The following is a 43652-nucleotide window of genomic DNA, read 5'->3' on the forward strand; positions in this document are numbered from 1 at the left end:
ACTTCTAGCAGTTTTTTTTTCACCTGCAATTTACCTTTCTACTATTTCATCTTCATAAACACTTCATACAAAGCCAGTATAAGTGCAAAGTTCTCGTAATAGCTCAGTTAGAAGAGCGATGGACTGTACTCTCTTAATAACAGCATGTGTCACTGATTGGTTCTCAAGCCCAGTTTGGGGAGCCACATTTAATGTGAAAATAAACCTGCTTCTAGCAGTTTTTTTTTCGCCTGCAATTTACCTTTCTACAATTTCATCTTCATGAACACTTTATACTAAGTCAGTATAAATGCATAAGTTCTCGCAATAGCTCAGTTAGAAGAGCGATGGACTGTACTCTCTTAATAACAGCATGTGTCACTGGTTCAAGCCCAGTTTTGGGAGCTACATTTAATGTGAATATAAACCTGTATTTTTTCAAACCACAACTTTTAAAACCTATAGGCATAAAAAAACTGCCCTAAGGCAGTTTCTAAAATTAACAAGCTAATCACTTATGATTCATGGGCTGGCTGCATAAGCTTTAATATTAAACAACTTTTTAACATCTTCGACTAACATGTAATTTATCGGTACCAATAATAATGTTATAAACGTCGCAAAAATAATCCCAAAGCCTAAAGATACAGCCATAGGAATTAAAAACTGAGCTTGTGTTTCCTTTTCAAACAGTAATGGCATTAAACCGATAAAGGTGGTTAACGATGTTAACATCACAGGCCTAAACCTAGCCTGTCCTGCGGTGATCACTGCTGAAATCAACTTACTGCCTGCTAACCTTTTCTTATTAATAAAATCAACAAGGACTAAGCTATCATTAACAACAACTCCAATTAAAGCCATCAAACCTAACAAACTCATAATGGTAAGGTTCATACCCATAATCCAGTGTCCTATAACAGCGCCGATAGCACCAAAAGGAATCACTGACATCACTATTATCGGCTGACTATATGATTTGAAAGGTATGGCCAGTAAACAGTAAATTATAAAAAAGACAAAGATTAAACCTATAAATAAGCTATCAAAAGATTCAGCTTGCTCTCTCGCTTCCCCTTCTAAGCTATAACTCATACCAGGGTATTTAATCATCAACTGAGATAGAAAATCTTCGAGATCATTATTTATAATTAACATATTGCTTTTTTCTTTATCAATATCAGCCGTGATATTCACCGTACGATACCTATCAATACGCCTAATTTCTGTTGGGCTTTTCCCAGGCTGTAACTGAGCAACATGCGATAAAGGGACCTGATTACCACTGGGTGTATCAACCAACATGTCGGTTAAATTAGCAACAGATAGTCGCTCTTCGAGAGGAAAACGAAGCATAACTCTAACATCATCCCTTCCCCTTTGTATTCGCTGGACTTCAGCCCCAAAAAAGGCATCCCTTACTTGCCTCACTAAACCCACTCTTGTTAAGCCCATGGCATGACCTTGTTCGGTCAATTCAATTTGCAACTCTTCTTTACCATCAGATAAACTGTCGGCAATTTCAAAGCTTGTTGGATAGGTAGCAATCTTCTGTTTTACTTCTTCTGCAGCTTGTTTCAATGCATTAAGATCGGTTGATGCAAGTTGCACATCAAATGGATCACCACCACGACCAAATTCAGCCCTAAAAGTAACACTCTCGGCACCAGGAAGTGGACCAATAGCATTACGCCATTCACGAACTATTTGACTTGAACTGATCCCACTAATATTTTTCTCTGCGGGTTGAATTTCAAACCTAACTTGACCAGTATTGCTGCCTCTTCGGCCACCTGTAATGGCTAAAATATTTAATATTAGACTTTCGTCTTCACCATTTTTATATTTCTTCTGTAATGCGTGAGCTGCATCAGACATTTTAACAATATAAGAGTCAACCACATCGTAACTACTACCTACGGGCATAGTTAAACTTGCTCTAACTGTTTCACTAGGTATACGGGGAAAGAAAGTAAATTTCATCCAACCACTCGAAATGAAAGATAAGATAAGTATGAACACCCCCACAAAGATTGACAACGTTAATAAACGATACTCTACTGCTCTCGTTAAAATAGGCTGGTAATACTTAAGAATAATATTTTCAAAGCCATCAGCAAAACCTTGTTGCCATTGAGAAAACCTAGATTGACTAACTTTTTCTTTTCGTAACTTTAAGTGTTTAAGATGAGATGGTAGTACAAACTTTGATTCAATTAATGAAAAAAGTAACACAGGAATAACAATAACAGGGATTTGAGCAAACATAGCCCCGCGTTGTCCCTCGATAAAACCTAAAGGTAAAAAAGCAGCAACTGTAGTTAAAATACCAAAAGTAACAGGCGTTGCCACCTCTTGTGTGCCTTTGATAGCGGCATCAATACCAGATTCTGATGTACCAAGGTGACGATAAACATTCTCTCCCGTGACAATAGCATCATCAACAACAATACCAAGCACTAAGATAAAGCCAAATAAGCTCATGATATTTAAAGATATACCGAAGAACGGCATGATAATAAATGCGCCCATAAAACTAATAGGAATACCAATAGAAACCCAGAATGCAATGGACGGCCTAAGGAATAAGGTTAATAGCAGCAAAACTAAAAAACCGCCTTGTAAAGCATTCGATATCAAAGTGTTTAAACGTGCTTTTACCACTTGTGAGTCATCATCCCAATAACTTAAAATAAATCCTTCAGGTAAATCATCTTGACGCTCTTTAATATAAGCTTTCACAGCATCGGCAACTTCTATTGCACTTTGATTGCCAATTCTAAAGACTTCAATTAATGCGGCTTGTTGTCCATTAAAGCGAGCTCTTAGTGGGTTTTCTTCAAATCCATCCGTCAAAATAGCAATATCTTTTAGTTTAATAATACTGCCATCAGGGTGAGTTTTAATTACAATATTATCAAATTCATCCTTTCGATAAGCCTGACCTTTAGTTCGGACAAGCACATCTCCGCCCTCTGAACGAATATTACCTGCTGACATATCCACAGAGCTTGCATTAATAGCACTGGCGATCTCAGATAGTGTTAAATTAAATTCTCTAAGCTTATGCTGCTTAACATCAATACTGATTTCATAATCACGAACGGCATCTAAAGAAACTTGTGTAACTTGCGGTAAGCGTAATAAATCATCTCTAACTTGTTCGGCAAATTCTTTGACTTCTTTTTCCGAGTAAATTGACGATACCGTCACTGCCATGACATCGCGCTTTCGTTGTTGTAACGCAATGATTGGGTTTTCAGCATCAACAGGAAAGGTATTTATTGCATCAACTCTACTTTTTATATCTGATAGTAACTCTCTTGCATCAAAGCCAGATTCTGTTTCTATGGCGACAGAAGCAGAGCCTTCTACTGATTTACTGGTAATTTTTTCGATACCTTCTAAATCTTGTACCGCTTCTTCAATACGAATTGCAATTCCTTGTTCAACATCTTCAGGTGTCGCACCACGTAAGCTTACACTAACGCTAATCACATCTGATTCAAAGGCAGGAAACACTTCTAACGGAATACGAGTTTTCAAAGACATGACACCAAGCAATAAGATGGTGATCATCAATAAATTCGCAGCGACATGATTTCTAGCAAACCAAGCGATCATTTTGATTCTCCGTTAACTTTATGCTTACCTTTATTTTTAAACTCTCCTTTACCCTTTTTCTCTGCATTGCTGTTTGCTGAACTTGCTTTGTTACGAGTAACACCATCCACAGAAGATATGGTGACTAAAGTACCCGATGTCACTTGCCCTAACGGTGTTAGCACTAATAAATCATTTTCACTCAAGCCGCTGCTTATCAGTGATAGCTCTTCATTTTGCCATGCAATAACCAGCTCTTTTCGAATTAAACGGTTATCCTTAACTAAGTAAACATAGCTACCTTGATAAATAGCACTGTTAGGAATAGCGAGTACATTATTTAAAGTACGTCCTTTAATACTCGCACTAACATATTGACCAATTTTAATTGGCATATTATTTCGAGGCGATATGCCATAAGGATCATCAACTTGAGCGACAACATAAAGCTGTTGCGAGTTTTGATCAAATGCACCCTCGGTTCTGACAATATGCCCAAGCCATTCTTGCTTTATTGATATTTCTGAAAAAATTGAAACCTGCGGATATGTTTTATTTATTAGCTTATTATTCAAGTCATTTTCAGGCAAATCGATATAAGGTAAGTCAATGTTTTTAAGGGGTAATCTTATTTCAACATAATCAGTCGCATATATTTCAGCCAGTTGATTGCCCATCGAAATCACTTGCCCTAAGTCAACAAATTTATTAAGTATCCGTCCGTCATAAGGCGCTTTAATTCGCGTTCTTTCTAATGCTAATTCAGCTTTAGATAACTTTGCTTCTGCAGATAATACATTTGCTTGTGCTGCTAAAAGTTGCGGTTTTCTTAATACCAGATCAGGTGCTTGTTCTTCATTACCAAGTCGTTTCCAGTCTTGTAGAGCCTGTTCAACCCTTGCTCTCTCTTCACTTAACGCTTGTTTTGCAGTAAATAATGTCGCTTGGGCTATCTTTATTTCAACTTGATAATCTCGATTATCTATTTCGACTAACACCTCGCCCTTTTTAAAGAAACTTCCTTCCTGAAAATTTGGACTGATCGCCATAATTTGACCAGAAACTTGTGGCAATAGCATGCTCTGTGTTCGTGGTTTTACAGTACCATAACTGGAAAGCTCTAACGTTAAATCACGTAATGATAGTGTTTGTACATCAACCATAAGTTGAGGTTTATTAGTCGTTCTTGCTTTTTTGGCACTAGGAGGGAAACTAGTGACCGTATAAGCGACTAGAATAAAGCCAACCAATACAACGAGAGGTAAAAGTTTTTTTGTTAATGAATTCATATTCTTCACTTTAATAAGTTGATATTAGTATTGAGGTTTTGCAGCAATATCTTGTGATACTGGAGTATCTGAGGCATTAAAATTACCTCCTAATGCAACATAAACCCCTATTCTATTTTGAAGTAACTGATTGGTTAGCTGAATTAATGTCGTTTGGGCATCAAAAGCTCTTCGTTGAGATTCAAGTACTGTGGTATAACTAACAAGTCCCTTTAAGTATTGATTAAACGATAAATTTTCAGCTGCAATCGCATTATCTTTCGCTAAACGATAATGTGAAAATTGTTCCTTTAATGCACTTCTATTACTTATTTGTTCTTCCACATTAGCAAAAGCTTGGTATACCTCGTGTAAATACTCTTGTTCTTTTTGCACAACCCGTAATCGAGCTTGCTCTTCTAGAGCATCCAACTTGCCCGCATTAAATAATGGTATCGTAATATTGCCAATTAACGACCAAGCCAATGCATCTACATCAAGTAAACTCGATAATTCATCAGAACTTGTGCCTGTATTAGCATTTAATGATATTCGAGGAAATTTTGCTTTATGGGCTACGGCTAACCCTGCATCTAAAGCAAGTAACTCATACCAGGTTGCTCTTATATCAGTTCTTCTTGCTAATAATTCACCCGGTAAGCCGGTCGGAATATCATCGGTGATTACAGGTAAAGTTTTATCCGTTGATAATTTAGCACTTGGGTAATCCCCCATAAGTAACTCTAATTGCCTACTTGCTCTTAATACAACCTGCTTTTGATCGGCAACACGTGCAAACTCTCGGTTGACATCATTTTGCGTAAGATAAACGTCTAACGCTTGGCTTAAACCTAAACGATATGAAGCTTGTATGGTGGAAAGGTTGTGTTGTAGGTTGTTTGCTCGGTTTTGATAAAGAGTTAATAGTTGAGAGGCTTCAACAAGGTTAAACCAACTTCTCGCTATTTCAGCGACCAAATTAATCTTGCTACCCTCGTAAGTAGATTGAGCCGCTGCAAAGTTTAGCCTATCTTGTAGTTGCTCATCTGATAACTTACCCCATAAATCAACCTCATAACTTAACTGTAAACCTAGTTCGTTATTGGTTTGATAACTATCAACAGAATTATTCACTCTTTTATTTCGACTGCTAGTCATGGCTAATGACAGTTCAGGTAAGTCAGATGCACCAGATACATTTAACTTTTGTTGAGCAATAGCCATAGATGACAATTGTGCTTTTAATTGATAATTGTTTTCTAATGCATAATGGACCATTGAGCTTAACAAAGGATCGTTCAGGCTACTTAACCAACCATCTAATTGAGCAAAGTCGTTATTAGCTACTTCTTCTTGAGAATGGCTGCTTATAACACTGGAATCAACATCATGGCCAGGTTGAGTTTGAGACTGCCACGTAGTTGGGCTTTGTAAGTTCCTAGTTTTATCGCTAATAGCTGAGTCGGTTGCACAGCCAAAGGTTAAGCAAGCTAAAAATAAAGGAGATAACATGGGCTTGAAAAATTTTTTATCCCATGGATTTAAAACATAGTTATTATTTATCATGCAGATACTTCTATGATTAATTAATTGATAATAATCTAAGACCAGCATAATAAATAAAGCCATTGCGACTCACAAAGGACTTTACAAAAGTTTACACTCGCCAATTGATTAATTTAAACAGAAATAATGGTTAATAGATAAAATGTAGCACGTAAATATCACGGTGCAGCACTGTGCAATGTTTAAATTTGTTAACCTTCAGGCATAAAAAAACCTAGCTAACGCTAGGTTTTTATAAACATATTTAGTGGTTACTTAGAAGTCACTAACTCTTGCTTACTCTCAAAATTAATAACCAACTTATCCTTTTTCACGGTGACTTTCGCAATACCGCCATGGGTTAGTTCGCCAAATAATAACTCATTAGCTAACTCTTTCTTAAGCTGCTCTTGAATCAATCTACTCATTGGCCTTGCGCCCATTGCTTTATCATAGCCTTTTTCAGCTAACCAAGCCTTCGCACCTTTTGTTAATTCTAATGAAACACCTTTTTCATCAAGTTGTGCTTGAAGTTCCACAATGAATTTATCAACTACTTGCAAAATAACGTCCGTTGATAAATGGTCAAACCAAACAATATTATCTAAACGATTTCTAAATTCTGGTGAAAAGACTTTATTAATCTCGCTTAATGCATCAAGACTGTGATCTTGTTGTTGAAAGCCAATAGACTGTCTGACTGTTTCTTGAACACCAGCATTAGTGGTTAATACTAAAATGATATTTCTAAAGTCAGCCTTACGACCATTATTATCAGTTAATGTACCATGATCCATGACTTGCAATAAAATGTTATATACGTCTTCATGAGCTTTTTCTATTTCATCTAATAAAACTACAGCATGAGGATGCTTTAATACCGCATCAGTTAGTAAACCACCTTGTTCATAACCAACATAACCAGGAGGCGCACCAATTAAACGACTAACAGCATGTTTTTCCATATACTCAGACATATCATATCTTAGTAATTCGACGCCTAAGATTTTAGCTAACTGTTGAGTAATTTCTGTTTTACCCACACCTGTAGGCCCTGCAAATAAAAACGAACCGACAGGTTTTTCATCATTACCAAGACCAGCCCGTGACAACCTGATAACAGAGCTTAACTCATCAATAGCTTTATCTTGACCAAAAACTACCAATTTCAAGTTACGGTCTAAATTTTTCAAACTATCTTTTTCTGTAAGTGATACTGATTTCTCTGGAACACGCGCCATTTTTGCCACAATGGTTTCAATATCGTTATTATTGATAACTTTTTTGCGCTTACTTGGCGCAACTAGTTGCTGCTTAGCTCCGGCTTCATCAATAACATCTATGGCTTTATCTGGTAAAAATCGTTCATTAATATATTTTGCTGATAATTGAGCTGCCGCATGCAAAGCTTTATTGGTATAGCGGATGCCATGATGGGATTCATATTTATCTTTCAAACCTTGTAAGATTTTAGTGGTATCAGCAATACTTGGCTCAGCAATATCTATTTTTTGGAATCGCCTTGCCAGAGCGCGATCTTTTTCAAATATACTTTGATATTCTTGATAGGTCGTTGAACCTAAACAACGTAATTTTCCAGCAGACAATAGCGGCTTGATTAGGTTTGATGCGTCCATCATGCCACCTGAAGCAGCACCTGCACCAATGATGGTATGTATTTCATCAATAAACAGTACCGCATTTACATCATTTTCAAGCTCTTTTAATAAAGCCTTGAAACGTTTTTCAAAGTCACCACGGTATTTTGTACCGGCTAATAATGCGCCCATGTCTAATGAATAAATAGTAGCGTCACTTAAGAAGTCAGGGACTTGTTCATTAACAATTAAGTTGGCAAGTCCTTCTGCAATAGCTGTTTTACCTACGCCCGCTTCACCGACAAATAACGGGTTGTTTTTACGACGACGACTTAACACTTGTAAAGTGCGTTCAAGTTCATCATCACGACCAATTAACGGGTCAATATTACCTTTCAGAGCTTCTTCGTTTAAATTAACGGCAAAATTTTCAATAGTTCTAGGCTCTTCTTCAACAGGTTGCTCGTTTTCACCTACATGACTTGGTGAATCATGGCCATCAACTTTAGCAATGCCATGAGAAATGTAATTAACAATATCTAAGCGGCTAATATCTGCCTTTTTAAGAATATATGCCGCTTGTGATTCTTGTTCACTAAATATAGCCACAAGTACATTTGAACCACTAACTTCATTCTTACCTGATGATTGTACGTGAAAAACGGCTCTTTGAAGTACTCGTTGAAAACCAAGTGTGGGTTGAGTTTCTCTTTCTTCTTCACCAGCGGGAATCATTGGCGTTGTTTCATTAATAAACTCTAATAAGTTCTTTCGTAATTGAGTTAAATCCGCCCCACATGCACCGAGTGCTTCTATCGCTGAGGGATTATCTAAAAGAGCCAATAATAAATGTTCAACCGTCATAAACTCGTGGCGTGACTCTTTAGCTTGGCGAAAGGCTAAGTTTAATGATATTTCTAGGTCTTTGTTAAGCATAGGTACTCCAATTAACTATGTTATGCTTTTTCAACTACGCACTTAAGAGGGTGCTCATGTTCAAAAGCAAAACGGACAACATGATCTACTTTGGTTTCTGCAATATCTGCAGTAAATGTGCCACAAAGGCCCTTACCTTTATAATGAACGGTTAACATTATCTCAGTTGCTTGTTCAGCATTTTTATTAAAAAATTTCCTTAACACTTCTACAACAAAATCCATTGGTGTGTAATCATCATTTAATAAGAAAACATGGTATTTAGCCGGCTCTCTTATTTGCTTTTCTACTTCATCTTCAACAGCAGTATCACTATCAAAGAACTCTTTCCAGTTACTCATATCTTTATCTTAGACTCTTGTTATCACTTTTGCTGTAACTTTTCTGTTATTAAAGCATAAAAAAATCGTAAATTTCTGCCTTTTTAACTTGACTAATTCAGGAAATTATCTACGATTCTATAAGTGGCTAATTTTTAGCCTCTCAATTGCTTGTGTAAATGCAATAGCTTAGTTTCTGCCTTTTTTGGCGAATAGGTTAAGTTAAACATAATTCAGAACTGATGGATATAGAAGGAAGTAGATGTATGGCTCACGGTACAGTTAAATGGTTTAATAATGCAAAGGGGTTTGGTTTTATACGTCCAGAGAGTGGTGGTGAAGATATCTTTGCACATTACTCCACAATTGAAATGGATGGATACCGCACATTAAAAGCTGGACAGGATGTTAACTACGAGTTAAATGAAGGACCTAAAGGTCACCACGCAGCGAGTATTAAACCAATTATTGATGATATTGAATAGTTGGGTATAACTTAAAAATTAAGCAAAGAAAAACACAGCAATTGCTGTGTTTTTTCATTTTACGACCAAATATATCAAATTACATGTGTTCAATAATGCAGTCACCAAATTCTGAACATGTCACTAATGTCGCACCATCCATTAAGCGTTCAAAATCATAAGTAACTGTTTTAGCACCTATGGCGCCAGACATGCCTTTTAGCAATAGATCGGCAGCATCAGTCCAGCCCATATGCCTTAACATCATTTCTGCAGATAAAATAACAGATCCTGGGTTAACTTTATTCTTCCCTGCATATTTAGGTGCAGTACCGTGAGTAGCCTCAAAAATAGCAACTTCATCACTTAAATTAGCGCCTGGAGCGATACCAATACCACCCACTTGTGCAGCAAGTGCATCAGATAGGTAATCACCATTTAAATTTAAAGTTGCAATAACGCTGTATTCAGCAGGTCTTAATAAAATTTGCTGTAACATAGCATCAGCAATAACATCTTTGATGATAATTTCTTTACCTGTATTAGGGTTATTAAACGAGCACCAAGGGCCACCATTAATTTCTTGAGCACCAAACTCATCTTTAGCTAATTCATAGCCCCAATCTTTGAACGCCCCTTCCGTAAACTTCATGATATTACCCTTATGTACTAAAGTTACAGAGTCACGATCATTATCAATAGCATATTGAATGGCTTGTCTTACTAATCTTTGTGTTCCTTCTTTAGAAACAGGCTTAATACCAATGCCACAATCTTCGGTAAAACGAATTTTTGTTACACCCATTTCTTCTTGTAGGAAATTCAATAATTTTTTGGCATCATCACTACCACCTTTGTATTCAATGCCGGCATATATATCTTCTGTGTTCTCTCTAAAGATCACCATGTCTACTTCACATGGTTTTTTAACTGGGCTCGGTACTCCAGTAAACCATTGCACAGGTCGCTGACACACATATAAATCTAAAATTTGTCTAAGTGCTACATTCAAAGAACGCATGCCACCACCTACAGGTGTAGTTAAAGGGCCTTTTATACCCACTTTATACTTCTTAAACATAGCCAATGTCTCTTCAGGTAGCCAAGTTTCAGAGTCATACAGTTGGGTCGCTTTTTCACCGGCATAAACTTCCATCCATGAAATCTTTTTATCTCCACCATAAGCTTTATTAACTGCCGCATCGACAACTTTAATCATAGGAGGTGTAACATCAATACCAATACCATCTCCTTCAATAAACGGAATGATAGGGTTGTTAGGAACAGACAATTTACCATTTATTGTCGTAATTTTTTCACCTGAACTAGGAATTGTGATTTGACTTGTCATAAAGCATTCTCCTAAAAGAAATCTTACCATTGTTATCACTTTATTAAGATAAAGTGCTGAAGCATAAAAGCTTAATAGTGAAAAATCACTACGTAGGGATACGTTAAAGTAAATTTGTTGGCTAGACTAATAACCAAGAAGTGATAGTGATTATTTTGAAAATGAATATTAGTCGCTAGACTAAAGTCTAATAAGGAAGAGCCCACTTTGAATATTTTCTTGAGATATAAAAAAAGGCTAAGTAGTTAACTTAGCCTTTCAGAAATTTAGCTTCTAAATGTGTTATTAAACAGGATTACACATTTAGATTAAAGTAAAGCAGATAAAATAGTATTTAATGTTTCACTTGGGCGCATAGCTTTTTCAGCTAATTTAGGGTCAGCAAAATAATAACCATTAATATCCATTGCTACACCTTGAGCATCATTAAGTTCCTTAACAATTTTTTCTTCTTGCTTAGTTAAAGCTTGTGCAACACTTGTAAATGCAGCTTTTAACTCAGCATCTTTACTTTGTTCTGCAAGAGCTTGTGCCCAGTACATACCTAAGTAGAAGTGACTACCACGGTTGTCTAACTCGTTTACTTTACGCGAAGGAGATTTATTTTCGTCTAAGAATTTACCTGTTGCAGCATCAAGAGTATCAGCAAGTACTTGAGCTTTTGCATTGTCAGAACTTACCGCTACATGCTCTAACGACGCTGCAAGCGCTAAAAACTCACCTAAAGAATCCCAACGAAGGTGATTTTCTTTTTCAAACTGTTGTACATGTTTAGGAGCAGAGCCACCAGCACCAGTTTCAAATAAACCGCCGCCATTCATTAATGGAACAATCGAAAGCATCTTCGCTGAAGTACCCAATTCAAGGATAGGGAATAAATCAGTTAAGTAATCACGTAACACGTTACCTGTAACTGATATAGTGTCTTCACCATTAGCACAGCGTGCTAAAGTAAATTCACATGCTTTAACTGGTGCAAGAATCTGAAGTTCTAAGCCAGCTGTATCATGATCAGCTAAATAGGTATTCACTTTCTTAATCATTTGTGCATCGTGTGCTCGGTTTTCATCTAACCAAAAAACTGCTGGTGTATTCGATGCTTTAGCTCTAGTTACTGCAAGCTTCACCCAATCTTGAATTGGTGCATCCTTAACCTGACACATTCTGAAAATATCACCTTGAGCAACATTTTGTTCAATAAGCACGTCACCATTATCATTTACTACACGTACTACACCATTACCTTGCATGGTAAACGTTTTATCATGAGAGCCATATTCTTCAGCTTTTTGAGCCATTAAACCTACATTAGGCACTGTGCCCATCGTCGTTGGGTTAAAAGCACCATTTTCACGACAGAAATCAACTACCGCAGAGAATACTCCAGCATAGTTGCGATCAGGGATCATGAATTTCGTATCTTTTTGCTTACCGTCTGGTCCCCACATTTGGCCAGATGCGCGAAGTGCCGCAGGCATAGACGCATCAATAATAACGTCACTTGGTACATGCAAGTTAGTAATACCTTTGTCTGAATCAACCATTGCTAATTCTGGGCGTTCTGCGTAGATAGCTTGTAAATCAGCTTCAATTTCTGCTTTTTTCTCTGCTGGTAAACGAGCAATTTTCGCGTATACATCACCAATACCATTATTAGCATCAACACCTAATTGTTCAAAAGTCTCAGCATGTTTTTCAAACACTTCTTTATAGAAAACTTTAACAGCATGACCAAACATAATTGGGTCAGAAACTTTCATCATGGTCGCTTTAAGGTGTAATGAAAGTAAAACATCTTCTTCTTTAGCTTTTTTGGTTTCCGTTTCAAAGAACTCAACTAATGCTTTTTTGCTCATTACTGACGCATCAATAATTTCTTTGTCTAATAACGCTAGTTTTGACTTTAATACGCTAACATCACCATTTTCAGCCACGAACTCTATGCTTACATTTGTCGCACTATTTATCGTTACTGACTTTTCACTACCGTAAAAATCACCAGATGCCATGTGAGCGACATGAGATTTAGATTCTTTAGACCATGCTCCCATTGAGTGCGGGTTATTGCGTGCGTATTGTTTAACAGAACCAGGTGCACGACGATCAGAGTTACCCTCACGTAAAACTGGGTTTACTGCTGAACCTAATACTTTTGCATAAGTTAACTTTATTGACTCTTCTGCTTCGTTTTGAGGCTCTGCAGGATAATCAGGTAAATCGTACCCTTTGGCTTGTAACTCTTTAATTGTTGCTTGTAGTTGTGGGATAGAAGCAGAAATGTTTGGTAATTTAATAATATTTGCTTCAGGTGTTTTTGCTAATTCACCTAATTCAGCTAATGCATCATCAATACGTTGCTCTTTCGTTAAATATTTAGGAAAATTAGCTAACACACGACCTGCTAATGAAATATCACGCGTTTCAACATTGATACCAGATGAGGCTGTATAAGCCTGAATAATTGGTAATAAAGAATATGTTGCTAGTGCTGGCGCTTCATCGGTAATAGTATATATGATTTTAGAGTTATCAGTGCTCATTGAGTTTCCTATTTAAATTTGCCAAATGCAGAGATGAATATTAATTCAAAAAGTTAGAATTATAATTCATATCGGACAGAAAAATATTTTGCGCGCATAATATAGTATTTTGACTCTAATTTATATACCCATGACCACTAGCTAATAGTTTTTTAACGATAAAAATGGCAATAAAGATGCACAACAATCGCTATAACAAAGGAAAATCATACCACCACAAGAAGGTACGACCAGTCGCAGAAAATAGAAAAATTGTACTATTTAATAAACCTTTTGATGTTTTATGCCAATTTACCGATGAAAATAACCGAGCAACATTAAAAGATTACATTGAAATTCAAGGTGTATATGCTGCAGGTAGATTAGATAGAGACAGTGAAGGTCTTCTTTTATTAACCAATGATGGAAAACTTCAACATCAAATAGCTAACCCTAAAAAGAAAACTGAGAAAACATACTGGGCACAAGTTGAAGGAATTCCCACAGACAAAGATTTAGCTCAGTTAAGGCAAGGAGTTGAATTAAAAGATGGCTTGACACAGCCGGCCAAAATAAAACTCATTGAAGAGCCCGATGTTTGGCCAAGAACCCCTCCTATTAGAGAACGCGCATCGATTCCAACATCATGGCTAGAAATAACGATATCTGAAGGCAAAAATAGGCAAGTAAGACGAATGACAGCTCATATTGGCTACCCTACCCTCAGATTAATCAGATATAGCATAGGAAATTGGACCATTAACAATATAAAAAATGGCGCTTATAAAGTAATAGAATAATACAAACCTTAGCAACTATTTAATCAAGGTTATTGACGTGTTATAATTTTGCGCCTTTTTATATTGCACTAATTTTTTAAGTATTTATATGTCTCAAATCAGTTCAAGCCATTCAGTAAAAACACCTGAAGAAACCAAAGTAATCGTCGGTATGTCAGGTGGCGTAGATTCATCTGTTTCGGCTTATCTTCTTCAACAACAAGGTTATCAAGTTGAAGGATTGTTCATGAAAAACTGGGAAGAAGATGACACGGATGAATATTGTGCTGCCGCAGAAGATCTAAAAGATGCACAAGCAATTTGTGAAAAGTTAGGCATAAAGTTACACACAATTAATTTTGCCACAGAATATTGGGATAATGTCTTTGAATACTTTTTAGCAGAATACAAAGCAGGTAGAACACCTAATCCTGATATTATGTGTAACAAAGAAATTAAATTTAAAGCGTTTCTAGAGTTTGCTTGTGAAGATTTGCAAGCAGACTATATTGCTACTGGCCATTACGTTCAACGAGCCTTTAGAGATAATAAGTGGGTTATGGTTCGCGGTAACGATAACAACAAAGACCAAAGCTATTTCTTATATACCCTAAATGAAGATCAACTCGCCCACACGCTTTTTCCTGTGGGGCATATTGAAAAGCCAGAAGTTCGTGCTATTGCAGAGCAAGCAGGATTAATTACTCACAATAAAAAAGATAGTACAGGTATTTGCTTTATTGGCGAACGAAAATTCAAAGATTTCTTAGCACAATATTTACCGGCGCAGCCTGGCGTTATTGAATCAGCAGAAGGTGAAGCAATAGGTCAACATGATGGTTTAATGTATCACACTCTTGGTCAGCGTAAGGGACTTCGTATTGGTGGCTTAGCTAATGCTGGTGAAGAACCTTGGTATGTTGTGGAAAAAGATTTACTTCGTAACGTGTTAATTGTAGGTCAAGGTCATAATCACCCTAGGCTATTTTCAAAAGGACTGATTGCTAACCAATTGCATTGGGTAACCAGAACTGAATTAACACAAGCGATTAACTGCACTGTAAAAACACGATATCGCCAAGACGATGTACCATGCACGGTAACCCCTATTTTGGACAATGATAAGGGTGAATATCGCATCGATTTTGATGAGCCGCAAAGTTCAGTAACACCAGGACAATCAGTGGTATTTTATCAAGATGATATCTGCCTAGGTGGTGGTATCATCGATACCTTAGTGAGATAAAAAGTTTACATTGTCATTAAGGCATTATAGCCATTTTTCTATATATAGTTTAGAGCGTACATGAAAGATCAAATAATAACGTTAGCTGCTTTATGCCAAGTTGCTAATCTAGTTCAACAGGTATCAAGAAAAGGTCAAGCCGATGAGTCAGAGCTTGAGATGTTACTAAATAGTATTGTTGAAACATCCCCACAAAATACGCTAGCGGTTTATGGTGGTGAGTTAAGTAAAATTAGAGCCGGTTTAATTTTATTAATCGAGCACCTTGGCGATAATAAAAACGATAAGGTCAAAGATCCAGAGTTTACTCGTTACTTAATAAGTCTAATGAATTTAGAACGAAAGTTAGTTAAACAACCGAAAAAACTCGCTTTATTATCTGAACGAATTGAAGACACTAAAAGGCAATTAACTCACTATGAACTAACGAGTGACCCTCTTGTTGCCAGTTTTGCAAGTATTTATAGCGATATCATTAGCCCCCTTGGCGCAAAAATACAGGTGACGGGTGAACCTAATATCTTGAAGCAAAAAACAAATCAATACCGAATTAGAGCATTATTGCTTGCGGGTATTAGAACAGCTGTATTGTGGCGACAAGTCGGCGGAAAACGTCGAACAATTTTGTTTTCACGAACTAAATTAGTTCAATTGGCGAAGCAACTTTTAGCTTCGTTAGATTAAAATATTTATTTAAATTTATTGTATTAACAATTAGGAATCAATTATGGAACTTTCAGCATTAACTGCAGTATCACCAGTAGATGGTAGATACGGTAGCAAAGTTAAAGCATTACGCCCAATCTTTAGTGAATTTGGCCTTATTAAATACCGTGTAACCGTAGAGGTACGTTGGTTACAAAAACTGGCTAATACAGATCAAATTAATGAAGTTCCAACTTTTTCAGCACAAGCGAACCAAGTACTTGATGCTATTGTCAGCAACTTCAGTGAAGAAGATGCTCTTCGCATTAAAACCATTGAAGCAACAACTAACCATGATGTTAAAGCTGTTGAATATTTCTTAAAGGAAAAAATTGCTGATAATGCTGAGTTAAATGCCGTTACTGAGTTTATTCACTTTGCATGTACTTCAGAAGATATTAACAATTTATCGCACGGCTTAATGTTAAAAGAATGTCGTGAGCAAGTATTATTACCTGTTATTGACGAAATTTTAGCAGAAATTAAAGCACTAGCCGTTGAATATAAATCAATTCCAATGATGTGTCGTACACATGGTCAGCCTGCTTCTCCTAGCACATTAGGTAAAGAAATGGCTAACGTTTATGTTCGTTTACAACGTCAACGTGAGCAAATAGCTAACATTGAATTATTAGGTAAAATCAATGGTGCTGTAGGTAACTACAATGCTCATATCAGTGCCTACCCAGAAGTTAACTGGCATGAGTTTTCAAATGAGTTTGTTAACTCATTAGGCTTAACATGGAATGCATTTACTACCCAGATCGAGCCACATGACTACATTGCAGAATTATTTGACACAGTAGCTCGTTTCAATACCATTTTAATTGACTTCGATCGTGATGTTTGGGGATATATTGCCCTAGGTCACTTTAAGCAAAAAACTATTGCAGGTGAAATTGGTTCATCAACAATGCCGCATAAAGTTAACCCTATTGATTTTGAAAACTCTGAAGGTAATTTAGGTATTGCTAATGCGCTATTTAGCCACCTTGCTCAAAAATTACCCGTTTCTCGCTGGCAACGTGACTTAACTGACTCAACAGTTTTACGTAACTTAGGTGTTGGTTTTGGTCACGCCTTAATTGCTTACCAAGCTACACTGAAAGGTATTAGCAAACTTCAAGTAAACGAAGAAAGTTTAGCCGCTGAGTTAGATAGCAACTGGGAAGTACTTGCTGAACCAGTTCAAACAGTTATGCGTCGTTACGGCATTGAAAAGCCATATGAAAAGCTTAAAGATTTGACTAGAGGAAAGCGCGTTGATGGTGATTCTATGCGCGAATTCATTGATAATCTAGAGCTTCCAGAACAAGCTAAAGCTGAATTAAAAGCATTAACTCCTGGCGGGTATATAGGTCGTGCTGTTTCATTTATTGATGAATTATAAATGTTAATTGCAAAAGTTTAATTTTGAATAAAAAAGAAGGCAGTTGCCTTCTTTTTTTGTGCCTCCCCCCCTGAAACCCTTGCTACACTACGACTTTAGCCTAATTTATAAACTTTTTATTGGCATTTATATCCATTATTGACTAGTCTGAATTAACCTTTGTAATTAATAATCACTCACATTTAAATTATTAACTACATTTAATTTCATGGCTTGATCAAGAATGGGTTAAACAATGACGTACAGTATCAGTAGAGTTAAATGGCAACAAGCGGCACCATTATTAAAAAATATAAGAGAAAAAGTCTTTATTTGTGAGCGAAGAATCCCTAAAAATGTAGAATTTGATCAAGGCGATAGAACTGCATATCACATGCTGGTTTGCGATGACACCAGTCAAGAACCAATAGCAACAGGCAGAATATCTCCTGAAGGAGAAATAAGTAGAATTGCCGTAGTAAAGGGCTACCGAAGTAAAAAAGTCGATAAAGTTGTCATGGAAGCTTTATTCAAGATAGCACAAGAATTGTCACTTAAAGAAGTTTATATTTCCTCGCCTTTAGATAAAGTTGAGTATTTCATTGCTCAGCAATTTCAACCCATAGGATCTGTGTATATGGAAGTAGGTATGCCTAAACAACGTATGGCATGTTCGATCTCTTCAGCGATAGCCCATGCCAAGGAGGCAAATTACTACTTCACACATTAATTACAGGCTAAAAAAGTTATTTCTGCCACAATGATTCATCATCATATAGTTGGTACAGACCTTCTGATCGGCTGACCAATAAGTTTGCAAAATCATTTTGTGATTTATCATCTGCTCTGAATAGATTTTCTGCTTGCATCTGCCATTTTAATGCAAAGTGACGCAAAGCTTCTCGTGCACTAGGCGCAACATCAACGCTACTATGATCAGTGGGTAAGTCTCCACACAGTACCCATACCTTACTACCATCATTCAAATTAAGCTTCCAGACAGCCAAAATAGGAACTAAATAGCGACTCTCTTCAACGGCAACACTTTGAGTGATAAGACCTTTTGTCGCTAAATATTTGGTTGCGACTTGGTACTGCTCCCTTGTCCATTGTTGTTGTTCTTCTTCTGTCATCTGCTTCGGTTGCGTCATTACTTTTTCCTACTACCCTTATTTATAAATACTTCTTCAACTAGTACAAACTCTGTGAATTTTACTCTATATGACTCTATTGTATCTTTTTATGAACACTTAGAGAAAATTGACTTCAACGTTAATTCTAGTCGCTGACTAGCCTGTATATAGGCTAAATGCTATTGTGCGGTGAAATATTACAACATATGTTTCAGATAATATACCTATACTCAATGAAATCTAATAACAAATGAGAGGATGTTATCTAAAGCAAAAATCAATAGAGAGATTTATTAATGGCACTTTTTGATTTACCCGATTTTGATAATCATGAACAAGTCGTTTTCTGTAGCGACGAAGATAGTGGTTTAAAAGCTATTATTGCTGTACACAGCACTAAATTAGGCGCAGCCGTTGGCGGTTGTAGAATGTGGGACTACGTCAATGATGAAGAGGCATTGACGGATGTACTTCGTTTATCTAAAGGTATGACATATAAGAATGCCTTAGCAGGGCTAGCAATGGGCGGCGGTAAATCTGTCATTATTGGTGATGCAAAAACTTTAAAGTCAGATAAATTATTCAAAGCTTTTGGTAATGCACTTAATGGCTTAAATGGTCGCTATTTTAGTGCTGAAGATGTAAATATTACGACTGCAGACATCGCTGTTGCAAATACAGTAACGCCCTTTGTTACAGGAACAGAAGGAAAAAGTGGTAACCCTGCCCCATTTACCGCTTTAGGCACGTTCTTAGGTATTAAAGCATCGGTGAAACATAAATTTAATCGTGATGAACTAACAGATCTTACTGTTGCTGTTCAAGGACTTGGTAGTGTTGGCTTTGCTTTATGTGAACACCTTCATAAAGCCGGTGCAAAACTTATCGTAACAGATATCAGTAAAGAAGCTCTTGATAAAGCAGCGACTGAGTTTGGTGCTAGTATCGTGGAGCTTGATGAAATTTACCATCAAGACGCAGATATATACGCTCCTTGTGCTTTAGGTGCCACAATTAACGATAACACCATTGACCAATTTAAAGTTAAAATAATTGCAGGCTGTGCCAATAACCAATTAGCTGAAAGTAAACACGATCAAGCTTTAGTTGAACGTGGCATCTTATATGCTCCTGACTATGTCATTAATGCCGGTGGTATCATTAATGTTTCATTTGAAAATGACTACTGTGCTGATAAATCGACAAAGAAAGTCGAAGAGATTTACCAAACGTTATTGGAAATATTTACTAAAGCTGACCATGAAAAACGCCCTACCGGTATTATTGCCGACGAGATGGCGCAAGAAATTATTAGAAATGGTGGGAAATAACCCTAACTTCTAAATTTAATCACGTATTTTCACTATTTTACTATACTTGCTAGTATCTTGTTAACTAAGGTACTAGCATGAAAACCTCTTCCCTTTTCTTCATACTTGTATATTTTTACACCGTACAGTGCGTCGCTGTTACGACTATCATGACCACTGGTAAACAAAAACCTGATGATGCTAGTCATGACTATTTCATTGGCCTGTTAAAGCTAGCACTTATGGAAACAAGTAACGAATATGGTAACGCAGTTATACAGACGGTACCTCACCCTGGACAAGAACGTGTAATTAAGTTGCTCGCTATGGGAGAGTTTTATGATGTAGCATGGACAGGTACTTCAAATGCAAGAGATATCAAGTTGCATAAAGTTCCTTTTCCGTTATTTAAAGGTGGCTTAGGCTGGCGAGGAATGATTATAAGGCGAGATACTCAAGATGAGTATGCTTCGGTCAAGTCAATTGACGATTTAAAAAACTATGTTATTTGTCAAGGTTCCCACTGGCCGGATGCTGACATACTTGAGCATAATGATTTAACGGTTTATCGAGCAGGACACTTTGATGCCATGTTACAAATGGTTGTACTAAAACGCTGCGATTTGCTCCCCTTAAGTATTTTTGAAGGTCAAGCTGAGTTAGCGTTAGTTCAAAACAGTTTTCCTGAACTGATGTTTTATCAAGAGTTAATAATTCGTTATCCGTTAACAATGCACTTTTTTGTCAACTTAAAGAAAAAGAAGTTAGCACAGCGCATCAACTTAGGATTAGAAAAATTAGAAAACTCTGGCCAACTAGAACGCTATATGCAGCGTCATTCACTCACTAAAAATGCTTTTCCATTAAGCAAGTTTAAAAAAGCACAAGTTATTGAACTTCAAAGCACTGAAATAGTCAGTAAAGATACGATTAAACATACCTTAAAATGGCCGAAACAAAATTAAAAAGAGTAAAACATCATATTTAACATGACTTGTCTGTCGAGTTATTAGAAAATATAAGAAATTTTTTATGACAAGCAAAGTATGTGCAATCGTACTTTTAAACTATTATGAATTTATCTATAGAGTTCAAACAACCTGAAATGACATCAGCTTTTGATTGGCAACTTACTCAAGAAGTTAATGTAAAAGATGAAAATAAAAACGTTATAGCCAAAGCAGAAATTGAACTGATCACCCTAAATAAGCACCGAGATGCAAGTAAAAGCTATGAGATGCTTGAACAACAACTAGGTAATACCGACTGGGAAATCCCTCTTAATGTTTACTTTAAAGGACAAAACTTAGATTCAAATCTTTGTGAAACATTATCAGTAAGTGCAGACACTAAAAAAGCCAAGTCTCATATTATGCTTGAAGCAATAAGTGTCCAACCTAATTACCGTAAGCAAGGGGTAGCCAAATATCTTATTACCGAGATCATGAAGCATTATCCTAAAGCACAATCCATTACAGCCTTTAGTATGCCATTAGCTGAATTTGTCGACCCTGAAGATTGTGAGGATAGTAGAAATAAAACTTATTACACACAGCTCCAACTAGAAAACAATGAGCAAAGCCAAGAAGAATTAGCTAAATTTTTTAAACAAGTAGGTTTTATTGAATATAAAGTTGACGACAGTCTACTTGCCGAACCATTAACGTTTGATATATTTGTCGCAAGTCAGTCGACAATTATTCAATGCGATGAGTAGTTTTTATTAAATCTATTTCACTATAGTGATAACTAATAGAAAAAAAATCCCTGCATTTGCTGGGATTTTTTATTTAAAATAAGAGTAAACTAATTAATCAACTAATTGGTATTGCTCTTTTAGTATAGTAATAATTTCAGCTTTAGGATTATCAGATAAGACTATCTTTTGTCCGGTAATTTTTTCAGCTATATCGATATAAGTTTTAGAGACATTCATTAATACAGATTCAGGTAATTCATTATCACGAGCTAAGTTTTCACGTTCGCTCATTCTGTCTTTATTCAATAAAATATCAGGATCTGGAAAATGATTTAATAATAACTGTCTAAAGCCTTCTTTAGAGTTCTCGACTACTTTACCAGCTCGATACTGTTCACCATCCCATATACGTGATGAATCAGGTGTACCTACTTCATCCATATAAATGAGCTTGTCAGTACCACTGCTATCTTTTACGTAACCAAACTCGAACTTAGTATCAACAAAAATTTGATCAATTTTCTCTAAAGCAGCCGAAATAACATCAAAGCCTTGAGTGAGTAATTTTTCGTATAAAGCTATATCATCCGCTGATTTAAAGTTGAAAGCCTCAAAGTTCTCTTCAATATTCTTACGAGTGATGTTGACATCATCTACTGCAGGAACCCCAGGAATACCCTCAAGAATACCCTTAGTTGAAGGGGTTTGTAATAGCTCTGGTAACTTACTATCTTTCGCTAAATCTTCTGGTAACTCGATACCACAAAATTCGCGTTCACCTTTAGAATAAGCACGCCACATTGACCCCGTAATATATTGACGACAAATTGCTTCAATCATCACAGGCTTTGCTTTTTGGACAATCCAGACAAAAGGGTGTGGAATATCTAAAATATGACTATCAGCTAAACCTTGCTCTTTAAATAACTTAAACCAATGGTTTGAAATGGCATTAAGCGCAGCACCTTTACCTGGTACACCTTTCATACCGCCCTCGCCCTGCCAAATACAATCAAAAGCAGAAATACGATCACTTATAACCATAATGGCTAATGGTGTATCTTGTGCAACATCATAACCTTTTTCTTGAATAAGACGTTTACTATCAGCAGCGGTTAACCAATAAACACTACGTACCTTGCCACTATGAACAGGCGCATCGGTGCGAATAGGTAAATCATTATTTACTGCTAAAACTTTATCAGCAAGACTCATGGTACAAACCCTATATCTTAAAATATTTAGTTAATGTAATAAATATTATCTCAGCAATGAAATAGCATTGATTACATAAACTCAAACTTAGTTCTTACAATGTTAACTAAATTAAGTTGAGATAATTTAGTTCATTTACAAGGTAAAAGCACGGAGCTTATGCATATAAGTGAGTACTTTTAAACGCGGTAAATGGGCTAAAGTGACTTAAGTTAATTAGTTAAAAAAGAAAAGGACGCTCGAAAGCGTCCTTATCATTTAAAGCTTATTCAATTCTAAGCAGCTAAAGAAGCTTGCGCTTTTTCAACTAAGAATGTGAATGCTGCTTTATCGTATACTGCAATGTCAGCTAGGATCTTACGATCGATTTCAATAGAAGCCTTTTTAAGACCATTAATGAAACGGCTGTAAGATAAACCATTTTGACGAGCTGCTGCGTTAATACGAGCGATCCAAAGTTGACGGAATTGACGCTTACGTTGACGACGGTCACGGTATGCGTATTGGCCAGCTTTAGTAACAGCTTGAAAAGCAACGCGATAAACGCGACTACGAGCACCGTAGTAACCTTTAGCTTGCTTTAAAACCTTCTTATGACGTGCACGAGCTTGTACACCACGTTTTACTCTTGCCATTTTCTATCTCTCCTATTAACCGTGACGTAAAAGTTTTTTAACTGACTTGATGTCAGAAGCAGCGATCATGCACTTAGCACGTAAATGACGCTTAACTTTTGTACGACGTTTAGTCAAGATATGACGTAAACCAGCTTGTTTGAACTTATAGCCAGTTGCTGTTGCTTTAAAGCGCTTTGCAGCACCTTTATTGGTTTTCATTTTAGGCATGTGAATAACTCCGCATTGTTATGCCAAATATTAAGTAGCCAAGGCGAAAATAATTTTACAATTACTTTACTTGTAAGCCTTTACTACCAGCGTAAAGATAAAGTTGGTGAATAACTGAAATCAGTTATTACTTGTCAAACCAAGTTTTATCTATTTTTAGGGGCTAGAACCATCACCATTTGGCGTCCTTCCGCTTTACGCGGGAAAAACTCCACTACAGTAAGCTCTTCTAAATCGTTTTTAACACGAGTTAAAAGTTCTATACCTAGTTCTTGGTGGGCCATTTCACGGCCACGGAAACGTAATGTAACCTTGACCTTGTCGCCGCCTTCTAAAAAGCGTTTCAGGTTGCGTAGTTTGACCTGATAATCGCCTTCATCTGTACCAGGACGGAATTTAATTTCCTTAACCTGAATTTGTTTCTGCTTCTTGCGTTGTTCTTTCTGTTCTTTAGATTTCTCATAAAGAAACTTGCCGTAGTCCATCACTCGACAAACAGGAGGTTTAGCGGTTGGGCTTATTTCCACTAGATCTACACCAGCTTCGTCTGCTTGGTCCATTGCTTCATTTAATGTAACAATGCCACCAGCTTCGCCGTCAAACTTAATTAAACGAACTTCGTTACCTGGGATATCTGTGATTAACTCATTTAAACGATGTGCTGGCTCTTTGCGCCCGCCTCGTTGTCCACCTTTAATAGCCATGTTCCTCCAAAAGAACTCTTTTTTGTTTACTTATAAATTGCTATTTCCTTTCATTTAGTTGTCAAAAGTGCTCATTAATATTCATCAACTCTGCACTTTTTCCTATAAATAAAAGGAAATTTCTGCTTTCTAAGCAATAAAAATAATTTTATTTAATTCTTATTGTTTATAAATACCGATAGAAACCTAACTTACTGGCGGTTATTTACTTCGTCAGTTAACTTAACAACAAAATCTTCTATCGACATTTTTCCTAAATCTTCACCACTTCGTGTGCGGATGGCAATTTCGCCAGCTTCCATTTCTTTGTCACCTACAACTAACAAATACGGAACGCGCTTCAAAGTGTGCTCGCGGATTTTAAAGCCTATTTTCTCATTTCTCAAGTCTAGTTTTGCTCTAAATCCACTTTCTTTGAGTTTTTTAACAACTTTTTCACAATATTTGCTCTGTTTGTCGGTAATATTCATCACAGTTGCTTGAATTGGCGATAACCAAGTTGGGAATTTACCGGTATATTCTTCAATTAAAATACCAATAAAACGTTCAAGTGAACCTAAAATTGCACGGTGAATCATTACAGGAACATGTTTTTCACCATCTTCACCGATATAAGAAGCATCTAAACGACCAGGTAAAGCAAAATCTAATTGCACCGTACCACATTGCCAATTACGTCCTAAACAATCCTGTAAAGTAAATTCAATCTTAGGACCGTAAAAAGCCCCTTCTCCTGGTAAATATTCAAAAGCAATACCTAAGTTATCAAGGGCATTTGCAAGGCCTTGCTCAGCTTTGTCCCAAATTTCATCACTGCCGATACGCTTTTCAGGGCGAGTAGAAAGTTTAACGATGATATCTTCAAAGCCAAACGTTTTATAGACATCGTAAACCATTTTAATACATAAGCTTACTTCATCTTGTACTTGCTCTTCAGTACAGAAAATATGGGCATCATCTTGAGTAAAACCACGCACTCGCATTAAACCATGTAATGAGCCTGATGGTTCATTACGATGACAACAGCCAAATTCACCCATTCTTAGTGGCAAATCGCGGTAAGACTTTAAGCCTTGGTTAAAAATTTGAACATGACCAGGACAGTTCATTGGTTTAATCGCGTATTCGCGCTTTTCAGACTCAGTAGTAAACATGGCATCGCCATATTTTTCCCAGTGACCTGATTTTTCCCAAAGTACACGATCCATCATTAATGGACCTTTCACTTCGTCGTAATCATATTCATGTAATTTTTCGCGAACAAACTTCTCAAGTTCAGTATAAATCGTCCAGCCATCGTTATGCCAAAACACCATTCCAGGCGCTTCTTCTTGCCAATGGAATAAGTCTAATGTTTTACCAATTTTACGGTGGTCGCGCTTTTCTGCTTCAGCTAAACGTTGGATATATGCTTTTAATTGCTTTTTATCTGCCCAAGCAGTGCCGTATATACGTTGCAGCATTTTATTATCTGAATCACCACGCCAATAAGCTCCAGCTACTTTCATCAATTTAAAATGGTGACAATGGCGCATACTTGGTACATGAGGACCACGACACATATCAATATATTCTTGATGATGATAAAGCGCAGGTGTATCAGACTTATCGATATTTTCATCAAGAATTTCTAGTTTATAAGTTTCGCCACGCTCTGAAAATGCATCGTAAGCATCTTGCCAAGAGCCTGTTTTCTTAATAACTTCATAGCCCGTACGAGCAAGTTCTGTCATACGCTTTTCAAGTTTAACTAAATCATCTTCTGTAATAGTCTCTTCCAGATCAACATCATAATAAAAACCATTATCTATGGTCGGACCGATAGCCATTTTAGTATTTGGCCATAACTGCTTAATAGCATGTCCTAATAAATGCGCACAAGAGTGGCGAATGATCTCAAGACCTTCATCATCTTTACTGGTAATTAATTGTAAAGTTGAATCATCTTTAATTAGCTCACAAGCATCAACTAAGTCACCATTAATACGACCTGCAATGGTCGCTTTCGCTAAACCAGGGCCAATATCAAGAGCAACGTCCATTACCGAAACTGCATTTTCAAAAGAGCGTTGTGAACCATCAGGGAGAGTTATAACAGGCATGAATTTTTCCTTAAGTCAGTGGCGGCGCATACCAAGCGTCGCTTGAATTTTAAACTTGATTTTTTATAACAAAAAAAAGAGCACAAAGCTCTTTTTAAAAAGTATTTTTCTAAGGCCTGATTGTAAAAGCCTTCAATGGTTTACACAAGGTTTTTAACAATAAAATTTATACTTACAAAATAACAACATTCAATATCAGGTAAAGTTATCAAAATGGACTATCATTGTAAAAAAGAAGGAATTTAATAAACACACAATTTGCCCGCTTCTTATCAGGTACATTGACACTATGGATACACAACAACTTATCGAACAATCTGACAACATTTTCAAAGTACTAACTCAGCAATCAACACAAGGCATTAGTGTTGCTGACATTCATGGCAATTACATTTTTGTCAATCCCGCATTTTGTAAAATGGTAGGCTACAGCAGCGAAGAACTATTAAACCTAACCGTTTTTGATATGAAAGCACCTAATCAAGATCACTCTTCATTTGAGCAAAGTAAAAACAGTAAAGAGAAGCATGCAATAAAGGTAATGTTGCAACGAAAAGATGGATCAATTTTTCCTGCAGAGGTCATTGGTAAAAAAATAACTTTCGAAAATAAAGAATGTGTTTTAGGGACCGTGCAAGATATAAGCGAACGTGTTGAAACGGAGCGCGCATTATTAGAAAGTGATACACGTTACCAACTCGCGATGAAAGTAGCCAACGATGGGGTATGGGATTGGCATATTAAAACCAATTTGGTTGAGTATGATGAACGATATTACACTATGGCAGGCTATAAAAAAGATGCCTTCCCTTACACTCTTGAAGAATGGAAAAAGCGAGTTCATCCAGATGATATAACCCATGCAATGAATGCCATGGATTTATATATGCAAGGCAAGGCACGTCAGTACGATATTGAGTTTAGGTTTCTTTGCCAAGACAATAGCTATATGTGGATAAGATCTCGCGGTAAAGTTATTCAAAAGGATGAACATAATAACGCTGTACGGTTTATCGGTACTCATTCTGATATTAGTGTGCAAAAAAAACATGAAGAAAAAATTTTATATCAAGCACATTTTGATTCATTAACTTATTTACCAAATAGATTTCTTTCACTCGACAGGCTCAAACATGCCTGTATTGAAGCCAACCGTAATAAAGAGTTAGTCGCTTTATTATTTTTAGACTTAGACGACTTTAAAAAGGTAAATGACACGTTAGGCCATGAAACTGGCGATCGATTATTACAAGAAGCGGCTAACAGACTACGTGGTGTAGTAAGAAGTGTCGATACAGTGGGCAGGCTTGGCGGCGATGAATTTATAATAATTCTCGGTGGACTTAAAAGTGTAGATGAAGCACACCCTATTATTGATAATTTATTAAATCAATTTAGAGAAATGTTTGTTATACATAAGCGTGAGCTGTTACTCACCGCAAGTGTTGGTGTTGCTATTTATCCCAATGATGCTAGAGACTCTTCTGAACTGCTTAGAAATGCAGATTCTGCGATGTATGATGCTAAAAACTGTGGCAGGAACACCTTTTCATATTACACCGCACAAATGAATCAATGTGCCCAACGACGCTTAGCAATTGAAGAGCAAATTCACGGTGCACTCAATAGAAATGAATTTTCCGTTTTTTATCAGGTAAAAACCAATTTATCTAATGGAAAAATAATGGGAGCAGAAGCTTTATTGCGTTGGAATAACCCCGCGCTAGGGAATGTACCACCAGATGAGTTTATTGCTATTGCAGAACAAACAGGCAATATCATACAACTGGGTAAATTTGTTTTAGAGCAATCATTAAAACAAACTGCCCTGTGGCATAAAGAGTATCAACAAGATTTTCAAATAGCCGTGAACTTGTCACCTAGACAATTTAGAGACCCACAATTAGTACAGTTTATTGATGATACGCTTAAAGCGAACAATGTTCATGCGAGTAATCTTGAATTAGAAATAACAGAAGGGGTATTACTCAGTGGGTATAATTATGTTGAAAGTATGCTTAATTCTATTACACAAATGGGTGTAAAAATGGCGATGGATGACTTTGGTACGGGCTACTCGTCGTTAAGTTACCTAAGGACTTACCCATTTGACGTGATAAAAATAGACAGAAGCTTCATTAATGAAATTGCCACAGCAGAAAAAGATAGGGCTTTAATCAACGCAATTATTTCTATGTCACACGCCCTTAATCTAAAAGTTGTTGCCGAAGGGATTGAAACTGAAGAGCAATGCCAATATTTACGTAAGGTTAATTGTGATCTTGGACAGGGATACTTATTCAGTAAACCTATTTCAGCACAAGCGATGACAAAATTGCTCGATAGCACTTTTCAAATAAATAAGTAATAATAAACCATTAATATCTTTACCAATAAATTTAATGACATTGACATGGCTAGATAGAAAAAATGGCTTATTCCATTTTTTAATTGTGATCATTTGTTTGCTTTATCATCAAGATGCTCAAAGTACCAATGAAGCACACAAAGTATTAGAAAAACCTCAATGGCGTGTATGGCAAAAAAATAGCCACATTGAAGTGAGTTACCGTAATAGTCATATATACAATAGCGACAATGTTCCTTTATTAGAGGTTAAAGCAACACTTCAAGTTGATTCTAGCCTTTCTGCATTTTTACTTTTTATTCAAGACGTTGAAAATACGCCTCGTTGGCTAATAAATGCCAAAAGAAGTGAAATAACTCGACAAAACTCACCCCAAGAGAATCAATTTTACATTGAATTCAAAGGATTGTGGCCAATAAAAAAACGTTTGCTTTTCATCCAATCACGGTATTGGCAAAATAAAGATTTATCCGTTGAGATAGCGCTTACAGATGCCGAAGATAAAATAATAGAACAGCTATTCCCAAAAGAGCGAGATGATATAATCAAAGTTAATATTCATCAGGCTCAATGGCTGTTAACTCCTTCTTTGAGAATAAATGAACAAACCAAAGAAATTCATCACTTAAATATTGAATATCAGTTTATTGCCGATGCCGGTGGTAACGTACCACAATGGTTAGCTAAGCACTTTGCACTGAAATCAATCTGGAAAAGCATAAGGAATATTCACCGTCAATTACCAGAATCAATATGGCAACAACATGATATCCCTCACATTAAAGAGTTAACACCAAGTAATTAACTTTCAGAGCACATAGATAGTGCCATAGCTTCCGCTATTTTTATTCCATCAATACCTGCTGATAAAATCCCCCCTGCATAACCTGCCCCCTCTCCAGCTGGAAAAAGCCCTTTGACATTGATACTTTGCAAGCTTTCTTTATCTCGCGTAATTTGAATGGGAGACGAGGTACGAGTTTCTACAGCGGTTAAGGTGGCTTCATCCATAGAAAAACCTTTTATTTTTCGTTCAAAAGCAGGTAATGCTTCACGAATTGCTGCTACGGCATAGTCTGGCAATGCCTCGCTTAAATCACAATAGGTAACACCAGGTTTGTAAGATGGAATTACACTGCCATGCTCCCCAGTTTTTCTACCTGCAATAAAGTCACCAACTAACTGTACAGGAGCATCATATGTTGCCCCGCCTAGTTTAAATGCCTTTTCTTCAAGTTGACGCTGAAAGTCAATGCCAGCTAAGACATTGCTTGTGTCACCATCTTCGGTAAAATCTTTTGGCTCGATACCTACAACAATGGCGCTGTTGGCATTGCGCTCATGACGTGAATATTGGCTCATACCATTAGTCACAAGACGATTTTCCTCAGAAGCAGCTGCAACTACAGTTCCTCCAGGGCACATACAAAAACTATAAACAGAACGACCATTTTTACAATGATGTACTAACTTATAATCTGCAGCACCAAGTATAGGATTACCAGCATTTGTGCCAAATCTTGCATCATCAATAACAGATTGTTCATGTTCAATTCTAAAACCTACCGAAAATGGTTTAGCTTTTATAAACACGCCATGCTCATGTAAAATCTTAAAAGTATCTCTTGCACTATGACCAATAGCCAATGCAATATGCTTGGTTTTAATATGCTCGCCTGATGCCAAGGTTAAACCAGTAACCTCTCGTTTTTGCTCAGAATTTTTTTCATCCACATCGTCAAAATGAATTTCATCAACACGCTGCTCAAACCTAACCTCACCGCCTAACTCTATAATTTTGGCGCGCATTTGTTCAACCATAGTAACCAATTTAAAGGTACCTATGTGAGGTTTACTTACATATAGAATTTCTTCTGGCGCGCCTGCTTCAACAAATTCATTCAATACTTTACGGCTATAATGTTTAGGATCTTTCACTTGGCTATACAGCTTACCGTCAGAAAACGTACCAGCTCCACCTTCACCAAATTGAACATTAGATTCGGTATTAAGGATCTTCTTACGCCAAAAACCAAAAGTATCTTTAGTTCTTTCCCTTACCTCTTTACCGCGCTCTAAAATAATGGGCTTAAAACCCATTTGTGCTAATACCAAGCCTGCGAATAACCCGCAAGGCCCTAAACCAATTACGACAGGACGTTCAGATATTTCTCCAGCTTTTGCAACAAATTTATAGCGCATATCAGGAGTCTGCTTTATTTTATTATCACTGGCAAAATCTAATAACAATTGTGCTTCATTTGAAGTTTCCACATCTAAGGTATAAATTAAAATAATATTACTTTTACGTCTTGCATCGTAACCACGTTTAAAGACATTGAAGGAAATTAATTGCTCTTGACTAATTAATAGCTTAGCTAAAATAGCTTGCTCTATGGCCTCTTCAGGGTGATCAAGGGGAAGTTTTATATCGGTTAGACGTATCATCTTTAAAGATCCAAAATTGGCAAGGGGAAATCTGGCTGCATTTTACCTGATTGTTTGCCTATGTGAAAACAAGAGATTGAATTTACTGTCAGCGAAGGTATGATGCAGCCAATTTTTAAATTTAAAATTTTATAAAGTGAGTTCGCATGGCCTTTGTTGTCACCGACAATTGTATTTTATGTAAATATACCGACTGCGTTGCGGTATGTCCTGCAGATGCCTTTTATGAAGGGCCAAACTTTTTAGCCATTAACCCCGATGATTGCATTGATTGTGATTTATGCCCTATCGAGTGCCCTGCTGAAGCAATATTCCAAGAAGATGCTGTACCAGAGCATCAAAAAGAGTTCATCGAATTAAATAAAGAGTTATCTCAAGTATGGCCAAGAATAACTGAGCTAAAACCCCCTTTAGCAGAGGCGAAAAAATGGGATGGTGTTGAAAATAAATTAAAATACTTAAAAGTTGAAAATGAATAACCCCCGCACTAATCAGAATACGTCTATACTAAAATCATTATCAATGATCTTTGGTAATTGCTATGTGGCAATGTATAGAACAAGCAATCAGTATTGAAACGGGTAAAGCATTTAAAATTCTACACAAAGAAGCTGTATCTCATGGCGCTTTTAACCAACCAATTGAGGAATTTGATCCTCCGTTAAATCTTTCCTATAAAGTTACTGATAGTCAAAGAAGTTTTTTCATCAAGCTAAACAAGAAAGAGTGCTTAGCTAACTTTCAAGCTGAAGCTTACTCTTTAAAAAAATTGCATGCCCTAAATATCATTCCTTGCCCGAAAGTAACAGGAATAGGCACGAGTTTAGACAAAAGCTTTCTTATTTTAGACTACATAGAGTTTAGCAAAGCAAAACCGAGGCTTTGGTATCAACTAGGCCAGCAGTTAGCTCAAATACATTATGAAACACAGCACGGCCAATTTGGTTGGCCGCACGATAATTTTATTGGGCAAACTATTCAACCAAATAACTGGAGTAGTAATTGGCGGACATTTTTTGCCAATCAAAGAATAGCTTGGCAATTACAGTTACTGTCAGAAAAGTCAATACTGCTCGGTGATATAGAGCACATAGCACAAACATGTCATGACGCGTTATTACATCACAAGGTTGAACCATGCCTTGTGCATGGTGATTTATGGCAAGGAAATACTGGTTTTACTGCTGAAGTAGCCATGCTCTTTGATCCTGCATGCTATTATGGCGATAGAGAAGTTGACATTGCAATGACTGAATTATTTGGTAGCTTTCCAAGCGAATTTTATCGTGGTTATCAAGCAGAGTACCCGCTAAATTCAGGTTATGAAAAGAGAAAAATCATTTATAATTTCTATCATATTCTTAATCATGCCAACCTTTTTGGTGGTATTTATATTGAACAGGCAAAAGCAACCCTGTCGCGGATAATGGCTTTACAACTGCATTAAAAATTTCGTGAAGGTAATAATATGTCCTGACTCTATTTCAATAGAATTAACTATTATTGATATAGAGCATGGCACTTTCAATGAAAAAGCTCATACTTATGAGACATGCTAAACACTTTTACACTTTGAACGGAGGTAAGATATGCAACATAAATTAACTGAACAACGCATAACTTGTCCGCATTGTGGTCATCATTTACATACCACGATTGATTCATCTTCAGGTGATCAAGATTACTACGATGAATGTCCTGCTTGTTGTAAAGAGATTCACTATAACTTGCATATTGATGAATATCGCCAAAAAGTTCAACTTGTTGTCGATAGTGATGATGAGCAAGTTTTTTAATTCAAAGTTTTGTTAATCTTTGTACTACTCCTTGTTTGATGAGTACATCTTTACTATGATGCCTTAACTAATAGGCTACTTTAGTTAACTTCTAAAGCATTTATTTAGTATGCAACCTCCCCTTTTTGATTTTTAAAGTAACTCAATGAACTTATCTGCATTCAAGTCTCACACTAAAAGCTTATTAAAGCTGACTTACCCTATATTAATCGCTCAACTGATTCAAAACCTTATGGGCTTTGTCGATATTGTGATGGCTGGTCGAGTCAGTGCAACAGACCTTGCTGCAGTGGCCGTAGCTAATAGTATTTGGTTACCGCTTATTTTAACCGTTTATGGAGTTATAATGGCCTTGGCAGCTATTGTTTCTCAACTAGCTGGCGGAAAGAAATATACCGATGTTGTCGAGCAAACCTATCAAACAGCTTGGATAGCCTTATCATTTGGCTTGACACTCATAGTCCTATATTACTTACTTGCTCCTATTGTCTTACCACTAGTAACGTTAGAAGGTAACTTAACAGAATTAATGTTCAATTATTTAGGCTATATTGTGTGGGGTGCTCCTGGATACTGCCTATATTTAGTCTTAAGAAACTATTCTGAAGGTATGTCTTATACCAAACCTACCATGTTAATTAGCCTCATTGGGTTGTTAGTTAATATTCCTGCTAATTATATATTTATATATGGAAAATTAGGTGTGCCAGCATTAGGTGGAGCAGGCTGTGGCGTAGCAACTGCTTTGGTTTATTGGGCCATGTTTATAAGCATGTTAACTTATTGCTCTCTATCTAAAGTACTTAAAAAGGCGAGCCTATTTTCGACCTTTTATTGGCCTAATTTTGCAGAAATTAAAGTCATACTTGCTTTAGGAATCCCTATCGCTTTATCTTTACTTTTTGAAGTAAGTTTATTCTCTGTAGTCGCAATTATTCTGGTCCCTTTTGGTGCTGAAATAGTTGCAAGTCACCAAATAGCTTTAAACTTTACCTCACTTATCTTCATGGTGCCATTAAGTATCGCTATGGCCGCCACCATAAAAGTAGGGTTCGCGGTTGGTGAGAAAAATTTACAAGAAGCTAAAAATTACTGCTTTTACGCTATATTATTAGGCCTAATTTTGGCGGTATTTACTGCTTTTATCACAGTAGTATTTCGTCATCAAATAGCAGGGTTCTATAGCACAGAGAGTGCTGTTGTTGAGCTTGCAGCTAGCTTAATTTTGTTAAGTACCTTATACCAGTTTTCTGATACCATTCAGGTAGTTTCAGCAGGTGCACTTCGTGGCTATAAAGATACAAAATCAATTTTATATATAACGCTGGTTTCATATTGGTTTGTTGGTTTAACTGTAGGAGTAATTTTAGGTATAACCGATTGGATAGTTCCTAAAATGGGGCCGTACGGTTTTTGGATAGGGTTTATTGTTGGTTTAACAACCGCTGCAATTTTACTTGCTTGGCGATTAAAAGTTGTTCAGCGCCGATTTGCTTTACAAGATAGCAAGACAACACTGGCATAAAAAGCAAACATTTAGACGAATATATAAGCAATTGAAAGGAATATTTACGTATTCTTTCTAAAACTACTTGCAAGCAACAATTGCAAAAGCTAACATAGCGCCCGTTGAGTACATCAACACCCCTTATAATACGTCCGTAGCTCAGTTGGTTAGAGCGCTACCTTGACATGGTAGAGGTCGGTGATTCAAATTCACTCGGACGTACCACTCTCACTATTTCTGTTACACTCACATAGTTAAGCACTATTTATCAAAATTATTCCATATAATTCATAGTATTACTAACAATTGCATTTTCAATCTCTCCACTGTAATAGAAAGTTTTCTTTGTTATTTATTGATAACTGATATAATTCTATCAGTGTCTGATTAAGGTCTTATAAATGAACTATCTCTCCATTGAACAATTAAAAAATGCTTGGGTTTTCAAACACAAAAGCCTCCCTATCGATGAGCTAGAGCTAACAAAAATAAAGCCCATGACAGTACAACGTTCTAATGTACTTTGGGATACCTTTATCAGTCGCCATAATGACCATCCAGATTTTTTCCAAAAAGGCGATTGGCCTTTTGATAAAAGCAATTGGCTTGAACAAGGCAAATGGGAAGGATTATGGGACAGCGAAGAAGATGGACTCCCACCTCTAATTGCAGAACACTTAAGTTGGGATAACAACACAGTTGTTTATTTTTGTTGTGAAAGAAATCTTATAATTGAAACAACCTGGCTTGTTTTTAAGCAATACTGGAAAAACTTTCTCTTTATGGATGACGGCTCTATTCTCATTGGTAAGAAACGTAATGAGGCAGTACAATTTAATAATACTGGTTACTTTAAAATAGGTAATAAGCCTAGTAATAACGCTTAGTTATGACAAAAAATAACACTCACAACAAAATAGTTCTTCACCCTAAAAACAAGCACAATAATGGCTATGACTTCATTGAATTATGTAAGTCATTACCTGCGCTAAAGCCACTTTTAATAAACAATAAATACAATAACCAACTAACCATTAACTTTAGTGACAATAAGTCAGTAAAAACATTAAATTGTGCGTTATTAAAACATCAATACAACATTGATTTTTGGGATATCCCTGAGCAAAATTTATGCCCAGCAATTCCCGGACGTGTGGATTATATTCACTATTTGAATGATTTACTGCAAAGCTCTCAATTACCGACTTGCTTTCAGGCGAGGCAAGTTAACGTTCTTGATATAGGTACAGGAGCAAGCTGTATTTATCCAATACTTGGTTATCAAGTTTACGGATGGGAGTTTATCGCTTCAGACATAGATGCTCAATCACTTGAAAATGTTGACAATATTTTAAAAAACAATCATAAGTTAACAAGCCATATTCACACTAGACTGCAGCCAAAGCAAAGTAATATTTTCAATGGTGTAATAAATCAAGGTGATATGTTTCATATGACGTTATGTAACCCTCCCTTTCATAAGTCACTAAAGGAAGCTAACCAAGGAAGTTTGAAAAAGTGGCGAAACTTAAACAGTAAGAAAAATTACAATCAAAAAGAAAATTCAGCAAAGTTAAACTTTTCAGGGCAAAAGGCAGAACTATGGTGTGAAGGTGGTGAGCTTGCCTTTATTCGCAATATGGTAAAAGAGAGTAAACAATTTAAAAATCAAGTCTATTGGTTCACTTGTTTAGTTTCGCAAAAAGACAATTTGTTTTTGATAAAACAAGCGCTTAAAAAAGCCAAAGTAGAACAAGTTAAAATAATTAAAATGGCGCAGGGAAATAAAGTAAGTCGATTTATTGCTTGGAGTTATTTCCCCACTTCTTAATCACATAATTTACTAATTCAAATAGTTTTAACTTTCACCTGCAATAGACTCTCCGAGACAAAAAAGTTGCCATTGTTTAGGTAACATCTTTATCCACGTTTCATCATCAGTTAACGGCTTAGTCGCAATAACAGATACAATATCGTTGGGTGTGGTTTCTTTTTGAAAATCAACAGCAACTTCCGCATCAATCAAGCTGGCTTGACCAAACGGCGCGCGTCGAGTTAAATAATGTAAATTATTAGAACAATAGGCAAATAGAGATTCACCATCAGTAATAATAATATTGGCAACACCCAATGTATCTATTTTACGGCTTAACTTAGCAATAAAACTAAAAAGTGTATTTTTATCTGGCAACTGCTCACCAAACTCATAATGAAGCTGATCTAATATCCAGCAAAAAGCGTGTTCACTGTCAGTAGTGCCAATAGGTAAATGCAATTTTATCGGTAAATTTTCTTTAAAGTCTTTCAATTGACCATTATGGGCATAAGTCCAATTTCTTCCCCACATTTGACGAACAAAGGGGTGCGTATTCTCTAAACACACCGCACCAGAATTCGCTTGCCTAATATGACAAACAACGGCTTCACTTTTCATTGGGTATTTAGTGACCAACTCCGCAATTGGTGATTGGGCACTGGGCATTGGGTCTTTGAAGCTTCGACATCCTTTCCCCTCATAAAAAGTTACTCCCCAACCATCACTGTGAGGGCCTGTATTCCCTCCCCTTTGCATTAACCCACTAAAACTAAAGCAGATGTCCGTTGGTACATTTGCTGACATGGCTAATAGCTCACACATAAAATCGAATACCTTTACTTATTAATAACTAAATAGATGTAAACCAATAAATTAGCTAAATGTGTTAGCAAAACTGTTCTACAACAAGAAAACCATAAAACAGGTCAAAACTAACTATAAATTTATTTTACTATCTTAACCTAATTGATCTATAAATAGAGTATAACATTTAGAAAATATGACGAAAATTCAATTACTTTAATTTTTGTTTAATACTCAAATCATGACAATCAAGTAAAGTTGTTTAAATAAAGGAATAATAGTGGATATTACAATTTGGTTAATTATCGCAATCTCATTAACTTGGTTTATGACTTACGTAAGAGCTTCTTTATCAAGTTACACTTTCTGTTTTATAGCGCTCTTAGCAGTGGGCAGTTTTTTTGATGTCATTGGTATTGTCTCCTGGCTACTATTTGCAGTTATAGCGCTGCCTTTGAATATTGATAATATTCGACATCAATTTATTAGCATGCCTTTACTCTCACTTTTTCAAAAAATCATGCCACAAATGTCAACCACTGAACAAGAAGCTCTGGATGCGGGCACAACTTGGTTCGATGCTGAATTATTTAGAGGCAACCCAGATTGGAAAAAATTACATAACTACCCTAAACCCAGATTAAGCAGCGAAGAACAGAGCTTTCTTGATGGCCCAGTTGATGAAGTGTGTTCAATGGTTTCTGATTGGCATACTACTCATGAAATCGCTGACTTATCACCAGAAGTTTGGCAATTCCTCAAAGATAATAAATTCTTCGCGATGATAATTAAAAAGAAATATGGTGGACTTGAGTTTTCAGCTTATGCGCAATCAAGAGTGCTACAAAAATTAACCGGTGTTAGCTCAGTACTTGCAAGCACCGTAGGTGTGCCTAACTCGCTTGGCCCAGGTGAACTTTTACAAGAATATGGCACTAAAGAGCAACAAGATTATTATTTACCACGTTTAGCGGTAGGTGAAGAAATCCCCTGCTTTGCTTTAACAAGCCCAGAAGCAGGCTCCGATGCCGGAGCAATTCCAGACACTGGTGTTATTTGTTATGACGAGTTTAATAATGAAAAAGTACTAGGGATGAGATTAAATTGGGATAAAAGGTATATTACTCTTGCCCCAATCGCCACTGTTTTAGGATTAGCTTTTAAGTTACAAGATCCTGATCATCTAATTGGTAATTCCACTGATTTGGGCATCACTTGTGCCCTCATTCCAACAGATCTTGAAGGTATCACCATTGGACGACGCCACTTCCCATTAAATGTCCCATTTCAAAATGGACCAACACAAGGTAAAGATGTTTTTGTGCCATTAGACTTTATCATTGGGGGTCAAGAAATGGCGGGCCAGGGCTGGAGAATGTTGGTTGAGTGCCTTTCTGTCGGTCGGGCTATTACTCTGCCGTCAAACAGTGCGGGAGGCGTTAAAGCCATGGCTCTAGCAACTGGTGCATATTGTAAAGTTAGACATCAATTTAAAATGCCTATAGGTAAAATGGAAGGGATTGAAGAAGCCTTAGCTCGTATAGGTGGTAATGCTTATGTAATGGATGCAGTAACAACCATGTCTACCGGTGCTATTGATCTCGGTGAAAAGCCATCAGTTATTTCAGCAATTTCAAAGTACCATTTAACTGAAAAAATGCGCTCTTCAATTATTGATGCTATGGATATTCATGGCGGCAAAGGAATTTGCATGGGACCCAATAATTATTTAGCAAGAGGCTATCAAGGTGCACCAATAGCTGTAACAGTAGAAGGGGCAAATATTCTAACGCGTAGCATGATAATTTATGGTCAAGGAGCTATACGTTGTCATCCTTATATCCTTGCAGAGTTACAAGCAGCAAGTAATAAAAATAAAATACAAGCACTGTATGATTTTGACCATGCATTGTTTGGCCATATTGGCTTTAGTATCAGTAATATAAGCCGTACTATGTGGTGCTCTTTAACGGGCGCTCACTTACTAAATAGCCCATTTAACGACCAAACAAAACGTTATTACCAGTTACTAACGCGTTTTAGTGCAAACCTCGCGATGCTTTCAGATATTTCAATGTTAGTTATGGGTGCTGATTTAAAAAGAAAAGAAAGAATGTCAGCTCGACTGGGCGATATATTAAGCCATTTATATTTAGCTAGTGCAGCCTTAAAACGCTTCAATGATGACGGCCGTCCAAATGAGGATTTAGCTTTGGTCAGCTGGGCTGTTGAAGATTCCTTATTTACCATTCAACAAGCGATAATAGCACTTTTAGATAACTTTCCTAACCGATGGGTTGCACGTTGCTTACGTGTGGCTATTTTCCCTTTAGGTACGTGGCTAACTAAACCGTCAGATGACATTGATCACCAGGTTGCTCACTTGTTACAACATCGTAATTCGGCCAGAACCCGCCTAGGCCAAGGGCAATACCTAACTCGCAATGAAACAAATGTATTCGGCAAATTAGAGCAAGCATTAGATGATGTTATTCAATGTGAAAGTGCATTTAAAAAAATATGTAAAGCTCTAGGCAAAAACCTTTCATTCACGCAACTTGATCAATTAGCGGAACAAGGCTTAGAGATTAAGGCAATTTCACAAGCTGAGGCTGAGTATTTAATTCGAGCTGAAAAAAGTCGCCTATGGACAATCGCTGTAGATGACTTCGCTTCAGATGAACTGGTTGCCGCTAAACAAAAGATGTAATCAAACTGTTGTTAAATGTAATAAGCCATAACATCTTTATTTTTCGGTAAAGCAAAACAAATGTTAATATGGCGTTAATTTATTTTTAATAATTATTGGTAGTAGATTTATGACCTTATTAGAAACCGAAAATATCATCCCAAGTTCGTTAAAGTCTCCCATAAGGCGACGAACTAAAGGTGAAAAAACAAAAGAGAAAATTCTAGATGCAACAATAGAGGTATTGGCACAAAAAGGAATTAAAGGAACTACCCATCGAGCGATAGCCGTTCAAGCTGATTTACAGCTTTCTTTAACCACTTATTATTTTAAAGATATTCAAGAGTTAATTCAGCAAGCATTTAAACATAATTCTGAACAAATCCTCTCACGAAGTGATAGCGTGCTTGAGCAAGCCTTCATACTGTTAAATTCAACGGATAAAACAAGTTTACGAAAATCGTCTGTAAAAGCTGACTTGTGTGAGCAGCTTACAGATATGACTACAGTTTACTTACTAGACCACATTGAAAAACAGGCTAAATCGCTCGCTGTAGAACAATTGTTATTTACTGAAATTCAAGTGAGCCCAGTACTAAGAGAACTGGCTCGATTACATGAACAAGCGCAATTACTGCCATTTGAACATATTTGCGGATTTTTTAATAAAACAGATCCTGAATTAGACGCTAAATTAATGAGAACAATCTTTACTCAACTCAAATATAGCTTACTAGCTAAACAACAAAGCCATGAGAAAAATGTTGAAGAAGTAAGGAAAACAGCCAATAAAATAATCAGCTGGGTGATTGGCATTAAGTAATTTTTCAGTTATTTAACTGATGCAAAATAAAAAACGCACAATTAATATTGTGCGTTTTTTATGGTGAAACTATTAGAGTTTACAAAAATGAAAGCAACTCTTGATCAAGTTGCATCAAGGTTTTAGGGTCTTCCATCATTGTTTTGGCATGAGATTTAGTTCGAGGTAACATGCGGTTAAAATAAAACTCAGCTGTTTTTATCTTCGCGCGATAAAAGTCTCTGTTTTCTACATCAGTCGCTAGTTTCTCATATGCCGATTGAGCCATTTGTGCCCAAAAATATCCCATAACGATATAACCAGAGTACATCAAGTAGTCAACTGAGGCTGATCCTACAATATCTCGGTTCTTTTTCGCTTTCAGAGCAATACGTAAAGAGTACTGCTGCCAATTAGCAACAGCTTTACTTAATGGCCAAATAAACTTATTCATTTGTCTTTTATGAGGGTTCTTTGAAAGTACACTCTTATCTTTACAGAACAATAGCACTTCTTTTGTAAAGTTATTCAAGGATTTCCCACGAGTAAGTAGAATTTTTCTGCCTAATAAATCAAGTGCTTGAATTCCTGTTGTTCCTTCATACAGGGTTGAAATTCTCGCATCCCGTACAATTTGCTCCATGCCCCACTCTTTAATATAACCATGACCACCAAAAATTTGTAATCCATGGTTTGCACTTTCTAAACCTAACTCAGTTAAAAAAGCTTTTAAAATAGGTGTGATAAAACCAAGCCTTTCATCTGCTTGTTCACGCTCTTCTTGGGTTTTCGCCATTTCAATTTCATCAACTAACTTGGCCGCATAGTAAATCATTGCGCGGCCACCTTCAGAAATAGCTTTTTGAGTCATTAACATTTTACGCACATCTGGATGCACGATAATAGGATCGGCAACTTGTTCAGGGTTTTTCTTACCTGTTAGTGAACGCATTGATAAACGTTCTTTTGCGTAGATTAGTGAGTTTTGATAGGCTAATTCAGCACTACACACACCTTGAAGTGCTGTGCCAATACGTGCTGTATTCATAAAGGTGAACATGCACTCTAACCCTTTATTTTCAGGGCCAATCAATACACCTTTTGCGTTGTCAAAATTAAGTACCGCTGTAGCAGAAGCTTTGATACCCATTTTATCTTCAATTGAACCACAAGTAACATTATTCGCTTCACCAAGATTTCCTTGCTGATCGGTTTGAATCTTAGGCACAATAAACAATGAAATCCCACGAGTTCCTGCTGGCGCATCCGGTAAACGCGCTAAAACGATATGAATAATATTTTCCGTAAGATCATGCTCACCAGCAGAAATAAAAATCTTTGTTCCTGTGATGTTATATGTTCCATCTCCATTAGGGATCGCTTTAGTTTTAACTTGGCCCAAATCAGTACCACATTGTGGCTCGGTCAAACACATAGTGCCAGTCCAGGTACCTTCAGTTAAACGAGTTAGATACAGTTCTTTTTGTTCTTTAGTGCCATGAGTTTCAACGGTATTCATTGCTCCATGACTTAAACCAGGGTACATAGCCCAAGACCAGTTAGCTGTACCCATCATTTCCGATTTAACCATGCCAAGAGACGGTGGAAGACCTTGGCCACCGTGCTCAACGGGATGAGATAGCGATTGCCAACCACCTTCAACATATTGCTGATATGCTTCTTTAAAACCTTTTGGCGTAGTAACAACGCCATTGTCAAATTGGCAACCTTCTTTATCACCACTTTGGTATAACGGTAATAATTCATTTTCACAGAATTTTGCACATTCTTGAAAAATTGCATCAACTAGATCTGGTGTGGCTTCTTCAAATTCTGGAAATTTTTGATAATGAGAGTAATAGCCGAACACATCTTTTAGTAAAAAGTTAATGTCTGCTACCGGTGCTTTGTAAGTTAGCATGAAAAAGCTCCAATCACTTATTGTGAATATTATGTAATTTATAGATATGATTAAAGCACTGGTCGTACCACTAATTCAAGTTATTTTTTCATTTATTTAATATCAAGATTAATTAAAAAGAGATTTATTACTATTATCCAGTTGAAATAAAACAGTAAAACAGCTCTTTAACTTAGTGTTCAAGCTAGATTAAGGTTTGAATAAATATAAAAACTAAGATTCGTAAATAACTGCGAGGCTAAAATAAATTAAATTATGAGATTATGAGATTATGAGATTATGAGATTATGAGATTATGAGATTATGAGATTATGAGATTATGAGATTATGAGATTATGAATAATATGATGCATGCTCTACAGATTTAGTACAAATGCAGAGTAAAATCGAATTTATATTAATTTAAATATAGAGAAAATATTCTTGTGCTTGAGTTTAAAATTTAGTGCTTAGATTATCTTAGAAGGGAATTAGATTTTAATTTAGCAAATTGGCGGAGTGGACGGGACTCGAACCCGCGACCCCCGGCGTGACAGGCCGGTATTCTAACCAACTGAACTACCACTCCGCGATCTTGTTTTGTTGAATAGTTAACGATGTTCCCATCGCATCAGTTATGATGATTTTGCAAAATTGGCGGAGTGGACGGGACTCGAACCCGCGACCCCCGGCGTGACAGGCCGGTATTCTAACCAACTGAACTACCACTCCGCGATCTTGCTTGTTGAATAGTTAACGATGTTCCCATCGCATCAGTTATGATGATTTAACAAAATTGGCGGAGTGGACGGGACTCGAACCCGCGACCCCC

General features: G+C 36.7%; 35 protein-coding genes and 3 tRNA genes. 20 read left to right on the forward strand and 18 right to left on the reverse strand.

Annotation, left to right across the window (positions count from 1 at the left end):
- Window positions 1-501: 501 nt before the first annotated feature.
- The 5 genes from EPA86_RS15935 to clpS all read right to left on the reverse strand — a co-directional run bounded on the left by EPA86_RS15935 (window position 502) and on the right by clpS (window position 9270).
- Window positions 502-3603, reverse strand: coding sequence for an efflux RND transporter permease subunit (locus EPA86_RS15935; protein WP_140605365.1), 3102 nt, complete (start codon window positions 3601-3603; stop codon window positions 502-504).
- Window positions 3600-4871, reverse strand: a complete 1272-nt coding sequence (locus EPA86_RS15940; protein WP_140605367.1) for an efflux RND transporter periplasmic adaptor subunit — start codon at window positions 4869-4871, stop codon at window positions 3600-3602. The genes EPA86_RS15935 and EPA86_RS15940 overlap by 4 nt, the downstream gene beginning before the upstream one ends.
- 24 nt (window positions 4872-4895) lie before the next feature.
- Complete coding sequence (locus tag EPA86_RS15945) at window positions 4896-6479, reverse strand: efflux transporter outer membrane subunit (protein ID WP_140605369.1); 1584 nt, start codon at window positions 6477-6479, stop codon at window positions 4896-4898.
- Window positions 6480-6667: 188 nt separating this feature from the next.
- Window positions 6668-8929, reverse strand: coding sequence for an ATP-dependent Clp protease ATP-binding subunit ClpA (gene clpA / locus EPA86_RS15950; protein ID WP_140605371.1), 2262 nt, complete (start codon window positions 8927-8929; stop codon window positions 6668-6670).
- Window positions 8930-8949: 20 nt separating this feature from the next.
- The gene (gene clpS, locus EPA86_RS15955; RefSeq protein ID WP_140605373.1) at window positions 8950-9270 is read right to left on the reverse strand and encodes an ATP-dependent Clp protease adapter ClpS; all 321 of its coding nucleotides are present in this window, start codon (window positions 9268-9270) and stop codon (window positions 8950-8952) included.
- Between the two features lie 245 nt (window positions 9271-9515).
- On the opposite strand from clpS, the gene cspD reads away from it, so the two are divergent.
- The gene (cspD, locus tag EPA86_RS15960) at window positions 9516-9734 is read left to right on the forward strand and encodes a cold shock domain-containing protein CspD (RefSeq protein ID WP_140605375.1); all 219 of its coding nucleotides are present in this window, start codon (window positions 9516-9518) and stop codon (window positions 9732-9734) included.
- A gap of 79 nt (window positions 9735-9813) precedes the next feature.
- Here the strand turns inward: cspD and icd are convergent, their stop codons facing one another.
- Together icd and EPA86_RS15970 are read right to left on the reverse strand one after the other, a co-directional pair.
- A complete protein-coding gene (gene icd, locus EPA86_RS15965) occupies window positions 9814-11064 on the reverse strand; it encodes an NADP-dependent isocitrate dehydrogenase (RefSeq protein ID WP_140605377.1) in 1251 nt (416 codons plus the stop codon).
- Window positions 11065-11372: 308 nt separating this feature from the next.
- Complete coding sequence (locus tag EPA86_RS15970) at window positions 11373-13604, reverse strand: NADP-dependent isocitrate dehydrogenase (protein WP_140605379.1); 2232 nt, start codon at window positions 13602-13604, stop codon at window positions 11373-11375.
- A gap of 176 nt (window positions 13605-13780) precedes the next feature.
- Between EPA86_RS15970 and EPA86_RS15975 the strand changes: the two genes are divergently transcribed.
- From EPA86_RS15975 to EPA86_RS15995, 5 genes are all read left to right on the forward strand, one after another.
- The gene (locus EPA86_RS15975) at window positions 13781-14383 is read left to right on the forward strand and encodes an rRNA large subunit pseudouridine synthase E (protein ID WP_140605381.1); all 603 of its coding nucleotides are present in this window, start codon (window positions 13781-13783) and stop codon (window positions 14381-14383) included.
- Window positions 14384-14471: 88 nt separating this feature from the next.
- Window positions 14472-15608 (forward strand): tRNA 2-thiouridine(34) synthase MnmA, encoded by a 1137-nt coding sequence (gene mnmA / locus EPA86_RS15980; RefSeq protein WP_140605383.1) that lies wholly within the window; start codon window positions 14472-14474, stop codon window positions 15606-15608.
- Between the two features lie 60 nt (window positions 15609-15668).
- Window positions 15669-16292 (forward strand): high frequency lysogenization protein HflD, encoded by a 624-nt coding sequence (gene hflD / locus EPA86_RS15985; RefSeq protein WP_140605385.1) that lies wholly within the window; start codon window positions 15669-15671, stop codon window positions 16290-16292.
- A 43-nt stretch (window positions 16293-16335) separates the two neighbouring features.
- Window positions 16336-17703, forward strand: a complete 1368-nt coding sequence (purB, locus tag EPA86_RS15990; RefSeq protein ID WP_140605387.1) for an adenylosuccinate lyase — start codon at window positions 16336-16338, stop codon at window positions 17701-17703.
- Between the two features lie 235 nt (window positions 17704-17938).
- On the forward strand, window positions 17939-18412 hold the full coding sequence (locus EPA86_RS15995) for a GNAT family N-acetyltransferase (protein ID WP_140605388.1): 474 nt from the start codon (window positions 17939-17941) through the stop codon (window positions 18410-18412).
- 16 nt (window positions 18413-18428) lie between these two features.
- Here EPA86_RS15995 and EPA86_RS16000 read toward each other — a convergent pair whose 3' ends face one another.
- A complete protein-coding gene (locus EPA86_RS16000) occupies window positions 18429-18833 on the reverse strand; it encodes a DUF4826 family protein (protein WP_246058432.1) in 405 nt (134 codons plus the stop codon).
- A gap of 278 nt (window positions 18834-19111) precedes the next feature.
- Between EPA86_RS16000 and EPA86_RS16005 the strand changes: the two genes are divergently transcribed.
- The 3 genes from EPA86_RS16005 to EPA86_RS16015 all read left to right on the forward strand — a co-directional run bounded on the left by EPA86_RS16005 (window position 19112) and on the right by EPA86_RS16015 (window position 21842).
- Window positions 19112-20146: a Leu/Phe/Val dehydrogenase gene (locus EPA86_RS16005; protein ID WP_140605389.1), complete on the forward strand. Its 1035-nt coding sequence runs from the start codon at window positions 19112-19114 to the stop codon at window positions 20144-20146.
- Between the two features lie 77 nt (window positions 20147-20223).
- Entirely contained in the window at window positions 20224-21090 is an 867-nt protein-coding gene (locus EPA86_RS16010; RefSeq protein WP_140605390.1) for a substrate-binding periplasmic protein, read from the forward strand.
- A 107-nt stretch (window positions 21091-21197) separates the two neighbouring features.
- The gene (locus tag EPA86_RS16015) at window positions 21198-21842 is read left to right on the forward strand and encodes a GNAT family N-acetyltransferase (RefSeq protein WP_140605391.1); all 645 of its coding nucleotides are present in this window, start codon (window positions 21198-21200) and stop codon (window positions 21840-21842) included.
- A gap of 93 nt (window positions 21843-21935) precedes the next feature.
- On the opposite strand, the gene EPA86_RS16020 is transcribed toward EPA86_RS16015, so the two are convergent.
- The 5 genes from EPA86_RS16020 to thrS form a co-directional block, all read right to left on the reverse strand.
- Window positions 21936-23039 carry a phosphoribosylaminoimidazolesuccinocarboxamide synthase gene (locus tag EPA86_RS16020; RefSeq protein ID WP_140605392.1) on the reverse strand — a complete coding sequence of 368 codons (1104 nt, stop codon included), beginning with the start codon at window positions 23037-23039 and terminating at the stop codon, window positions 21936-21938.
- A gap of 275 nt (window positions 23040-23314) precedes the next feature.
- Complete coding sequence (gene rplT / locus EPA86_RS16025; protein WP_118959002.1) at window positions 23315-23674, reverse strand: 50S ribosomal protein L20; 360 nt, start codon at window positions 23672-23674, stop codon at window positions 23315-23317.
- 15 nt (window positions 23675-23689) lie between these two features.
- On the reverse strand, window positions 23690-23884 hold the full coding sequence (gene rpmI / locus EPA86_RS16030; RefSeq protein WP_077284678.1) for a 50S ribosomal protein L35: 195 nt from the start codon (window positions 23882-23884) through the stop codon (window positions 23690-23692).
- 146 nt (window positions 23885-24030) lie between these two features.
- Window positions 24031-24588 carry a translation initiation factor IF-3 gene (gene infC, locus EPA86_RS16035; RefSeq protein ID WP_140605393.1) on the reverse strand — a complete coding sequence of 186 codons (558 nt, stop codon included), beginning with the start codon at window positions 24586-24588 and terminating at the stop codon, window positions 24031-24033.
- A gap of 191 nt (window positions 24589-24779) precedes the next feature.
- On the reverse strand, window positions 24780-26690 hold the full coding sequence (thrS, locus tag EPA86_RS16040; protein WP_140605394.1) for a threonine--tRNA ligase: 1911 nt from the start codon (window positions 26688-26690) through the stop codon (window positions 24780-24782).
- 289 nt (window positions 26691-26979) lie between these two features.
- On the opposite strand from thrS, the gene EPA86_RS16045 reads away from it, so the two are divergent.
- Both EPA86_RS16045 and EPA86_RS16050 read left to right on the forward strand, forming a co-directional pair.
- Complete coding sequence (locus EPA86_RS16045) at window positions 26980-29058, forward strand: EAL domain-containing protein (RefSeq protein ID WP_140605395.1); 2079 nt, start codon at window positions 26980-26982, stop codon at window positions 29056-29058.
- A gap of 34 nt (window positions 29059-29092) precedes the next feature.
- Window positions 29093-29863 carry an SRPBCC family protein gene (locus tag EPA86_RS16050; protein ID WP_140605396.1) on the forward strand — a complete coding sequence of 257 codons (771 nt, stop codon included), beginning with the start codon at window positions 29093-29095 and terminating at the stop codon, window positions 29861-29863.
- Here EPA86_RS16050 and EPA86_RS16055 read toward each other — a convergent pair.
- Window positions 29860-31506: an NAD(P)/FAD-dependent oxidoreductase gene (locus EPA86_RS16055; RefSeq protein WP_140605397.1), complete on the reverse strand. Its 1647-nt coding sequence runs from the start codon at window positions 31504-31506 to the stop codon at window positions 29860-29862. The genes EPA86_RS16050 and EPA86_RS16055 overlap by 4 nt on opposite strands.
- 146 nt (window positions 31507-31652) lie before the next feature.
- Here EPA86_RS16055 and fdxA point away from each other — a divergent pair, with 146 nt between their 5' ends.
- The 7 genes from fdxA to rlmF all read left to right on the forward strand — a co-directional run bounded on the left by fdxA (window position 31653) and on the right by rlmF (window position 36640).
- Window positions 31653-31985 carry a ferredoxin FdxA gene (gene fdxA / locus EPA86_RS16060; RefSeq protein WP_140605398.1) on the forward strand — a complete coding sequence of 111 codons (333 nt, stop codon included), beginning with the start codon at window positions 31653-31655 and terminating at the stop codon, window positions 31983-31985.
- Window positions 31986-32047: 62 nt separating this feature from the next.
- Complete coding sequence (locus tag EPA86_RS16065; protein ID WP_140605399.1) at window positions 32048-32953, forward strand: fructosamine kinase family protein; 906 nt, start codon at window positions 32048-32050, stop codon at window positions 32951-32953.
- A gap of 142 nt (window positions 32954-33095) precedes the next feature.
- Window positions 33096-33302 (forward strand): CPXCG motif-containing cysteine-rich protein, encoded by a 207-nt coding sequence (locus tag EPA86_RS16070; RefSeq protein WP_140605400.1) that lies wholly within the window; start codon window positions 33096-33098, stop codon window positions 33300-33302.
- Window positions 33303-33447: 145 nt separating this feature from the next.
- Entirely contained in the window at window positions 33448-34827 is a 1380-nt protein-coding gene (locus EPA86_RS16075; protein WP_140605401.1) for an MATE family efflux transporter, read from the forward strand.
- Window positions 34828-34957: 130 nt separating this feature from the next.
- Window positions 34958-35034: transfer RNA gene (locus tag EPA86_RS16080), tRNA-Val, on the forward strand.
- A gap of 176 nt (window positions 35035-35210) precedes the next feature.
- A complete protein-coding gene (locus EPA86_RS16085) occupies window positions 35211-35696 on the forward strand; it encodes a DUF2947 family protein (protein WP_140605402.1) in 486 nt (161 codons plus the stop codon).
- 2 nt (window positions 35697-35698) lie between these two features.
- Window positions 35699-36640, forward strand: a complete 942-nt coding sequence (rlmF, locus tag EPA86_RS16090) for a 23S rRNA (adenine(1618)-N(6))-methyltransferase RlmF (RefSeq protein ID WP_140605403.1) — start codon at window positions 35699-35701, stop codon at window positions 36638-36640.
- Window positions 36641-36667: 27 nt separating this feature from the next.
- Here rlmF and EPA86_RS16095 read toward each other — a convergent pair whose 3' ends face one another.
- Window positions 36668-37447, reverse strand: a complete 780-nt coding sequence (locus tag EPA86_RS16095) for a class II glutamine amidotransferase (protein WP_140605404.1) — start codon at window positions 37445-37447, stop codon at window positions 36668-36670.
- Between the two features lie 262 nt (window positions 37448-37709).
- On the opposite strand from EPA86_RS16095, the gene fadE reads away from it, so the two are divergent.
- Both fadE and EPA86_RS16105 read left to right on the forward strand, forming a co-directional pair.
- Entirely contained in the window at window positions 37710-40139 is a 2430-nt protein-coding gene (gene fadE / locus EPA86_RS16100) for an acyl-CoA dehydrogenase FadE (protein ID WP_140605405.1), read from the forward strand.
- 109 nt (window positions 40140-40248) lie between these two features.
- Window positions 40249-40941 carry a TetR/AcrR family transcriptional regulator gene (locus tag EPA86_RS16105; RefSeq protein WP_140605406.1) on the forward strand — a complete coding sequence of 231 codons (693 nt, stop codon included), beginning with the start codon at window positions 40249-40251 and terminating at the stop codon, window positions 40939-40941.
- 79 nt (window positions 40942-41020) lie between these two features.
- On the opposite strand, the gene EPA86_RS16110 is transcribed toward EPA86_RS16105, so the two are convergent.
- The 3 genes from EPA86_RS16110 to EPA86_RS16120 all read right to left on the reverse strand — a co-directional run bounded on the left by EPA86_RS16110 (window position 41021) and on the right by EPA86_RS16120 (window position 43552).
- A complete protein-coding gene (locus tag EPA86_RS16110; RefSeq protein ID WP_140605407.1) occupies window positions 41021-42841 on the reverse strand; it encodes an acyl-CoA dehydrogenase C-terminal domain-containing protein in 1821 nt (606 codons plus the stop codon).
- A gap of 491 nt (window positions 42842-43332) precedes the next feature.
- A tRNA-Asp gene (locus EPA86_RS16115) sits at window positions 43333-43409 on the reverse strand.
- A gap of 66 nt (window positions 43410-43475) precedes the next feature.
- A tRNA-Asp gene (locus EPA86_RS16120) sits at window positions 43476-43552 on the reverse strand.
- Window positions 43553-43652: the final 100 nt, after the last annotated feature.

The organism is Litorilituus lipolyticus (assembly GCF_006439335.1).
Lineage (GTDB): Bacteria > Pseudomonadota > Gammaproteobacteria > Enterobacterales > Alteromonadaceae > Colwellia > Colwellia lipolytica.

Bases quoted from the DNA above. Each gene is read 5' to 3' on its own strand.
- EPA86_RS15935 (WP_140605365.1), bottom strand. From the start codon at position 3,603: ATGATCGCTTGGTTTGCTAGAAATCATGTCGCTGCGAATTTATTGATG.
- EPA86_RS15940 (WP_140605367.1), bottom strand. From the start codon at position 4,871: ATGAATTCATTAACAAAAAAACTTTTACCTCTCGTTGTATTGGTTGGC.
- EPA86_RS15945 (WP_140605369.1), bottom strand. From the start codon at position 6,479: ATGGCTTTATTTATTATGCTGGTCTTAGATTATTATCAATTAATTAAT.
- clpA (WP_140605371.1), bottom strand. From the start codon at position 8,929: ATGCTTAACAAAGACCTAGAAATATCATTAAACTTAGCCTTTCGCCAA.
- clpS (WP_140605373.1), bottom strand. From the start codon at position 9,270: ATGAGTAACTGGAAAGAGTTCTTTGATAGTGATACTGCTGTTGAAGAT.
- cspD (WP_140605375.1), top strand. From the start codon at position 9,516: ATGGCTCACGGTACAGTTAAATGGTTTAATAATGCAAAGGGGTTTGGT.
- icd (WP_140605377.1), bottom strand. From the start codon at position 11,064: ATGACAAGTCAAATCACAATTCCTAGTTCAGGTGAAAAAATTACGACA.
- EPA86_RS15970 (WP_140605379.1), bottom strand. From the start codon at position 13,604: ATGAGCACTGATAACTCTAAAATCATATATACTATTACCGATGAAGCG.
- EPA86_RS15975 (WP_140605381.1), top strand. From the start codon at position 13,781: ATGCACAACAATCGCTATAACAAAGGAAAATCATACCACCACAAGAAG.
- mnmA (WP_140605383.1), top strand. From the start codon at position 14,472: ATGTCTCAAATCAGTTCAAGCCATTCAGTAAAAACACCTGAAGAAACC.
- hflD (WP_140605385.1), top strand. From the start codon at position 15,669: ATGAAAGATCAAATAATAACGTTAGCTGCTTTATGCCAAGTTGCTAAT.
- purB (WP_140605387.1), top strand. From the start codon at position 16,336: ATGGAACTTTCAGCATTAACTGCAGTATCACCAGTAGATGGTAGATAC.
- EPA86_RS15995 (WP_140605388.1), top strand. From the start codon at position 17,939: ATGACGTACAGTATCAGTAGAGTTAAATGGCAACAAGCGGCACCATTA.
- EPA86_RS16000 (WP_246058432.1), bottom strand. From the start codon at position 18,833: ATGACGCAACCGAAGCAGATGACAGAAGAAGAACAACAACAATGGACA.
- EPA86_RS16005 (WP_140605389.1), top strand. From the start codon at position 19,112: ATGGCACTTTTTGATTTACCCGATTTTGATAATCATGAACAAGTCGTT.
- EPA86_RS16010 (WP_140605390.1), top strand. From the start codon at position 20,224: ATGAAAACCTCTTCCCTTTTCTTCATACTTGTATATTTTTACACCGTA.
- EPA86_RS16015 (WP_140605391.1), top strand. From the start codon at position 21,198: ATGAATTTATCTATAGAGTTCAAACAACCTGAAATGACATCAGCTTTT.
- EPA86_RS16020 (WP_140605392.1), bottom strand. From the start codon at position 23,039: ATGAGTCTTGCTGATAAAGTTTTAGCAGTAAATAATGATTTACCTATT.
- rplT (WP_118959002.1), bottom strand. From the start codon at position 23,674: ATGGCAAGAGTAAAACGTGGTGTACAAGCTCGTGCACGTCATAAGAAG.
- rpmI (WP_077284678.1), bottom strand. From the start codon at position 23,884: ATGCCTAAAATGAAAACCAATAAAGGTGCTGCAAAGCGCTTTAAAGCA.
- infC (WP_140605393.1), bottom strand. From the start codon at position 24,588: ATGGCTATTAAAGGTGGACAACGAGGCGGGCGCAAAGAGCCAGCACAT.
- thrS (WP_140605394.1), bottom strand. From the start codon at position 26,690: ATGCCTGTTATAACTCTCCCTGATGGTTCACAACGCTCTTTTGAAAAT.
- EPA86_RS16045 (WP_140605395.1), top strand. From the start codon at position 26,980: ATGGATACACAACAACTTATCGAACAATCTGACAACATTTTCAAAGTA.
- EPA86_RS16050 (WP_140605396.1), top strand. From the start codon at position 29,093: ATGACATTGACATGGCTAGATAGAAAAAATGGCTTATTCCATTTTTTA.
- EPA86_RS16055 (WP_140605397.1), bottom strand. From the start codon at position 31,506: ATGATACGTCTAACCGATATAAAACTTCCCCTTGATCACCCTGAAGAG.
- fdxA (WP_140605398.1), top strand. From the start codon at position 31,653: ATGGCCTTTGTTGTCACCGACAATTGTATTTTATGTAAATATACCGAC.
- EPA86_RS16065 (WP_140605399.1), top strand. From the start codon at position 32,048: ATGTGGCAATGTATAGAACAAGCAATCAGTATTGAAACGGGTAAAGCA.
- EPA86_RS16070 (WP_140605400.1), top strand. From the start codon at position 33,096: ATGCAACATAAATTAACTGAACAACGCATAACTTGTCCGCATTGTGGT.
- EPA86_RS16075 (WP_140605401.1), top strand. From the start codon at position 33,448: ATGAACTTATCTGCATTCAAGTCTCACACTAAAAGCTTATTAAAGCTG.
- EPA86_RS16085 (WP_140605402.1), top strand. From the start codon at position 35,211: ATGAACTATCTCTCCATTGAACAATTAAAAAATGCTTGGGTTTTCAAA.
- rlmF (WP_140605403.1), top strand. From the start codon at position 35,699: ATGACAAAAAATAACACTCACAACAAAATAGTTCTTCACCCTAAAAAC.
- EPA86_RS16095 (WP_140605404.1), bottom strand. From the start codon at position 37,447: ATGTGTGAGCTATTAGCCATGTCAGCAAATGTACCAACGGACATCTGC.
- EPA86_RS16105 (WP_140605406.1), top strand. From the start codon at position 40,249: ATGACCTTATTAGAAACCGAAAATATCATCCCAAGTTCGTTAAAGTCT.
- EPA86_RS16110 (WP_140605407.1), bottom strand. From the start codon at position 42,841: ATGCTAACTTACAAAGCACCGGTAGCAGACATTAACTTTTTACTAAAA.